Source organism: Pannonibacter sp. XCT-53, from assembly GCF_009915765.1.
In the GTDB taxonomy this organism is placed as follows: domain Bacteria; phylum Pseudomonadota; class Alphaproteobacteria; order Rhizobiales; family Stappiaceae; genus Pannonibacter; species Pannonibacter tanglangensis.
The window spans coordinates 2832896-2890566 of the sequence record NZ_JAABLQ010000001.1 but is presented as its reverse complement, the minus strand read 5'-3'; the positions used below and the strand labels follow the sequence as shown (position 1 = coordinate 2890566).

The following is a 57671-nucleotide window of genomic DNA, read 5'->3' as shown; positions in this document are numbered from 1 at the left end:
ATCAGGTCCTTGGTCTGCAGGTCGCGGCGTCGCTCCGCATCCAGTCTTGCCCGCTCAAGGCCGTTGTCGCGGAACACCTGGATGGCGCTGGTCATCTCGCCGATCTCGTCGCGTCGGCCGTCGAGCGGCACCTCGACGGCGAAATCCTGTCGTGCCAGCCGGTTGACGATGCCCGTCATGCGCCGCAGCGGCTGCGACACGCGCCGGATCAGGATGAAGTACAGCACGCCCAGGAACACCGCAGCGGTCATCCCGAGCGACAGGCGTGCCACGTGGCCATACATGTCGCTGCGGGCATGGCGCGCGGCCAGCTCTGCTGCGGTCCGGGTCTCGGTGGTCTGGCGGAAGGCACGGACCGAATCGATCAGGTCCAGGTGCGCGGCGTAATGCGCATCGCCGAACAGGATCTCCCGCGCCTCTTCCGTCCGCCCGGCCTGATGCGCCGCAACGGCCTTCACTTCCAGCGCGTCAAGCGCCTCGGCGTCCCGGCGCACCCGTTCCAGGAGCTCCAGTTCCTGCGGGGTGACCCCGAGCGCCGGGGCCGTGTCGATCGCCTGTGCGAGGGCCCGTTCCTGCGCCTCGGCCACGTGAAAGGCCGCCAGATGCTCCGGCGTCCCGCGCATGACGAAAAGCCGCGCCTCGTCCGTTCTCAGCTCCGCGCCGAGGGCCAGGTCTTCCGCCAGCCTGTCGAGCTGCAGCAGGTGCTCCACCGCGACCCGCTCGTCCTCGGCACTTCTGGACGACAGGATGAACGCCACGCCGGACGTGATGGTCATGACCAATGTCAGGCCATAGGCCCAGTTGGTGATCGTCGAGATACGCATTGCCCCTCCCAAGGTCGTCCCCTCGAGATAGACGCCTTCTTGCCGGTGCCGACAAGCCAGACGAATGCATACCAGACGTGTAACCCGGTTGTAGCTCGCCGGCCCCGCGTGCCGGGCCCCCCTTAAAGCCGCCGCCGCGCCAGTTCCCCGGCGTAGGCGAGCGCAATATCAAGGAATTCGCGGATGATCGGCGTCCTGCGACGGTCCTGCCGGGTGACGACATACTCGGTCAGGTGCGTCGTGCGGTCGTCGATGTCGAGCGGGACGTTGGCGAGCCGCGGGTCCGGAACGCAATCGCTCGTCACCATCAGGGTGACCCCCAGTCCGCGGGCGATTGCCTCGCGGATTGCCTCGCGCGAGGAAATCTCGAGGATGGCCCGCGGAGCGAGACCCCGCGCCTGCAGCTCCGCCTCGATGGCGGCGCGCGTCATGCTCCGCTTCTCGCGCAGGATCATGGTTTCCGCCGCCAGACGGGCCAGGCTCACCGCCCCTTCAGCGGCAATCGGATGCTGCGCGGGCACCACGGCCATCAGCGGCTCGGTGTTGAGCGGCTGCAGGTAGAAATCTCCCCCTGCGGGAGGTGTCACGAGAATGGCCACGTCCATGTTCGCCGCCTCGAGCTGTTCAAGCACGGCGCCTCCCGGCTGGATGCGGATGGAGACGTCAATGTTCGGGTAGCGTTCCTTGTAACGCTGTAACAGTTCGACCGCATGCATCGGCGCGTCAGACCCGATCCGCAGCCGTCCGCTGTTAACACTGTTGTTTTGATTCAATAAATTTTCGATCTCGTCCCAGCTGGTCATGAGCTGGCTAGTCATCTTGTAGAGCCGCTCGCCAATCGGCGTCAGACGCAGCAGGCGCCCCTCGCGCTCGAACAACGCGACGCCGAACCGATCCTCCAAAGCCTTGATGTGCTGCGACAAGGTCGGCTGCGTGACAGCCAGACGACGGGCGGCACGGCCGACACCACCTTCGGATGCGATGGCGTGAAATGCACGTAATTGCTGAAATTTCATAGGCCATGCCTATCATCAATAATCGTAATTTCAAATGGAATTTCGCAATGGTTGACGGTTTGTAAACGGCAATGCCGCCGACCGGACCCCTCTTCCGGTTGTCTCGCCCCCCAGAACGGCGGCTTGTCCTTGCAATCGGAGCCTGCCATGACCCCTCCCGTCTTCAAGCGTCTGTCCGACACAAGCCTGCCGTCGCCGAAGGGCGAGCACCTTCTGAAGGTGGAGCGCCTCGCCGCCAACCAGGCCCTCGAGGTGAAGATTGACGGCCTGGCCACCCCGGCCCGCAACTTCTCGCTCGTCTACGATCTGCTTGCCCCGAAGGCCGGCATGCAGGGCAATTTTGCCTCCCTCCTGCAGCTCGGCGCGGCCGGGGCCTCCGACGGTGACCTTTTTCTCAAGAACACCAGCGGTGGCATCCAGGTCGGGATCGACAACAAGTATTCCGGCACCCTGACGGCCGACACCTGGCATCGCCTCGTCGTCACGCTCGCCGACAACGGCGACGGCACCTCGACGCTGAGCCGCTATGCCAACGGCACGCTGCTTGGCAGCCAGAAGGTCCCGGGCGATCGCTTCAGCCTCGACAATGCCCAGGGACTGCGCCTCTTCAACGACGAGGACGGCGAGACCTGGGGACTGGATCTCGCCGCCTTCGCCGTTGTGGCCCGCACCCTGACGTCGTCCGAGATCACCGCGCTCGGCGGCGCCGCCTCCACAGCCGTTCTGACCGACAAGGAAGCTGCGCCCCATGCCGAGTTTTCCTTTGCGGGCGGTTCGCTTGCGGCGACCCGCGGTGCCGGCACGCTGAAGCTGATCGGTGAGGGCACGCCGGCGAAGGTGGTGCCGATGGCCACCGCCGGCCAGGTGCGCCTGCCGGACCAGGACCTGACCATCATGTCGGTCGGCGCGACCAAGGGGCTGGAAAACGGCCTCGTCATCCGCACCGACGCCAAGGTCCCGGTGAAGAACTTCACCCTCTCCTTCGATCTTCTGGTCGAGAAGACCGACGGCATGAACAAGTTCGGCTCGCTGTTCCAGGTCGACATGAAGGGGGATGGCGAGACGTTCCTGCGCAGCGATGGCGCCACCTTCTCGATCGGCCACGGCGGCAAGTATTCCGGAACGCTCGAGTTCGGGGCCTGGCATCGTGTCACCGTGACCGTCACGGAAGGCGATGCGGGCAAGTCGGTCCTGACCTACTTCGCCAATGGCAAGAAGCTCGGCACCGCCACGGTCGACACCGCCCGCGCGACGATTGACCCGAAGCTCGGCCTGACCCTGTTCAATGACGACGACGGCGAGACCTGGCCGCTGCATGTCAGCTCGGTCACCTTCGCCGAAGTGGCGGCACCTGCCGACTATGTCGAGAGCCTTGGCGGCGTGAGCCTCAACGGCCCGGCCGACATGAGCGGACAGGGCTTCAACTTCGTCCAGTTCGGCTTCGACAAGGGTGATCTCTCGGCCACCGCCGGCAAGGGCTCGCTCAAGCCCTATGGCACGCCGGACGACACCAACCCGGGTGGCGGCGGCGGCACGACGCCGGTTGACCTGAAGATCATCGCACCGCTCGCCGACAGCCTGATCAAGGTGGGGAGCGCCGACAAGGCGATCGACCTGACCAAGGTGTTCGCCGGCAAGGACCTGACCTACAAGGTCACCACCTCCGACGGCGCTGTCGTGGATGCCAAGATCGATGCCAAGGGCGTGATGACGCTCGACTTCGGCAAGCTCGGCGTCTCCGACCTCTCGATCACGGCAACCGACTCCACCGGCAAGTCGGTGACCGACAACGTCCGCTATCTGGTGACGGGCGACAAGGCCTACACGATTGCCGTGTTCCCGGACACGCAGGACTACACCGACGACCCGATGGGCGCGCAGGTGTTCAAGAGCATGACCAAGTGGATTGCCGACAACGCCGGCAACCAGAACATCCAGTTCCTGGCTGGCGTGGGTGACATCACGCAGTGGGACGCCGAAGGGCAGTACGCGATCGTCAAGCAGGCGCTGGCCAACATCGACGGCAAGGTGCCGTTCCTGCTGCCGCCCGGCAACCATGACGGTGGCGGTCACTCGCGCGAGTACATCAACTACAACAAGTTCTTCGACCTGACGAAGATCAAGGCCGAGAGCAAGACCTTCGGCGGCGTCTATGACCGCGAGCCGAACAGCTACCAGAACAACTACCACACCTTCACCGCGCCCGACGGGCAGAAGTGGCTGGTGATGGGTCTGGAGTTCGGCCCGCGGGACGACGTGTTGCGCTGGGCGGATGACGTGCTGAAGTCGCATCCGGATCACCGCGCGATCCTGACCACCCATGCCTACACCAACTGGGACGGCATTCACGATCCGCTCGGCAAGCCGCTCAACGACGAGGGCGCTGGCCATGACTATGCCGTGCGCACCGATCCGGGCGATGCCAATGACGGCGAGACGATGTGGCGCGATGTCGTCACCAAGAACCCGAACGTGGTCTTCACCTTCTCCGGCCACATCTTCGGCGACGGCGCCGAGACGACGATCCGCTACAACGACTTCGGCGGCACCGTCTACAACATGCTGATGAACTATCAGGACGGCGTCTCGAAGGAGATCACCGGTGCCGGCAACGAAGCCAAGGGCGGCAACGGCGGCAATGGCGCCATCCGCCTGATCACAATCGATCCGGAAAACGACACGTTCTACACCGGCACCTATTTCACCGAGCTGGACACCTACCTGACCGGCGGCCGCGGTGGCATGACGCTGGACCGCAATGGGCTCAAGGGGCCGTATGTCGGGCACCAGGAGGTCTACCGGGACGCTGGCGTGTCGGGTGACATGCTGGTCGCTGGCCGGGCCGATGCCGGCGCTGACCAGACGGTCGACGCGGGCGGCAAGGACAAGGTCGCCGTGACGCTCGACGGCTCGGCCTCCAAGGCGCCGGCCGCTGGCAGCCTCGCCTACGAATGGCGTGATGCGGACGGCAAGCTTGTCGGAACGGGCGCGCAGACGCCGGTCGAGCTGGCCTCGGGCCGTCATCAGTTCACGCTGACGACGCGGGATGGCAACGGCAAGACCCATGACGACACCGTGCAGGTCTTCGTCAAGGGCAAGGACACGCTGCTCATCGACACGTTCAACGACGGCAACCTGAACGGCTGGAGCAAGCTGGACGCGCTCGGCAATTCGCTGCCGCAGCTGGTGGCGGGCAAGCCCGCCGACTTCAACCTGCCGGATCTTGCCGGTGGCACGGCGACCATCGCCAAGGTGCCCTCGCTGCCGAAGAGCACGGGACTTCTGGTGGTTCCGCAGGGAACTCCGGCGGACGGCGGGGCCAAGTTCGATGCCTTCACGCTGATCTATGACGTCTTCCTGGCGAAGGGCGGCGGTGCCTTCACCAGCCTGTTCCAGGGCGACACGTCCAACAGCTCGGACGGCGACATCTTCATCAAGGAAACCGGCGGCGACGCTTATGGCATCGGCATCGGCGGCAACTATCCGGGCGGCATCAGCCTGGGCGCATGGCACCGTCTGACCTTCACCATCGAGGGCGACAAGATGGTCAAGTACTCCGACGGTGTCATGGTCGGCGAACAGTCGATCGGCAATGACCGCTATGCCTTTGATCCGAAGAAGGGCTTCCTGCTGTTCGCGGACGAGGACGGAGAGACCAACGACATCTTCATCTCGTCCTTCACCTTCACGGAGAAGGTTTTGACCAAGGATGCGGTGGCCGCGCTGGGCGGACCCGACGCCAAGGGGCCGGTTCTGGCGGCAGGCGATCCGAATGCCTTCCAGATCGACTTCGGCGGTTCGGGCAACAGCCTGTCCTTCGGCAATGCCAGCGTCGCCATCACCAGGCTGCAGGACACCGGCTGGCTGGTGAAGGGCTCGGTCTACAACAACCCGAACAATCCCTATTCGGACGGTTCGCTGTTCGACCAGACCAACTCGCCGGACGCCAAGATGCTGATCTGGGGCGCCAGCGAGGCCAAGGCCTGGACGGATTACAGCTTCGAGGTGTCGATCAACTCCTATGATGACGACGCTGTCGGCGTGCTGTTCCGCGTCAAGGATGCTTCCAATCACTACATGCTGACGCTCGACACGCAGAAGAACGAGCGTGTGCTGGTGAAGGTCCAGGACGGTGTCACCACCGAACTGGCCCGCGAGGCCAACGGCTATCGCTTCTATGACGAGATGCGCGTCAAGGTGGCGGTTGTCGGCGACGAGATCCGCGCCAGCATCGATGGCGAAGTGCTGTTCGGCGGCCCGGTGAAGGACACCAAGCCGCTCGTCTCCGGCACGATTGGCGTCATCTCCAGGGACCAGACCATCACCGAGTTTGACGACGTGGTTGTCACCAGGGCCGTGCTGACCGCAGACGCTGGCGAGGCCATCCGCGTGGTCGATTTCGACGGCGACGGCAAGGTCTCGGTTGCGCTCGACGGCGCAAACTCCTTCGGCCCGTCCGGCATCGCAAGCTACGACTGGTCGGCCGGAACGGCCAGCGCCAGCGGCAAGTCCGCAACGCTGGATCTGGCAGCGGGCAAGCACGACGTCAGGCTCACGGTGAAGGAAGCCGGTGGCAAGAGCAGCAGTGATCTGGTCAAGGTCGAGGTCGTGTCCAAGGACCGCGTCCTCATCCATGACACCTTCTCTGACGGCAACATGGACGGCTGGACCGTCAAGGACACCGGCGATCTCGGAGGTGCCTCCGACTGGAAGGTTGACGGCGGCCGGCTGGTCCAGGCTGGCGGTATCACCAGCAAGGAACTGACCTGGAAGGGCGCCTCGGCGACCGACGTGTGGGAGCGCGGCTGGAGCCCGCTGGGTGACGGCATCTATGCCCTGCACCAGGGCACGGCAGCGCTGTGGCAGGACGGCTATTCCTGGACCGACTACTCGGTCGCAGCCAAGCTGGTCGCGCCGGCCAAGGGTGGCATGGGCTTCATGCTGCGCTACCAGGACGCCAACAACTATTACAAGCTGGAAGTGGACGCCAAGAACGGCCTCACCACGCTGGTGAAAATGGTCAACGGTCGCGAGAGCTTCATCGACCGCGCCCGCAACACCTACACGCCGGGCGAGACCGTCGACCTGCGCGTCGATGTTCAGGGAACGAAGTTCTCTGTCTGGCTCAACGGCCTGAACCTGTTCCCGGATGTCGCCGAGGACCGGTCCATCGCGTCGGGCACCGTCGGCCTCTACACCTGGGGCAACCCGGGCGTGGCCTTTGACGATGTCACCGTGCTGTCGCTGAAGGCATCCACCGGATCGAACCAGGCACCTGATCTTCTCCTGTCTGCGAAGGCGCTGACGCTTGCGGAGGGGACTGTGGCGGCGGACCGGGTGCTGGCGGATGTGAGCGTGAAGGATGACGGGATCGGGACGAATGTGATCTCGGTGTCGGACAGCCGCTTCGCGGTGGAGAATGGCAAGCTGGTGCTGAAGGCCGCGTCCGTGCTGGACTTCGAGGCCGGGTCGACGATTGCGGTGAAGGTGTCGGTGGACGATGCCTCGATCGGGACGGGGCCTGAGGACATCGAGACCTTCACGCTGACGCTGACCGATGTGGCGGAAGGCGGCAATGGCGGCGGCGGCAATGGCGGCGGCGGCAACGGGGGTGGCAACGGCGGTGGCAGCACCGACCCGGTGACGCCGAACCAGCCGGTGCCGGGTGGCTCGGACAGCAACGACACGCTGACCTACACCACGACGCTGCCGCAGCAGATCGACGGCAAGGGCGGGTTTGACACCGTGCGTCTGCCGCTGGCCTTCGATGCGGTGAAGATCGTTGCGGCCGATGGCGGCTTCCGTCTGGAGCCGGTGAAGGTCGGGCAGTTCAGCCCGATCTTCGTCGCCAACATCGAGGCGGTCGAATTCCTCGGCGGCGTGACGGTGCCGAATGATCCGGGGGCGATCCGCCGGGTGGCGCTGGACAGCTCGAAGGAAGCGGCAGCCGTGCACCGGCTCTATGATGCGGCCTTCAACCGCGATCCGGACACGGCCGGCCTGACGCACTGGGCCAAGATGCTGAAGGGCGGCGAGAGCCTGTCGAGCGTGGCGGAGATGTTCGCCGGCTCGCCGGAGTTCACCCGCGGCCAGAGCCTCACTGACGACACGTTCGTGGCCCGGGTCTACGAGAATGCCTTCGGCCGCAAGCCGGATGCGGCCGGGCTTGCCCACTGGGTGAAGCAGCTGCAGGGCGGGGCGAGCCGGGGCGAGATCCTCGTCGCGATCTCGGAAAGCCAGGAGCATGTGAACAGCCAGGCGTCGGCCGTGAAGAACGGGGTCTGGACCCTGAGCGAAGGCGTCGAGCATCGCGGCACGGCCGGGGCGGACACGATCAGGGTGGCGAGCCTGCCGGCGCGGGTCGATGGCGGGGCCGGCACCGACAAGGTGGTGTTCACGGCAAACTTCGCGGATGTGAAGATCCTGTCGGCGGACAAGGGCTTCGAGGTGATCGGCACCAGGGGCGGCCAGTCGGCGTCGCTCAGCAACGTGGAGCATCTGGTCTTCGGCGACGGCACGGAGCTGAAGCTCGACACCAGCGCCACGTCGGCCAAGCTGGTGCGCCTGTTCGATGCGGCCTTCGACCGGCCGGGCGACATCGTGGGCTTGAGCGGCTGGGCCAAGGCGCTGAGCGAGGGCAAGGCAAGCCTTGGCTCGATCGCGGATGCCTTCGTCAAGTCGGCGGAGTTCGCCTCGCGCTTCGGCGCCAACCTCTCCGACGCGGCCTTTGTGCAGGCGGTCTACGAGAACGCCTTCGGCCGCTCGGCCGATCCGGCAGGTCTGGCCGGCTGGGTCATGGCGATGGGCGAGGGCAAGTCGCGCGGCGACGTGCTAACGGCGATTGCCGAGAGCGCGGAACACGTCCAGCTCACCGGCAACGTCACCGACGACGGCGTCTGGCTGATGGTCGCCTAAACGCGGCCTGAGCCGGCCTGACCGCGGCCTGAGCGCGATCAACACCCTCAACGGGCCGTCCCTTCCGGCCCAGGCGCAAGGCCCCCCGGAGCAATCCGGGGGGCTGAGTTTGCTGAGAAACCTCGACCTCACCGAAGTCATTCCGGCCAAGCGCAGCGCCGAGCCGGGACCGGAGAGTCGAGGCCTCGATACTTCACCCAGCCAGCCCCTGAGAGACCTTGGCTCTCCGGTCCCGGATCTCCGCTTCGCTCTCGTCCGGTATGACGAAAGCGGGTTTGTCGGCAGTCTGAGCCTCCCGGAGCAATCCGGGGGGCTTTCGGGTGTCGGGCTCGCGTTCGCTCGCACAGACGCGCTGGAGTCCGGATCTGCGGTTCGCTTCGCTCACCTTGTCCGGAATGACGAGGCTGTTGAGGCGTGCCGGGGCGAGGCCGAATGCTTCATGTGCAGAATTTCAGGTAAATAGAGTGTTTCGATATGTTTTCTGTTTTATGAATTAGAAGATCCATAACCTTTACATCTTTTAACGCCGCTATAATGACTTGATTACCAAGTGAATAAACCGCGAATATAGCATCGTCGATTAGTGTTGCCTTGAAAGAGCTTGAGGCGGCACATGCGTATCGACAGCTATGCCCTGACGGGTCAATGGTATCTGGATGGCGGAGGTCAGATCCCGGGGGCGGGGCGCGCGCACCTGAACCTCGGGTCCGTCTGGACGGCCACCGGCGGCACCGGCGTCTCGCTTGCCATCGTTGATGACGGAGTGGATCGCTCCCACGCCGGGCTTCTGACGGCCACCCGCGACCTGTTTGCCCGCGCAGAAGCCCTGAGCGGCGTCGATGGCGATCCGGTCGCCTTTGCCAATGGCCACGGGACGGCGGTGGCCGGGATCATCGCCGGTGCCGTCCTTGCCGGCAGTCCGGTCGGGATCGCTCCGGGCGTCCAGCTCGCCTCGCTGCGGATCTTCGGCGAGGGCGGGCTGTCGATCCGCCAGGCCATGGACCACCTGTCCGACTATGACATTGCCAACAACAGCTGGAGCTACTCGGTCGGCTTCTTCCAGGCCACGCCGGCGGGGCATGCCTCCTACTGGTCGGCGATCCGCACGCAGGTGGCCGAGGCCCTCACCGAGGGCCGCGACGGGCTCGGAACGGTGATCGTCAAGTCGGCCGGCAACGGCCGCCTCGAGGGGCGCACCAGCACCGACGACCTCATTGCCAACATGGACGGCGTCATCTCGGTTGCCGCCACCGATCACACCGGCATGGTCGCCTACTACTCGACCCCCGGAAGCAACATCCTCGTCAGCGCGCCCTCGTCCGGCGCCGGCCGCAGCATCACCACGCTCGATGTCACCGGGCTTGCCGGCTATGCCAGCGGCAACAGCTACGACGGCTTCGGCGGCACATCGGCGGCGGCGCCCATGGTGTCGGGCATCGTCGCCCTGATGCTGGCGGCCAATCCGCGTCTCTCGCACCAGGATGTCGCCGACATCCTCGCCCTGTCGGCGCGCCCGACCGGATCGCAGACCGGCGCCGCTCCCGTCGGCTACGAGAGCGCCACACGGCAGGCCAATGCGGCCGACATCTGGAACGGCGGTGGCCTGCAGGTCTCCAACGATTACGGCTTCGGGCTTGTCGATGCGCATCAGGCCTTGCGCCTCGCGGAGACCTGGGGCATCGGCCGGGTGCCGACAGAGCGTGTCGAGGTCACGGCCGCCGTGACCGGCTGGACTGCCGAGGCCGGTGGCACGGTGCTGCGCGGCAGCGTGACGCTTGCCGACGCGGTGGACCTGTCGACGGCGGTGCTGGGCCTGTCGCTCTCAGCCGGTGCCGAGGCACTGCGCGCCGTCTATCTCGTGTCGGCCGAAGGGTCGCGCAGCCTGGTTCATTCGGGTGCCTCCGGCCTGTCGGCCACGGGCGGCAGCCTTGCCTGGGAATTCCTGACGCAGATGCCGCGCGGCGAGGGGGCTGCGGGGACCTGGACCGTCGAGCTGCAGTTCGCAACCCCGGTCGCTCTGGCCGGGATCGGCCTTTCCGCCAGCCTGGAACTGGACGGCCGCAGGGCCACGCCGGACACCGTCCACTACTACACCGCCGATCACGGGCGCTTCGGCACCGGCGTGCTGGCAGATGCCAGCGGCCGCACCACGATCAACGCCGCCGCGATCGCCAGCGACAGCCGGATCGACCTGACCGGCGCGACCGACACCTGGCTCGGCGGACGGTCGCTGGCCATCAGCCGCGACACCCTCGTGACGACCGTCATCACCGGCGACGGCGACGACCGGATCGTCGCCCATGACCGGGGCGTGGCCGTGTGGTCGGGGCGCGGCAATGACACGGTGACGGGCGGTGCGGGCAATGATGTCTTCGTCGACGGTGCCGGCAACGATGTCTACCAGGGCGGGCTCGGGCTCGACCTGCTGCTTCTCGACCGCCCCCATGACGCGGCGCTGGTCCGGGTGGAGGCCGGCCCGGCCGGCTCGCTGCACCTCGTGCATGCGGGCGAGACGGATCGTCTCGACGGCATCGAGCGCATCGGCTTCACGGACGGCACGACGCTGGCCTTCGACAATGACGGCACCGCTGGCCAGCTCTATCGCCTCTACCAGACCGCCTTCAACCGCGCTCCCGACGCCGACGGCTACCGCAGCTGGCTGGCCGCCGCCGACGCGGGCGCAAGCCTCGCCGCGATCGCCGATGCCTTCACCCGCTCGGCCGAGTTCAACGCGATCTACAACAGCCTGCCGTCGACCCGCGACAAGGTGGCCGCCTTCTACAGCAACAGCCTCGGGCGGAGCCCCGATCCCAGCGGCCTCGAAGCCTGGAGCGTCATGGTCGCCTCGGCGCGCACGGCCGATGCGGCGCTGCTGCTCGGCTTCTCCGAGTCGGTGGAGAAGCGCCTGCTGACGCAGACGCTGTTCGAGGACGGGTTCCTGTTCTGAGCCGCACTAAAGCCCGCGCGCGATCTCCGTGATCACGTCGAAGGCCATCATCACGTCCTCGCGGGTGCAGTCGAACTGCCCGGCCTGGAACCGGATGACGAACCGGCCGTCCACCATCGTCTGCGTCAGGTAGATGCGGCCATCGTCGTTGATCGCGCTGATCAGCCGCTGGTTCAGGGCATCGAGATCGGCACCCGCCCCGTCCGGCCGGTAGCGGAAGGAAAACAGCGACAGCATCGGCTCGGTGACGATCTCGAAGTCGGGCTCGCCGCGCAGTCTTTCGGCCAGCTCCTGCGCCCAGGCGACATGGTTGCGGATCATCTGGCGCAGGCCATCAAGTCCGTGCGCACGGATCAGGAACCAGAGTTTCAGCGCCCGGAAGCGGCGGCCGAGCGGCACGGACCATTCCGAATAGTTGATGATGCCGTCCTTGCCATGGGTCTTCAGGTAATCCGGCCGGATCGCCAGGGTGCGCACGAGGCTCTCGGGATCGCGGATATACTGCACCGAGCAGTCGAACTGGGCGCCGAGCCACTTGTGCGGATTGAGCACCAGGCTGTCGGCCCACTCGATGCCACGCCAGTGGTCGCGGAACTCGGGGCAGATCATGGCAGCGCCCGCCCAGGCGGCGTCCACATGCAGGAACAGGCTGTTGTCGCGGGCAATCGGCCCCAGCTCGGTCAGGTCATCGGTGCCGCCGACGCCGGTTCCGCCGACGCAGGCGATGAGCCCGGCCGGCAGGTAGCCGGCTGCCCGGTCCGCCGCGATGGCGGCCTTGAGCGCGTCCGGGTCCATGGCGCGGGCGGGGCCCTTCACCGGGATGCGCACCAGATTGTCTCCGCCGATGCCGGCGATCCAGATCGCCCGGTCAATCGAGGTGTGCACCTCGCCGGAGGCATAGACGCGCAGGCGCGGGGACCCCGACAGGCCGTCCGCATTGCCGCGCCAGGCAAGTGCCCGCTCGCGCAGGGTGAGAACGGCGGCCAGGGTTGCGGAGGAGGCGGAATCCTGGATGACGCCGTGATAGCCCTCGGGCAGCCCGAGCCCCTGGCGCAGCCAGTCAAGCACACGGGTTTCCAGTTCGGTCGCTGCCGGTGACGTCTGCCACAGCATGCACTGCGCGGCCATGGCGGTGACGAGATACTCGGCGATCACCGACACCGGCGCGGCGTTGGCCGGGAAATAGGCGAAGAAGCGCGGATGCTGCCAATGGGTCATGCCGGGCAGGATGTCGCGCTCGAAATCGGCGAAGATGGTCTCCATCGCCTCGGCGCTGTCCGGCGGCGAGGCGGGGACCTTCGCCGCGATCTCGCCCGGCTGGGTCTGGGCGCGAACGGGCCGCTGGCGCAGACCCTCGCGGTAGTCGGCGCCCCAGTCCGCGGCGCGGTGCGACCAGGCGCGGAACTCGTCTTCAGTCATCACTCGTATGTCCTCCCGACTGCGGCGACCGGTCTCCCCCGGATCACCACCTCCTTGCGCTATCCCGAAAGGCGGGGCTGGACAAGCCACCCTTGCGCGCGGGGCGGGGAGGGCAGGGCCAGGGGCGCGCTTCGGCGACGCCGGCCGGCGCGCACATGCCCCTTGCATCCGGACGCGCGATCCCGTGCAATGCGCGCCGCGGAGGCTTCGCACGGGGGATGAGGCATCATGAAGGTTCTGGGGACGATCAGCGGCACGTCGGCCGACGGCATCGATCTGGCCCTGATCGAGACCGACGGCGAGCGGCTGTCGGGGACCGGAGCAGCCGGCATCCGCCCCTACCGCGCCACCACCCGCGCGGCCATTCTCGGGGCGATTGCCGCGGGTCCGTCGGATCGCGGCACCTGGCCGGCACTGGCCGACGCGATCACCCGCGACCATGCCACCGCGATTGCGGAATTTCTCGCCGGGACGGGCGAGACCCCCGATCTCGTCGTGTTTCATGGCCAGACCGTCTGGCATGATCCGGCGGCGGGCGAGACCGTGCAGCTGGGCGATCCCCAGGGTCTGGCCGACACGCTCGGCCTGCCGGTGATCGGTGACCTGCGCCAGGCGGATGTGGCGGCCGGCGGGCAGGGGGCGCCGCTCGTGCCGGTCTATCACCAGGCGCTGGCCGCCGGGCTCGGCCAGCCGCTGTGCTTCCTCAACATCGGCGGCGTCTCCAATCTCACCTACATCGACGGCGACACCGTGGTCGCCTTCGACGTCGGTCCGGGCAACGCGCTGCTCGACGACTTCATCCGCCGCGCCGGCGTCGACGACTTCGACCGGGACGGTCGCTGGTCACGGGGCGGGCATGTCGATGTGGCCCGCCTGGTCGTGGCCCTGAGCCATCCCTATTTCACCCGGGCCGCTCCCAAGTCGCTTGACCGCAACGCCTTTTCGCTGAAATGGGTCGAGGGCATGAGCCTTCTCGACGGGGCGGCGACGCTGGCCGCCATCACCGCCGAGGCCGTGGCCCGGGCCGTGGCGCTCCTGCCCCGCGAACCGCGCCGCTGGATCGTCTGTGGCGGCGGACGGCGCAATCCGACGATCATGGCCGAGCTGGCGCAGCGCCTCGCCGGTGTCGTCGAGACCTCCGACGACCACGGTCTCGACGGCGATGCCCTGGAGGCCCAGGCCATGGCCTTTCTGGGCGCCCGCTTCATGGCGGGCCTGCCCACCAGCTTTCCCACGACCACCGGTGCCCGGGAGCCGGTCATCGGCGGGCGGCTCTACCGGCCGCGCTGACCGCATTCCCACGCCCCGGTCTTTGCGCTACACAGGACGACATGAACGGAGCAGAGATCTACAAGCGCCTGGTCGAGGCCATCGAGGACCGTACGCTGAAGCCGGGCGACCGGCTCCGCGAGGCGGAGCTTGCCGAAACCTTCGGCGTCAGCCGCACCCCCATCCGCGAGGGCCTCAAGCGGCTCGAGGCGCAGGGGCTTGCCGTGCACGAGCCGAACCGGGGGATGGTGATCCCGACCCTCGACCATGGCCAGATCTCCGAGGTCTACTACATGCGCGAGGTGCTGGAAGGCACGGCCGCCCGGCTGGCCGCCCAGCATGCCTCCAACGCCGAGATCGAGATCCTTCAGGATCTGGTCGAGGCCGACCGGCAGCGCATCGCCGACGAGGCCTCGCTGGTGCGCTCCAACCGCGAGTTTCACCGCCGGCTCTATCTGGCCTCGCACAACCGCTATCTCGTGAGCCTCATCGACCATCTGCGCCTGTCGATGATCCTGATGGCCGGCACCACGCTCGACACGCCCGAGCGGCGCGAGACGGCGGTCGAGGAACATGCCGCCATCGTCCGCGCCATTGCCGGGCGCGACCCGGAGGCCGCAGAGACGCTGGCGCGCCGTCACATCGAGCGGGCAGAGAAGACGCGCCTCAAGAAGACCTGAGGCGCCGCCCGTCCTGCAACCGTCCGTCCTGCCACCGCTCGTCGGGTCCGGCGCGACCGGCGGCCTCAGAAGGCCGCCGCGACGTCTCCCATCTCCACGTAGACGCTCTTCACCTGGCTGTAGTGGCCGATGGCCGTGTGCCCGTTCTCGCGCCCGATGCCGGAGGACTTCATGCCGCCGAAGGGCATTTCGATCGGCGTCAGGTTGTAGGCGTTGATCCAGCAGGTGCCGGCGGCAAGCTGTGCGATCACCCGGTGGGCGCGCTGGATGTCGCGGGTGAACACACCGGCGGCCAGACCGAATTCGGTCGCGTTGGCCCGCGCGATGACCTCGTCCTCGCTGTCGAAGTCGAGCACGGACATGACCGGGCCGAAGATCTCTTCCCGGGCGATGCGCATGTCGTCCGTCACATCGGCAAAGACGGTCGGCTGCACGAACCAGCCCTGCGGGAAAGCCGCCACGTGTGCTGCCCCGCCGCCGCAGACAAGCCGCGCGCCTTCCGTCTTGCCGATCTCGATATAGCCCAGCACCTTGTCGAGCTGCGGCTTCGAGACGAGCGGGCCGATGTTGGTCGCCTCGTCCAGCGGATCGCCCAGCACGGCGTTTGCGGTGCGTTCAGCCAGCCGCGTCAGGAAGGCCTCCTTCAGGCTGCGATGCACGAAGACGCGGGTGCCGTTGGAGCAGATCTGGCCCGAGGAATAGAAATTGGCATTGATCGCCGCCGAGACGGCATTGTCGAGATGGGCGTCCTCGAACAGGATCAGCGGCGACTTGCCGCCGAGTTCCAGCGTCAGGTGCTTCAGGTTGCTGCCGGCCAGGCCCGCGACCTTGCGCCCCGTCGGCACCGAGCCGGTGACGGAGACCTTGGCCACCGCCGGATGCGAGACGAGCTTGGCGCCCACGTCGCCCGCCCCCTGCACCACGTTGAAGACACCGGCCGGAACGCCGGCCTCCAGGAGCGCCTCGGCCAGCTTCAGCGCGCTCAGCGGTGTCACTTCCGAAGGCTTGAAGATCATGGCGTTGCCGCAGGCCAGCGCAGGAGCTGCCTTCCAGCAGGCGATCTGGATCGGATAGTTCCACGCGCCGATGCCGACACAGATGCCGAGCGGCTCGCGGCGGGTGTAGGCGAAGGAGCCGCCAAGGTCGATGTGCTCGCTGGTCAGCGTCGCGGCAAGATTGCCGAAGTATTCAAGGCAGTCGGCGCCGGAGGCCGCATCGGCGATCAGCGTTTCCTGCAGCGGCTTGCCGGTGTCCAGCGTTTCTAGCTCGGACAGGGCGCGGTTGTTGGCGCGCAGGATCTCCGCCGCCCGGCGCAGGATGCGGCCCCGCTCGGCTGCCGGGGTGGCGGCCCAGATCTTCTGGCCTTCCCGTGCGGTGGAGATGGCGGCCTCGATGGTCAGGTCATCCGCGGCATGCAGGCGGGCGATGACGTCGCCGGTGGCGGGATAGAGGCTGTCGAAGGCCGCGCCGTTCGGGCTTTCGACATATCCGCCGCCAATGAAATGGGAGGCTCGGGGCTGGGCGCGCATGAGGTCGTCCTTGCAAGTCGGTCAGAAGGGAAACAGGACCGCCCACCGCCTTGGCAGACGCCTCCTGCTGTTCGTTGGGTCGCAGAATGGCTCAGCGCTGGCGCGTTTGCCACTGCGGATGGATCCAGGGCTCCAGATTGGACGCCGGCAGCGGCGCCTTGCCGAGAATGTGGTCCGAGGCCTTCTCGCCCACCATGATCGACGGGGCATTGAGGTTGCCGTTGGTCACCTGCGGGAAGATCGAGCTGTCGGCCACGCGCAGGCCCTCGACGCCGATCACCCGGCATTCCGGGTCCACCACCGCCATCGGATCGCTCGCCGCCCCCATGCGGCAGGACCCGCAGGGGTGATAGGCGCTCTCCACATGCTCCCGGATGAAGTCGTCCAGCTCCGCATCGCTCTGCACGCCGGCACCCGGCTGGATCTCGCGGCCGCGATAGGGCGCGAAGGCCTCCTGGCCAAAGATCTCGCGCGTGAGCCGGATGCAGGTGCGGAAGTCGGCCCAGTCGTCCGGGTGCGACATGTAGTTGAAGAGGATCGAGGGCTTGGCCAGCGGATCGCCCGAGGTCAGGCGGATGCGGCCGCGCGACTTGGAGCGCATCGGCCCGACATGGGCCTGGAACCCGTGCCCCTCGGCCGCCGCCTTGCCGTCGTAGCGCACGGCGAAAGGCAGGAAGTGATACTGGATGTCGGGATACTCGACACCGGCCTTCGAGCGGATGAAGGCGCAGGCCTCGAACTGGTTCGAGGCACCGAGCCCCTTGCGCGTGAACAGCCACTGCGCTCCGATGACCGCCTTGGAGACAAGGTTCCAGTACTTGTAGAGCGTGATCGGCTGGGTGCAGGCCTGCTGGATGTAGAGTTCCAGATGGTCCTGCAGGTTGGCGCCGACGCCCGGCCGGTCCGCGACCACGTCGAGGCCCATCTCGCGCAGATGCGCGGCCGGCCCGATGCCGGAGAGCATCAGGATCTTGGGCGTGTTGATCGACGAGGCGGAAATGATCACCTCGCGCGCCGCCCGAACGGTGACCGGCTGGCCGGAGCCGCGCTGGTACTCGACGCCGGTCGCCCGCCCGTTCTCGATGACCACCCGGCGGACGAAGGCCCCGGTGATGATCTCCACATTGCCGCGCTTCAGCGCCGGCTTCAGATAGGCATTGGCGGCGGACCAGCGCTGACCGTTCTTCACGGTCATCTCCATGTCGCCGAAGCCCTCCTGCTTCTGGCCGTTGTAGTCGCCCGTCGTCTCGTAGCCTGCCTGCTTGCCGGCCTTGATGAAGGCATCGAACAGCGGGTTCCACTTGGTGCCGCGCTGCACATGCAGCGGACCGGAGCGGCCGCGGAAGCCGTCGTCGCCGGTCGGGGTCTCTTCCTGGCGCTGGAAATAGGGCAGCACGTGCCGGTAGCCCCAGCCGCTGGCGCCCATCTCTTCCCAGGTGTCGAAGTCGCGCGCGTGGCCGCGCACATAGACCATGCCGTTGATCGAGGAGGAGCCACCGATGACCTTGCCGCGCGGCGTCGCCAGGATGCGGCCGCCCAGATGCGGCTCGGGCTCGCTCTCGAAGCCCCAGTCGTAGCGGCTCATGTTCATCGGATAGGACAGCGCCGCCGGCATCTGGATGAAGGGACCGGCGTCCGTCCCGCCGAACTCCAGCACCAGGACGCGGTTCTTCGGATCCTCCGACAGGCGGTAGGCCAGCGCGCAGCCGGCCGATCCGGCCCCGACGATGATGAAGTCAAACGTGTCGCTCATGCGGAGAGCCCCGGCTGCGATTGGGTCTGTGACTGGATCGGGTACGGCGCGGCACCGGACGCGCGGGCCCTGTGCAGCAGGATCTGCGCCTCGACGTAATCCTCGACGAGGCGGATGGCGGCGTCCGCATCCGGGGGCGCCTCCTTCAGCGCGCGGCGGATCCACACCCCGTCGATCATCGACGCCGTGCCCTCCGCCACGATCTGCGCGTCCGCCAACGGCAGGAAACTGCGCAGGCTGTGCGTCAGGTTGGAGACAAGACGGGCGGAATAGATGCGCAGCAGGCGCTGGCTCGCCGGATTGGTGCGGGCCTGCGAATAGAACGCCAGCCAGGCGGCAATCACCGCCTCGCGGAACTGGCCGGTCTCGAAATTGCCGGCGATGATCGCCGACAGGCGCGCACGCGGCGTCTGCGCTTCGGCCAGACGGGCGCGAATGCCCTCGCCCAGTTCGTGCAGCAGATGGCGCATGGTGGCGGCAAGGAGCTGATCCTTGGACCCGAAGTAATGATGCGCGAGCCCGCCCGACACGCCGGCCTTGCGCGCGATCTGCGCGATGGTCACGTCGCAATAGCCCTGTTCGTGAATCGCATCCACCGTTGCCTCGATCAGGCTGCGCCTGCGCTCGGCCTCCATCCCGATCCTTGGCATGATGATCTCCCTCCTGCTTCCAATTGAATATTTTTAATTGAACGATCAATCAATCAAAACTTGCCAAAGCCAACGGTCAATGGTTCATTAAGTCTCACCAGAGGGGCAAACCTGCCGCAAAGACGGCTAAATCAATCGGTTGCCCATTGTTTGAGATGTCCGTCCGGGGTTCATTGGGACTGAACACCGGCGAACGACCCCGTGTACCGGGGCGTCATACAAGAGCGGGAGACAACCGGATGAAGCGCGTTTTCACTTCCATCACCGGCGCGGCCCTCGGCCTGGCCCTCAGCGGCGCGATCAGCCTGACCACCACGGCGGCCGTTCAGGCTGCCGAGCCCGAGAGCTGCAAGACCGTCCGCTTCTCGGACGTGGGCTGGACCGACATCACCGCCACCACCGCCGTTGCCACCACCATCCTGCTGGCGCTGGGCTACGAGACCGATGTGAAGGTCCTCTCCGTTCCCGTCACCTATGCCTCGATGAAGAACAAGGACATCGACGTCTTCCTCGGCAACTGGATGCCGACGATGGAGGCCGACATCGCCCCCTACCGTGCCGACGGCAGCGTCGACACCGTGCGCGAGAACCTCGAAGGGGCGAAGTACACGCTGGCGGTGCCGAAATACACCTACGAGAAGGGCCTGAAGTCCTTCGCCGACATCGCCCGCTTCAAGGAAGAGCTGGGCGGCAAGATCTACGGCATCGAACCGGGCAATGACGGCAACCGCCTGATCCTCGGCATGATCGACGGCAACCAGTTCGACCTCAAGGGCTTCCAGATCGTGGAATCCTCCGAGCAGGGCATGCTCGCCCAGGTGGCTCGGGCCACCAAGCGCAAGGAAGACGTGGTCTTCCTCGGCTGGGAGCCGCATCCGATGAACTCCAACTTCGAGATCGCCTATCTGGAAGGCGGCGATGAGGTGTTCGGTCCCAACCTCGGCGGTGCCACCATCTACACCAACACCCGCGCCGGCTATGTCAGTGAATGCCCGAATGTCGGCCAGTTCCTGAAGAACCTGAAGTTCACCCTCGCCCTTGAGAACGAGATCATGGGCAAGATCCTCGACGGCGGGCAGGATCCGAAGATCGCCGCCCAGAGCTGGCTCAGCGCCAATCCCTCCGTGCTCGACGGCTGGCTGGCCGGCGTGAAGGCCCGTGACGGCAGCGACGGGCTCGCCGCCGTCAAGCTGGCGCTCGGCCTCTGAGTCCGGCGGTCCGGTCGCATCCGGGGCCAAAGGCCCTCGCCGCGACCGGACCCCGCCTGATCCTGTACATCTCGGCGCGGAGAGGGGCCCGTGGATTTCCTGACGCAATACAAGCTGCCGCTTGGGCAGTGGGCCAAGGCGCTGGTCGACTGGCTGACCAACAATGCCGCCTGGTTCTTTGACGGCATCGCCGTCGGTCTCGAGGCCCTGATCGGGGGCATCCTGTTCCTGCTGCAGGCCCCCGACCCGCTGGTCGTGGTGGGCTTCGCCACGGCGCTGGCCTTTCTCGTCCGCCGCAACATCGGCTTCCCGCTGTTCGTGCTGGGCTCGCTGCTGGTGATCATCAACCTCGGCTTCTGGGAAGAGACGACCAACACGCTCGCCCTGGTCCTCGGCGCGACGACCGTCTGCATGGCGGTGGGCGTGCCGATCGGGGTGCTGGCCGCGCACCGGCCGAATTTCTACACCGCCCTGCAGCCGGTGCTGGACCTGATGCAGACGATCCCGACCTTCGTCTACCTGATCCCGGCGCTGATCCTCTTCGGCCTCGGCATGGTGCCGGGTCTCATTGCCACCGTCATCTTCGCCCTGCCGGCCCCGATCCGCCTCACCCAGCTCGGCGTCTCCTCGACACCGACGCAGCTGCTCGAGGCCGGTCACGCCTTTGGGGCCACCCGCTGGCAGCTCCTGTGGAAGATCGAGCTGCCCTATGCCCTGCCGCAGATCATGGCCGGGCTGACGCAGACGATCATGCTGTCGCTGTCAATGGTGGTGATTGCTGCCCTCGTCGGGGCCGACGGTCTCGGCGTGCCGACCTTGCGCGCGCTCAACACCGTCAACATCGCCATGGGCTTCGAGGTCGGCGTGGCCATCGTGCTGATCGCCATCGTGCTCGACCGGTTCTTCCGCCTCAACCGCGTCACCGGAGGCCGCCAATGAGCGATCCGATCGTTTCCTTCCGGCAGGTCGACATCGTCTTCGGCGCCCGGCCGCAGCAGGCGCTGCCGCTGATCGATGCCGGCAAGACCCGGCGCGAGATCCAGGACCAGACCGGCCAGACCCTGGGCGTGGCCGGCGCCACCTTCGACATCCAGCCCGGCGAGGTCATCGTGCTGATGGGCCTGTCCGGCTCCGGCAAGTCGACGCTGCTGCGTGCGGTCAACGGGCTCAATCCGGTCATCCGGGGCGAGACGCTGGTGCGCGATGACGACGGCAGCATGGTCAATCCCGCCCGCTGCGGCGCGGACCGCCTCCGCCGCCTGCGCCGCAGCCGGATTGCCATGGTGTTCCAGCAGTTTGCCCTGCTGCCCTGGCGCAGCGTGGCCGAGAATGTCGGCTTCGGACTGGAGCTGGCCGGCGTCGGTCCGGCCGAGCGCAGCAAGCGCGTCGCCGCGCAGCTCGAGCTGGTGGGCCTCGCCGGCTGGGGCAACAAGCAGGTGCACGAACTCTCCGGCGGCATGCAGCAGCGCGTCGGTCTTGCCCGGGCCTTTGCCACCGAGGCGCCGATCCTCCTGATGGACGAGCCCTTCTCCGCGCTCGATCCGCTGATCCGCGACAAGCTGCAGGACGAGCTGATCCAGTTGCAGAAGACGCTGCACCGGACCATCATCTTCGTCAGCCACGATCTCGACGAGGCGGCCAAGATCGGCAGCCGCATCGCCATCATGGAAGGCGGGCGGGTGATCCAGCTCGGCACGCCGCAGGAAATCGTCCGCCATCCGGCGACGCCCTATGTGGCGGAATTCGTTGCCCACATGAACCCGCTCAACGTGCTCAGGGCCCAGGACATCATGATCCCGCTGGCGCAGGGACGCCCCGGGGCGGACGCGAGCGGGCCGAACTGCGGTCCGGTCACGCCGCTGCGCGAGGTGATCGCGCTGAAGCGGGCCGCAAGCGGACCCGTGATGGTGGTCGACAACGGCCGGACCGTCGGACAGATCGGCGAGGCGGAGCTGCTGGCCTGCATGGGCTGACGTCGCGCCGCAGCGGGCCATCACACGCGAAATGCAGGAGGCAAGTTCGTTGCCTCTTGCTATAAGCCGGCCATGACCCGAGTTGACGTCCTGATCCTGGGGGCCGGCGCCGCCGGCCTGATGTGCGCCATCGAGGCCGGCAAGCGCGGCCGGTCTGTGCTTGTCATCGACCACGCCAGGCGCGCCGCCGACAAGATCCGCATTTCCGGCGGCGGCCGCTGCAACTTCACCAACATCCACGCCAGCCCGGCGAATTTCCTGTCGGAGAACCCGCGCTTCTGCGTCTCGGCGCTCAAGCGCTACACGCCGGCGGACTTTCTCAAGCTGGTCGACAGCCACCGCATTCCCTGGCACGAGAAGACACTCGGCCAGCTTTTCTGCGACGACAGTGCGCAGGACATCATCACGATGCTGCTGACCGAGATGGACAAGGCCGGCGGCACGCTGTGGCTGGAGACGGGCTTCACCGACATCAGCAAGCCGGATGATCGTTTTGTGGTCGAGACCGCGCGCGGCCGCGTCGAGGCGACGTCGCTGGTGGTGGCCACCGGCGGGCCGTCCATCCCGAAGATGGGCGCCACCGGCATCGGCTACGAGATCGCCCGGCGTTTCGGGCTCAAGGTCGTGCCGCCCCGTCCTGCGCTCGTGCCCCTGACCTTCTCCGACGCCAACAAGGCCCTGTGCCAGAAGCTCGCCGGCGTGTCGGTGGACGCGGTCGTGCGGTTCGGCAAGACGGCCTTCCGCGAGGGTCTCCTCTTCACGCATCGGGGCCTGTCGGGTCCCTCGATCCTGCAGATCTCCTCCTACTGGCGCGAGGGCCAGCCGATCAGCGTCGATCTTGCCCCCGGCACCGATGTCTTCGCCGCGCTCAAGGAGGCCAGGCAGGCGCAGGGGCGACAGGACATCCGCACCGCCGTCGGCCACATCCTGCCGCGCCGGCTGGCGGAGGAACTCGCCACCGAATACGGCCTCGGCGGGCGCCTTGCCGATCTCTCCGACAAGGTGCTGCGCCAGACAGCCGACCGGCTCAATGCCTGGTCGCTGCTTCCCGCCGGCACCGAAGGCTACCGCACGGCCGAAGTCACCCTCGGCGGGGTGGACACCGACGAGCTGTCGTCCAGGACCATGGCGGCCACCCGGGTGCCCGGCCTCTTTTTCATCGGCGAGGTCGTCGATGTCACCGGGCATCTCGGCGGCTTCAACTTCCAGTGGGCCTGGGCCTCCGGCCATGCGGCGGGGCAGAGCGTCTGAACCGTCAGCCCGGCGCCGCCGGCCCTCCGGCGCCTGTGCCGAGCAACGCCCCTCATTGGCGCGTTCGCGCGGCTTCAGGTCAGCCGGCATAGTTTTTTGCATCGCAACAAAATGGCTGACAAACCGGCGGCCTGCGCTATAGTTCCTCCGGGGTATGAGGGCGATGTTCCATGCAGCGGATCACCATTCATGATGTCGCGCGCGAGGCCGGTGTCAGCCTTGCGACGGTTGACCGGGTCCTGAACGGGCGCCCGGGGGTCAAGGCCGCCACGATTGCCAGGGTGGAGGCTGCCGTCGCGCGTCTCGGCTACACGCCGGACGTGTTCGCGGCGAACCTCGCCAAGCGACGGCTCTATCGCCTGACCTTCCTGATCCCGGGCGGCCCCAATGCCTTCATGACCGACCTGCGACAGGAGGCGGAGCGGATTGCCCAGCGTGTTGCTGGCGAGCGTGTCGCCCTGACGGTCCAGGACATCGATGCCTTTGACAGCCATTCGGTCGCCGGCACGCTGGCGCTGATCGACAAGGCCAGCTGCGACGGCGTCGCCGTTGTCGCGCCCGCCTCGGCCGAGGTGCGGGCGGCGATCGACCGGCTGACGCTGCGCGGCGTTCCGGTCGTCACGCTCGTGTCCGATCATCCTGCCTCCGCGCGGGCCCATTTCGTCGGGATCGACAACATGGCCGCCGGCCGGGTTGCCGGACGCCTGCTGGGGCGCTTCCTGGCCGGAAACCGCCCGGGCCACCGGGCCCGCATCGGCTTCATCGCCGGCTCGCTCGGCCTGCGCGACCACGCCGAGCGGCACGGGGGCTGTATCGAGGTCTTCGAGGAGCTGTACCCGGACTTCGAGCCGATCCGCGTGCGGGAAGGGCGCGACGACAACGACCGCACCTATGACCTGACCCGGCGCCTGCTTGCCGATCATCCGGACATCAGCGGGCTCTACAACATGGGCGCCGGCAACCGCGGCGTGATCGCGGCGCTGGAGGAAAGCGGCCTGGCCGGACGCGTGACCTTCATCGCGCATGAACTGACGCCCTACACCCGCGCGGCGCTGGAGCGCGGCACCATTGCGGCGCTGATCGCGCAGGACCCCGGGCACGAGATCCGCAGCGCCGTGCGCGTGCTGAAGGCACTGATCGACGGCCAGCCGATCGTGGCCGCGCAGGAGCGGATCGGGATCGACATCTTCCTGCCGGAGAACCTGCCGCCGCAGGAGGGCGCCACGCTGGAGCGCAAGGCAGCCGAGGCCCGGCCGGAGCTGCGGCGGGCCAGCTGAGCCCGGGTCCGACCTGCGGCAAAATTCGCCGCAGCGCGGGCTTCCCCCCATTGACGCAGGGGCCACCAGCGGACATATCTAAACTTATGCGCCTTACTCAACAAACCAACTACGCCGTTCGCACGCTGATGTACTGCGCCGCGAACCCTGACCGGCCCAGCAAGGTGGCGGACATTGCCACCAGCTTCGGCATGTCCGAGACGCATCTGTTCAAGATCATGAAGGTCCTGGTCGATGCCAATCTCATCAAGACCATCCGGGGGCGGAACGGCGGGATCATGCTGGCCCGTCCGGCCGAGCAGATCTCGATCGGCGAAGTGGTGCGTGCGGCAGAGGATTCCTTCTATCTCGCCGAATGCTTCAATTCCGGCCGCAAGGATTGCCCGATCCTGACCACCTGCGGCTTCAACGGCGTGCTGCACGAGGCGCTGGAAGCCTTCATGGACGTGCTGGATCAGAAGACCATCCACGACATCTCCGAGAACCGCACCGACCTGCGCCAGCTGCTGCAGATCGATGCGGTCATGGCGGCCGCCAGCTGACCCTGCGCAGCACCGCGCAAGGCCTGACGCCGGTCTCCGACCGGCGTTTTTTATTGGCCGGACCAGATCAAGTCGCTGGGCCCGTAAGCCTGAGGCCTTGACCGCGGCGAGAAGAGGGAAGGGGGGGCGGGACGCCGCGACCCCGGCTCCGGGGCGGCCTGGCGACGGCAGGTCGCCGGGGGGGCGTGAGGCCGGCTTACACCCGTCAGCGGGATCGGCCTGAAAAATACCGGGCTGGCTTGCCGTTTGAGGGAGAGGAGAAAACAGCTGGCTTGCCTGGCATTTTGACTGATGCTCAGTCTTGCCTGGGGCGACGGGCCGGAGGACGCGATTTCCGGGGCGCCGCCGTTCAGGCCTTGTCTTGGTACTTTATTCTGAGTATTAGAGTCAAGTTATTTGTTGCGAACCACTCGCAACTTTGGAACGCCTCTAAACTCCTGAAGCACCGGGGAACTCCCATGGCAGAAGCCAATCCGCGTCAACAGAAGCTCATGCTGCCAACCCTGCGCAAGGTCGCCCAGCCGCGCGAGGACAAGAGCCTCGTCGACAGCGCCGCGCTGTTTGCCGGCAACCGCGAGATCCGGATCCGTCACAATGACGAGACCTATCGCCTGACGATCACCAAGCTGGGCAAGCTGATCCTGACCAAGTAGGCCGTCCGCGGGCGGGACGGCGGAGCCGGTTGCTGGTTGCTGGCGAACGGTCTAGGAGCAGGAGCTGGTGCCTCGCACCCGCCCGCTTCTCCGGATGGATCCTGCCATGACCTCGCTGCCCGTTCCCGTCGTGACCATCGGCCTTCTGCTGGCCTCGAACATCTTCATGACCTTCGCCTGGTACGGCCACCTGAAGTTCAAGGGGACGGCCCTGTGGCTGGTGATCCTGGTCAGCTGGGGCATTGCCTTTTTCGAGTATTGCCTGCAGGTGCCGGCCAACCGCATCGGCCATGGCTATTTCAGCGCGGCCGAGCTCAAGACGATCCAGGAGGTGCTGACCCTCACCGTCTTCGCGGTGTTTTCGGTGTTTTATCTGGGCGAGCCGTTCCGGCTCAATCACCTGATCGGCTTTGCCCTCATCGCGGCAGGGGCCTGGTTCATCTTCCAGAAGTGGTAAGCCGCCCGGCGGGCGCCTGCCAGGCCGCAGAAAGTCCCTGTGCAGGCCCGCACATAAAGGAAAACCGGCGGCTCCAGGGGAGCCACCGGTCCGGTCATCCCGTCCCTCTCGGGGGGGATTACTTCATGTCGGCCATCTTCTCGAAGCCGGCAGCGCCGACCTTGAACAGGGCGTAGACGCCCGGCACGTCGCCGTTGGCGTCGAACGTGTAGTCGCCTGCCGCGCCCTTGTAGGTGATGGGCTTGCCGGCTGCGATCAGTTCCTTGGCCTTGGCCCACTCGCCCGGCTTCACCGGCTCGCCGTCGGTCGTTGCGGTGATCTCGCGCAGCGCCTTGGCAACCTTGGTCTTGTCGCCGCCGGCCTTCTCGATCGCCATGGCCATCAGGAACGTGGCGTCATAGGAGGTGGTCACGAAGACCGCATCCGGATCGCCGCCGATGTCCTTGAAGTTCTTCGCGAAGATTTCCAGCGAGTCGGACTTCTCGCCGACCGGCGCGGAGGTGAAAAAGGTGTTCAGGTTGCTGGCGCCGAGCTCCTTGATCGGAGCGTCGGACTTCATGCCGTCCGCGCCGACGAAGTTCTTGAAGAAGCCGTTTTCCAGCGACTCGCGCAGCATGGTCAGGCCGCTGCCATCACCATAGTCGAAGATGACGAGCGTGTCGGAACCGCCCTTGGCCAGCTCGGCCAGGTTGGTGCGGTAGGAGGCCTTCTCGCCTTCATGCGCCGCAAACGCGGTGATCTTGCCGCCGATGCTCTCGTACTCGGCCTTGAACGCGTTGGCGAGGCCGGTGCCGTAGTCGTTGTTGAGATAGGCAACGGCGACGCTGTCCATGCCCTTGCCCTTCAGGGCGCGGGCCAGGGCGCGGCCCTGGTAGTCGTCGGACGGAACCGTGCGGAACACGGTGTCATTGTCCTTGAGCTTGGTGATTTCCGGCGAGGTGCCCGACGGCGTGATCAGCGCGATGCCGGCCGGGATCGTGACCGAGTTGGCTGCGGCGATCACGGCACCCGAGCAGTGCGGGCCGACGAGACCGACAACGCCGTCGATGTTCACGGCCTTGGTGGCGGCGTCCGTGCCGTTCTGCGGGTTGCAGGCGTCGTCGCCGGTGACCTGCACCAGCTTCTCGCCCTTGCCGATGCCGCCCTGGGCGTTCACTTCCGTGATCGCCATTTCGGCCGAGAGAAGCATGGCCGGTGCCATCGCGGCGATCGGGCCGGTGATGCCGCCCAGCAGGCCGATCTTGACGTCGGCCTGTGCCGAGGTTCCGGCGAGGGTGGTCGCGGCGAGGAGAGAACCGGCGAGGGCCAGTACCTTCTTATTCATTCCAAACCTCCACTTGTGTTCCGGGAGCTTGCTGCCCCTCCGTGAGAGATCCCGCGTGGAGATCTCCCGAGCGATGTCGGCCCCCTTGTTGCCGGGGACCTTTTCCTGGTGCGGCCCGGGCCAGCCCCGACCGCACCAAAGACCTGTCAGCGGCTCTGGCGCGGCGTGGCCTGATCGCCGGAGCGCGTCGGCTGGCGGGTGCCGCCCAGCGGCTCCGGCAGGATGCCCTCCGGCCGGTAGCGCAGCACAAGCTGCAGCATCAGCCCGATGAGAAACACACGAATGTATTTCGCCTGAACCGCATATTCATGCGGGAGCCGGTCGGTTGCAATCTCGGAAACGGACCAGATGATCCAGACCACCGCAGCGCCGAGGATGGCGCCGCGGTTGTTGCCGGAGCCGCCGAGGATCAGCATGATCCAGACGAGGAAGGTGGCGACCATCGGGTCGATGGCTTCCGGCGTGATCGAGCGGTTGAAATGCGCAAACAGCGCCCCGCCCAGTCCCATCAGCGCCGCACCGAAGATGAAGGCCTGCAGGCGGCGGAAGGCGATGTCCTTGCCCATGGCCGTGGCTGCGGTCTCGTTGTCGCGCACGGCGCGCATCATGCGGCCCCAGGGGGCGTTGTACTGGCGCTCGACCGCGAAATAGACGACCGCCAGCACTACCAGCACGATGGCGAGATAGGCCATCTGCGACTGCACATAGGGCAGGTCGCCGAAGGGCCGCGGGATGTTGTTGATGCCCTTCGACCCGTTGGTCAGCGCGTCTTCCGACTTGATCACCAGACGGATGATCTCTGCGATGCCGATCGAGGCAATGGCCAGATAGTCCGAGCGGAAGCGCAGGCAGACCTTGCCGATCGGCCAGGCGATCAGCGCTGCCGCCACCATGGCGCCGAGCCAGCCCACCACGGTCGGCAGCTCGAAGCCGCCGATGCGCCCGGCAGCCTCGGGGCTCGTCAGGATCGCCGAGGTATAGGCGCCGACCGCGAAGAAGCCGGCGATGCCCGCGTTGAAGAGGCCGGAATAGCCCCACTGGATGTTCAGCCCGAGGGCCAGGATGGCATAGATGCCGATGAAGACGCCCATGAAGAGGGCGTAGTTGGCAAGACCGAGTGCCAGTTCCATGTTCCGCCTCCCCTCAGAGCACCTTGCCGCGCAGCAGGCCGGTCGGGCGGACCAGCAGCATCACGAGCAGGATCGCAAAGGCCATTGCCGCCTTGTATTCGCTGGGCAGGACCAGCACGGACAGTTCCTCGACGATGCCGACAATCAGTCCGCCCAGAACGGCGCCCTCGACCCGCCCGACACCGCCCAGGATCGCGGCGGCAAACATCGGCAGCAGCATCGACCAGCCCATCATCGGCTTCAGCTCGGTGTTGAGGCCGAGGAAGATGCCGGCTGCGGCGCACAGGCCGCCGGAGATGATCCAGGTCAGCATCACGACCTTGCGGTTGTCGATGCCGGACAAAAGCGCCAGGTTCGGGTTGTCGGACATGGCGCGCATGGCCTTGCCCCACTTGGACCGGCTCAGGAACAGCTGCAGGGCGACGACGAGCACGATCATGGCAAGGACCGTGTAGATCTCGCGGTCACGCAGGCGCAGGCCGAAATAGTCTTCCGGGCGCACCAGGCCGCGGCTGTAGGTCTCCGTGTCGACCCCCCAGACCACCTGCACGACCGCGCGGATCATCAGCGCGACGCCGAGCGAGGCCATCACCGTGATGATCTTCGGCCGGTCGCGGAAGGCTTCGTAGCAGACCCGGTCGATGCCGACCGAGATGGCGGCGACCATGAGGATGACGAAGGGCAGCGTCACCCAGATCGACACGCCGAACAGATGGATCATGGCAAGCGCGAGGAACGCGCCGAGGGTCGCCAGGTCGCCGTGGGCGAGATGCGCGTAGCGCAGGATGGCAAAGACCAGCGTGATGCCGACGGCACCCAGGGCATAGATCGACCCCAGCACGACGCCCGGGACGATGTAGAAATTGAGGAAATCAATCAGGGTCATGGGTCGTCCGCCTCATCCGCCGAGGAACATTTCAGCGACCTCGCGGTTGGCGAGGAGCTCTGCACCGGTGCCTTCGTGGCGGTTTGCGCCGGCCGCGAGCACATAGGCCCGGTCGGCAAAGGCGAGCGCCTGCTTGGCGTGCTGTTCCACCAGAAGGATCGCGACACCCGTGTCGCGGACGTCCCGGCTGATCTGGAAGATCTGTTCCATGTATTTCGGCGAGAGGCCCGCCGTCGGCTCGTCGAGCAGCAGCAGCTTGGGGTCAAGCATCAGCGCCCGGCCCATGGCGACCATCTGGCGCTGCCCGCCCGACAGGTTGCCCGCCAGCGTCCTGCGGCGCTCCTTGAGATCCGGGAACAGGGTGTAGACGCGGTCATAGGCGGCGCTGAGGTCGCCCTTGCGCAGGAACGCGCCCATCTCGAGGTTCTCGTGGATGCTCATCTCGCGGAAGATGTTGTCCACCTGCGGCACGTAGCAGATGCCGCGCTGCACGATCCGGTTCGGAGCCCAGCCGGTGATGTCGTCGCCGTCGAAGCGGATCGAGCCGCCGCGGATGGTGAGCAGGCCGAACACCGCCTTCATCGCCGTCGACTTGCCGGCGCCGTTGGGGCCGACGATGACGACGATCTCCTTCTCGTGGACGGTCATCGACACGCCCTGCAGGATGTCCGCCTCGCCGTAGCCGCCGACGAGATCCTGCATGTTCATCAGCACGCTCATGCCGCATCTCCCTGGGATTCGCCGAGATAGGCTTCCAGAACCCGCGGATCGGAGCGGACGGTCTGGAAGTCGCCGGAGATGAGCACCTTGCCTTCGGCCATGCAGACGACCGGATCGCAGAGCTTCTCGATCATTTCCATGTCGTGTTCGATGAGGATGAAGGTGTAGCCGCGCTCCCGGTTGAGGATGAGGATCTTCTCCTCAAGCTTGCGCAGCAGCGTCCGGTTGACGCCGGCCGCCGGCTCGTCGAGCAGCACCAGCTTGGCGTCCGTCATCATGGTGCGGCCCAGTTCCAGAAGCTTCTTCTGGCCGCCGGACAGGTTGCCGGCGCGGACATTGGCGACATGGGTGAGTTCAAGGAACTTGAGCGTTTCCCAGGCCCGCGCCTCGACGGCCTGTTCGGCTGCCCTGACCTTGCCCCAGCTCAGCCAGTTGGACAGGAGGCTCTCGCCCGGCTGGGCCGGCGGCACGAGCATCAGGTTTTCCAGCACCGTCAGGCGGTGAAACTCGTGCGGGATCTGGAAGGTTCGCACCAGGCCCTTGTGGAAGAGCTGGTTGCTCGGCAGGTCGGTGACATCCTCGCCGAGGAAGCGGATGCGGCCCGCTGTCGGAGGGAAGGCGCCCGCGATCAGATTGAAGAGAGTTGTCTTTCCGGCCCCGTTCGGACCGATGAGACCGGTAATCGTGCCCTGCTGGACACTGAAGCTGCATTTGTCGACGGCCCGGAAACCGCCGAACTGCTTCACAAGCTGGTCAAGCTCCAGCATCTGTTCATCCCCGCCGCCGGCCGGTTTTGCCTGGCGCTCTTGTTGTTATCAGTTCGATATTCGGCTGGCACCCGCTCCCGACGGGTGCCGTACTCTCAGGCCAGAGGCCTCAGAACTGCCCGCACAGGCGCAGCATCCAGCCCTTCTAACGGGATGGGCAGCGCAATCAACTCAAATTCACCCTCGGTAACCTGAGATAGATCAAGATTTTCCAGAATCCGCATGTCATGGCGAAAAACAGCCATGTGAGAGGGCAGATCCTTGGAAGTTTCCGGATCGACCGACGGAACGTCCACGCCGATCAGCCGGACACCGGCACGGGCCAGCAGCTCGACCGATTCCGGCGCGAGCGCCGGGAACCCGGTCGGCCAGACATCCGGATCGAGACCGTCGGTCAGGCGCAAAAGGACCCGGGGCGGCACGCCCTCCAGACGCCCGGCGAGCGCCTCGGGCTGCACCAGCGGGGCGGTGCCGCGCACGTCGATCACCCGGGCGGGGCCAATGTAGTCCGCAAGGTCGAGCTGGTCGATCGAGGCGGCGCCGGCGGCATAGTGCAGCGGGGCGTCCGCGTGGGCCCCGCAATGCACCGACATGGAGAAGGCGGCCACATTCACCGGGCAGCCGGGCCCCATCGCGAAGGTCTGCCGCGCCTCGTAGCGCGCATCCCCCGGGAACACGGCCGATCCGGCACGCAAAGGCGGCGTGATGTCAATGATCCTGCGCAAGAGACCTCCCTCCCGACTCGAACGCAACAACGGGGGCATCCGCTGTGAAGTTATATTTCTTGAAGCACATAATATATAATCTGGCAACCATCGCAAGGCGCGACCGCCCGATTGGCCGGCCCGCCGGCTGCAACTGTTCCGCGTCTCATGGTTGAGATCTGGCTGGTCGCGGCTGCAACCGGCAGCAATCGGAAGTGCAATGAACCGAATGAAGCTGCAATCAATTTTGCAATGCAGCGAGATCAACACCACAACCTGTCCTGGACAGCGCTGTTCCCGTGCAGCAGATCTTCTGTTTGCATGGCATCCGGTCCTTGCGAAGTTTTCGGATTTTCCGACAAGATCCAAATCTTCTAAACACTTAGGCTGAGATTAACGAATTTTTTACCAACGGCGTTAAGTGATAAACTACACTTTTTTCGCAAAGATGGCCTCAGTGGATGCAATCCGGGATTGAAGCATGACCGCCGCCCTGGGAGACACGGGACACGACAAGCGCGCCAAACGGACGATGGCCGCGCCGGTCCCGACCGGCCTCCGGGTCATCTGCCGCAGCGGCGTCAGACGCTTCCGGTCCCGTCGTCCCATGATCTCCCCGGGCTCGCCGGTCAAGCTGGCCGCGACCTTCCTCCACCAGGGCAGGATGACATGAGCCTCAGCGAAGCCGGAACCGACCTGCTGGATGCGATCGACCCGCGCGAACTGCTGGCGCAGGTGGACCGGATCGCCACGGCGATGTGGGTGTACGACTTCGACCGCAAGCGCATCGTCTGGGGCAACCGCAGCGCCCTCGATGTCTGGGGTGCCGCCAGCCTCTGTGACCTGCGCAAGCGCGATCTCGGGGCCGACATGTCCCGTGCCGTGGCGGAGCGGCTGGCGCAGTACCGGACCGACTTCCTCCGCGCCGACGCGACCTTCTCCGAGAACTGGACCATCTATCCCAACGGCGTGCCCAAGACCCTGCAGGTCGTCTTCCGCGGCCTCCGGCTGCGCGACGGCCGCATGGCGATGCTCTGCGAGGGCACCGTCAACCATGACATCCGGCCCGAGACGCTGCGCAGCGCCGAGGCGCTGCTGCACACGCCGGTGATGATCTCGCTGTTCTCGCGCAACGGCGCGCCGCTCTACCGCAACCCCGCGTCGCGTGCCTCCCAGATCGACGCCGACCTGTCGCTGCACAACCGGCTCGTCGACGCCAGCGTGGCCGACGCCCTGACCGGTGCGCTCGATTATGGCTCGGACTGCAAGGTGGTGGCGCAGACCCGCACCAGCCGCGGCATCCGCTGGCACGAGATCACCGCGCGGGTCTGCCGCGATGCGGTCACCGGCGTGCCGGCCTATCTGGTCAGCGAGATCGACGTCACCGAGCTGAAGGAGACGCAGGAGCGGGCGCGCTTCTTCGCCGATCATGACATCCTGACGGGCCTGCCGAACCGCGTGTTCCTGCAGGCGCATCTGCCGAAGATGATCCGCACGGCCGTCTCCGACGCCCAGAACCTGTTCCTCTATTTTCTGGATCTCAACGGCTTCAAGACCGTCAACGACACGCTGGGCCATGCCATCGGCGACCTGCTGCTGAAGGCGGTGGCCGGCCGGCTGGCGGGCTTCGTTGCGGAGCGCGGCACCGTGGCGCGTCTGGGCGGCGACGAGTTCCTGATCTGCATGCCGGACCGCACCGGGACCCTCAACCCGCAGGAGTTCGGGCGGCAGCTGATCGACCTGTTCCTCGAGCCCATGGACATCGGCGGGCACGTGCTGCAGACGACCCTGGCGGTCGGCCTCAGCATCTGCCCCGACGACGGTGCCGACATGGACACGCTGATGCGCCATTGCGACCTGGCGCTGTTCGAGGCCAAGTCCGACCGCTCCAGCAAGGTCACCGCCTTCTCGATGGACCTGCGCCAGCGTCTCGAGGAAAAGGTGACGCTGGAAAAGGATCTCTGGCGGGCACTGGAACGGGACGAGTTCGTGCTGTTCTACCAGCCGCGCCTCAGCGTCAAGACCGGCGAGATCGTGGCAGCGGAAGCCCTGATCCGCTGGCAGCATCCCGAACGCGGCCTGCTTGGCCCCGGCTCCTTCATCCCGGCCTGCGAGGAGACCGGGATGATCATCAACATCGGCGAATGGGTGTACCGCAACGTGGCGCGGCAGCAGACGCGGATGCAGGAGGCGGGCATCGACATTTCCCTGTCGATCAACCTCAGCCCGCGCCAGTTCTCCGATCCGGACCTGATCGACAAGATCCTGCATCTGCCGGAGGAAACCGGCTGCAATCCCGAGCGGCTCGGCTTCGAGATCACGGAATCGGTGCTCCTGGGCGACAGCGAGGCGATCCGCATGGCGCTCGCCCGGATGAAGAAGCGCGGCTACCAGATCATCATTGACGACTTCGGCACCGGCTATTCCAACCTGGCCTATCTGCAGAAGTACCCGATCGACGTGCTCAAGATCGACCAGACCTTCATCCGCGATCTCAAGCACACGGCCCCGATCACCCGGCTGATCGTGTCGCTCGGCCAGGTGCTGAAGGTCCGGATCGTGGCGGAAGGGGTGGAGCAGGGCGAGGAGCTGGACTGGCTGGTCGAGAATGGCTGCGACGAATACCAGGGGTTCTACTTCAGCCGTCCGGTGCCCTTTGACGACTTCGCGCGGCTCTATGCCGCCAACCGCGAGCGCCAGGAACTGCTGGCGCGGATGCGGGACGGTCAGGGGCTGAGGGTGCTTCGCTCCTGACCGCCCTTTCAGTCGAGGCGCCGGGATGGGGCCGGCGCCCCGGCATCACAGATCGGCGCGCATGGCCCACAGCTCGGGGAACAGCACCACATCCAGCATGCGCTTCAGGTAGGTCACGCCGCTGGTGCCGCCGGTGCCGCGCTTGAAGCCGATCACCCGTTCCACCGTCGTGACGTGATTGAAGCGCCAGCGCCGGAAATAGTCCTCGAAGTCCACGAGCTTCTCGGCCAGTTCATACAGCGACCAGTGGCGCGCCGGATCGCGGTAGACCTCGATCCAGGCCAGACGCACGCTCTCGTCCGCCTGGTAGGGGGCCGAGACGTCCCGCTTGAGCACCGCCTCCGAAATGGCAAAGCCGTTGCGGGCGAGCAGGCGGATCGCCTCGTCATAGAGGCCCGTGTCCTGCCGGATCCCCTCCAGCCAGCTGTAGACCCCGTCGACATGCTCGTGCGGGCGCATCATGGCAGCGTTCTTGTTGCCGACCATGTATTCGATCGCCCGGTACTGGAACGACTGGAAGCCCGAGGACTGACCGAGCGCGTTGCGGAAGGTCGTGTAGTCGCTGGGCGTCATCGTGCGCAGCACATCCCAGGCAGAGTTGAGCTGCTCGAAGATCCGCGCGACCCGGGCCAGCAGCTTGAAGGCCGGCTGCACGTCATCGGCGGCAATGAGCGCCTTGGCCGTGGCCAGCTCGTGCAAGGCAAGCTTCATCCACAGCTCGGAGGTCTGGTGCTGGATGATGAACAGCAGCTCGTCATCGGCCGTCGACAGCGGCTTCTGGGCCGACAGGATCTTGTCCAGTCCCAGATAGTCGCCATAGGACATGCGGCCGTCGAAGCGCATCTGCGCGCCGTCCTCGGCCGGGTCATAGGCCTTGGCCGGCTTGGGCGCCATCGGGCATTGGGCGTCGCTCATCTCAGGTCACCTTTGCGCGGGTCTTGTACTCGGGCCGGTCCCAGGCACGGGTGGCCAGGATGTCGGCCAGGATGTCCACGGCGGCGATCACGTCGGCATGGGAGACATAGAGCGGCGTGAAGCCGAAGCGGACGATGTCGGGGGCCCGGAAGTCGCCGATGACGCCGCGCGCGATCAGCGCCTGCATCAGCGCATAGCCCTCGGGGAAGCGGAACGAGACCTGGCTGCCGCGCTGGTCGGCGTTGCGCGGGCTGGCCAGGACCAGGCCCTCGCAGCGGCTCTCCACTTCGCGGATGAACAGCTCGCACAGCGACACGGACTTCGCCCTGAGCGCCGTCATGTCCACATCGTCGAAGACCTCGAGCGCCGCTTCGAGGGCTGCCATCGACAGGACCGGCGGCGTGCCGACCTTCATCTGGTCGACGCCATGGGCCGGGCGATAGTCGAGATCGAAGGCAAACGGCGCATCATGCCCGTGCCAGCCGGCGAGCGGCTGCACCGCCGTCGCGTGGTGGCGTTCCGCGACATAGACGAAGGCCGGGGCACCGGGGCCGCCGTTGAGATACTTGTAGCCGCAACCGATGGCAAAATCGGCCTGGCAGGCGTCGAGCTCCACCTGGAAGGCGCCGGCGGAATGGGCGAGATCCCAGATCGCGATCGCCCCGGCGGCGTGAGCGCGGGCGGTCAGGTCCTTCATGTCGTGGCGGCGGCCGGTGCGGTAGTCGACCTGCGTGATCATCGTCACCGCGATGCTCTCGTCGATGGCATCCGCCACCTCTTCGGGCGCCACGAGGCGCAGCTCGTGTCCCTGGCCGAGCAGGTCGCGCAGGCCCTGGGCCATGTAGAGGTCGGTCGGGAAGTTGCCGGTGTCGGACAGGATCACCTTGCGCTCCGGACGCAGCGCCAGCGCGGCCGCGAGAACCTTGAACAGGTTGATCGAGGTGCTGTCGCCCGCCACGATCTGGCCGGGTGCAGCGCCGACAAGCCGGCCGATGCGGTCGCCGATGCGCCGCTGCATCTCCACCCAGCCATGGGTGTTCCAGGCGCGGATCAGGCTGGTGCCCCACTGCGTGCGCACGACCTCCTCGACGCGGGCCGGCACATGCGCGGGCAGGGCGCCAAGCGAGTTGCCGTCGAGATAGATCACGCCGGCCGGCAGATCGAAAGCGGCGCGCTTGGCGGCCAGCGGATCTCCGGCATCCAGCGGATGCGATGTGATGTGGGTGGTCATCGAAGCTCCCTCGGTTGTTCTTCCCGGCGGGACGGACACCCGCCTTGTGACTGACGCCAAGGCTAACAGCCTCCGGGGACTGGTGCAACGGTATTATATATAATTTGACACTTGATATATTTTGACGCAGGTCTGACGGGAATCCATGCGGAGACCGCCATGCCCAAGACAGAGGATGCGTATCTCGCGCTCCGGGGCGCCATACTTGACTGCAGCCTGGCACCGGATGCGCCCCTGACCGTTTCGAGCCTGAAGGACCGGTTCGGGTTCGGCTGGACGCCCTTGCGCGAGGCCCTGTCCCGTCTGGAGGCCGAACGGCTGGTCGTGCTGGCGCCGAACAAGGGCTTCCGGGTCGCCGGCGTGTCGGCGGAGAGCCTGAAGGACCTGCAGGAGGCCCGCCTCGCGCTGGAGCTGCGGCTGCTGGCGCGGTCGGTGGCCGAAGGCGACCAGGCGTGGGAGGCTGCGGTTGTGGCGGCGCATCACCTGCTGGCCTCGACGCCGTCCCCCGATCCGGATGCCGAGCCGGCCAGCATCCGCCTCTGGGAAGCCCGTCACGATGCCTTCCATGCCACGTTGCTGGCGGGGGCGACCGCGCCCTGGCTCACGCTCTTCGCCACGCAGATCTCCGCCCAGCTTCGCCGCCACAACCGCTACATGCTGAGCGCGCCCGATGTGCGCCAGCGCATGCAGGATGACCGCGACGGCACGCTGCGGGCGCTCTATGTCCGCACCCTCGGCCTTGCGCATCACACGCTGCTGATGGAGGCGGCCCTTGACCGTGATTCGGCCCGGGCCGAGCACCTGCTGACCGAGCACATCGGTTTTTCCCAGGCCGTCTACGACACGCTCTGGCCACATGCGGCCGGACCGGCCCGGGCCGGCTGACGGCCCTGCGTGGCGCCGGTTGCGACGTTCTTCTGGCGCGAAACCGGCACGCAGGGGAAACCATCCATTCGCCCCCGTGACGGGAGCCCAAAAGATAGGCATGATCCGCGCGCGCCGGACAGGATCCGGTGGGGACCAGACAGCGGAAATCCATGTTCATCAGCGTCTTCGACGTCTTCAAGATCGGTATCGGCCCTTCGAGCTCCCACACGATCGGGCCCATGGTTGCGGCCGCGCGGTTCCTGTCGTCGATCACGCCCCTGCCGGAGGGCGCCGCGCGCATCCAGGTGCGCCTGCACGGATCGCTGGCTTTCACCGGCAAGGGCCATGCCACCGACCGCGCCATTTTCCTCGGGCTGATGGGCGCCGTGCCGGCCGAGATGGACCCGGAGGACGTGGAGCCGATGCTGGAGCGCCTGGCGCGGGATCGGCAGATCCGCACGCCGGGCGGCGCACAGCTTTCCTTTGATCCCGAGACGGACCTGATCTTCGACTTCGGCCCGGCGCTGCCGCTGCATTCCAACGGCATGGTGTTCCAGCTGCTCGACGCCGCCGGCGCGGTCCTGTCGGAGCTGGTTCTCTATTCCATCGGCGGCGGCTTCATCGCCAGCGCCGACGAGATCGGCCAGAGCCGCAGCGGCGGCAACGAACTGGCGCAGCAGGATGTGCCCTATCCCTTCCCCAATGCGGCCACCATGCTGGAGATGGGCAAGGCCTCCGGCCTGACCATTGCACAGATGAAATGGGCCAATGAGTGCGCCGCCCGTCCCGACGACGAGGTCGAGGCCGGGCTCGACCGGATCTGGGCGGCGATGGACGGCTGCATCAACCGTGGCCTGAAGCAGGACGGCATCCTGCCGGGGCGGCTGAAGGTGAAGCGCCGGGCCCGTGGCATCCACGAGAAGCTGCTGGCCGACCAGGGCAACAATTCGCCCTTCAAGCACACGGTGATGGACTGGCTCGGCGTCTATGCCATGGCGGTCAACGAGGAGAATGCCGCCGGCGGCCGGGTGGTGACCGCCCCGACCAACGGCGCGGCCGGCGTCATCCCGGCGGTGATCCGCTACTACCTCGACCATTGCCCCGACGCCAACCAGGCCGGCATCCGCACCTTCCTGCTGACCGCAGCCGCCATCGGCGGCATCATCAAGGCCAACGCCTCGATTTCCGGCGCGGAGGTGGGCTGCCAGGGCGAGGTCGGCTCGGCCTCGGCCATGGCTGCCGCCGGCCTCTGCGCCGCGCTCGGTGGCACCAACGAGCAGATCGAGAACGCGGCCGAGATCGCGCTCGAGCACCATCTCGGCATGACCTGCGACCCCATCGCCGGGCTGGTGCAGGTGCCCTGCATCGAACGCAACGCGGTCGGCGCCGTCAAGGCGGTGACGGCCGCCTCGCTCGCCCTGCGCGGGGATGGCACCCATTTCGTGCCGCTGGACGGCTGCATCGAGACCATGCGCCAGACCGGACTGGACATGACGGAAAAATACAAGGAGACCTCGACCGGAGGGCTTGCGGTGAATATCGTCGAATGCTGAGACGACGGCCCGTCGCCTGATTTCTGACGACAGTCATTGCCCCCGGAGGTTTTCTTGGATTCGCTCGCCCTGCTCCTGATGGTCACGCCGGTTTATGCGGCCCTGCTGGCATTGCTGTTCCTGTTCCTGTCCTATCGCGTCATCGCGCGGCGCAACCAGGCCCGCGTCGCCCTCGGGCATGGCGGCGATGCCGACCTGACGCGGCGCGTGCGCGTGCATGCGAACTTTGCCGAATATGTCCCCTTCGCGCTGCTGCTGCTTGCCCTGTGCGAGCTGCAGGGGGCTCCCTTTGCGCTGCTGCATGGCTATGGCGCGGTGCTGCTGGCCGGTCGTCTCAGCCATGCCTATGGCGTCTCGCAGGTTGCGGAAAACCTCAAGTTCCGCATGGCGGGCATGATCGCGACCTTCGGCGTCATCGCAGCGACCGCGCTGACGAGCCTGTATCTCGCCATCACCGGGTGATGACGCCCGAAAAGCGCCTTTGAACGAGGGTCTGTGCCGCTCAGTCCTTCTCCCCATGAGGGAGAGGGGCGCGGAGAGGCTTCTCGATCCATCCAGGCAATGCAGGGCCCTGACCTCGTCGGGAGGGGACAGGTGTCGGCAGCCCGGCCGACCTCGTCCGTTCGCCTCCACTCAGACAGCCGGCAGCACCAGTCCTTCAAACCGGGAGGGCCTCATGCGTCCCGCATCGAAGCCCTCCAGGCTGCCAGCCGCCAGCAGCGCGTTGACGATCGCCTCTTCGGCCGCCTCGATGGCGGCCTCGAACAGCGGCGAGATCCGGTCATTGCCCAGCCCGCCGAACGGGGCCGTGCCGGCCCGGCGCCCCGGTGTCAGGCGCAGGCACCCGGCCGTCGAGAAGGCCAGCGCATAGTCGCCGGATCCGTTGGACAGGGCCGCGCCCGTGCGGGCCAGGCCGCCAAAGCTGCGCGTCGCCAGCCGCGTCAGGTTGCGCGGACAAAGGGCAGCGTCCGTTGCCAGGATGAGAACAATCGACCCGTCCGCGTCTGCCGTGGCGCGGGTGTCCACCAGCACGCCGTCGACGCGCAGGCTGCCGCCATAGTTTGCCTGCACGAGCACCCCGAGCATCGCCTCGCCCGCACCGCCGAGCGGCACCCGGCGCGACGCGGTCCCGATCCCGCCCTTCAGGCCAAAGGCAACGGTGCCCGTGCCGGCCCCGACGGCGCCCTCCGCCACCGGCCCTTCGCGGGCGGCCGCGAGGGCCGCACCGATCTCCGCCACGGTCGGTCGTCCGGCGCGGATGTCGTTGAGGCGGCTGTCGTTGGTCTCGCCCACCACCGCGTTGATCGACACGACGCGCTCGTTGCCCGGCTGGGCCAGCACATGGGCATGGATCGCCTCGATGGCCCGGCCTGTGGCCAGGGTGTTGGTGAGCACGATCGGGCTCTCCAGTTCCCCCAGTTCCGCGATCTGCGTCGATCCGGCAAACTTGCCGAACCCGTTCAGCACCGCGAAGCCCGCCGGGACCTTGTCCTGAAACACGTTGCCGCCATGCGGCAGGATCGCGGTCGCGCCGGTGCGGATCCGCTCCCCCTCGATCAGCGTCACATGCCCGACCCGCACACCGGCCACATCGGTGATCGCGTTCAGGGGGCCGGGGGCAAAGCGCCCGATGGCGCGGCCGAGGTCGCGCAGGCGCGGGCGGCCAGCGCCATGAAGGCCAGCGTCTTGAAGGCCGGCGTCTCGAGGGCCGACGTCTCGAGGGCCAGCGTCTCGAACGCCAGCGTCTAGAGCGAATGGGTCGGACATGGTCGGTTCCAGTCTGCACGGACAGGACAGGCGACGGGAGGCCGGACATCCCGCCGCCCCCCGATCGGATCTGCTGCGCGCCTCACACGCCCCAGACCGCGGAACGGTCGCGGTACATGCGGCCCTCCATCGCCGAGGTATAGGCCGCACACAGGCGGATGTAGTCCACATACGCGCCGTGGATCTTCTCTGCCATCGGATCGCCCTTGGGGAAGGCGTCGAGCACCTCGCGCGAGGCCTTGCCGAGCGCCGCCACCACGTCGTCGGGGAAGGCGGAGACCTTGGCGCCCTTGCTCGTCAGGTCGGCCAGCACCCGCGTGTTGTTGTAGCGGAACTCGGCAATCGTCTCCTCGGCCTGCGCCTTGGCGGCACTGGCGAAGATCGCCTGCAGCGTCGGCGAGAGGTTGCCCCAGACGGTCTGGTTCACCAGCATTTCCAGCGCCGGTCCCGGCTCGTGGAATGCCGGCAGGTAGTAGTAGGGCGCAACCTTGTAGAGGCCGAGCGCCACATCGTTCCAGGGCCCGACGAACTCCGCGGCATCGACCACCCCGGACTGCAGCGCCTGGTAGATTTCCGGCGGCGGGGTCAGCACCGTGTTGACGCCCAGCTTGCGCATGACGTCGCCGCCAAGGCCGGCGATGCGCATCTTGAGACCGGCGAGGTCATCCAGCTTCTCGATCGGCTTCTTGAACCAGCCGCCGGCCTGCGCGCCGGAGCCCCCGGCATAGAAGGACTTCACGCCGAAGGGGGCATAAGCTTCGTCCCAGAGGGCCTGCCCGCCGCCGAAGGCAATCCAGCCCGACAGCTCCGTCTGGTCGAGACCATAGGGCACGGTGGTGAAATACATGGCCGAGCGGACCTTGCCGACATGGAAGTAGGGCGCCGTGTGCCCCATGTCGGCGGCACCGCTGGACACGGCCGAGAACACCTCGAAGGGGGGCACCAGCTCGCCGCCGCCGTAATAGGTGATCTTCACCTTGCCGTCGCTCATGCCCTCGATGCGCCGGGCGAGCTTTTCCGCGCCGGTGCCGACGCCGGGAAAGCCGCGCGGGAAGCCGCCGACCAGCTTGAGATTGAGGGTCGCCTGGGCGAGGGCCGGTGCGGCCAGCACCGGGCTTGCGGCGGCCGTGACGGCGGCTGCTTTCAGGAACTCGCGTCGTTGCATGCTGGTGACCTCCCCGTCTTCGCGGTTGCAGGGCCAAGGTTAACCACCTGCAGGCGGGTTTGGCCAGATGCCCTGACAAAACAAACAGGGTGCATTGCGAAGCCGTGCGGCGTCGTCTCAGGCCGGCCTCCGGCAACGCAAACGGCCGGGCGCAAGGCCCGGCCGTTCAGGTCCCCCGGTCCGGTGTTGCCGGATCAGAGCTTGCCTTCGAGCGCCGCGTCGAAGATCGACAGCGCCGCGTCGCGGGTCAGTTCGACCGGGTTGCCGCCGGCGGTCGGGTCGACGATGGCCATGTCGGCGATCAGGTCGCGCTTGGCGCCGTCGACGCCGAGGCCGCCGATGGTGTGCGGCACGCCGAGGTCGGAGCGCATCTTCAGGATATGCGCCTGGAAACCGTCGAAGCCGCCGGCGATGCCGCAGAAGGCCGCCAGACGCTCGATCTTGGCCTCGATGGCCGGGCGGTTGAACTTCAGCACATAGGGCATGAACACGGCATTGGTCATGCCGTGGTGCGTGTCATAGAGCGCGCCGACCGGGTGGGACAGGGCGTGGATGGCGCCGAGCCCCTTCTGGAAGGCAACGGCCCCCATGGCGCCCGCGCTCATCATGTGGCCACGCGCCAGAAGGTCGGAGCCGTTGGCGGCGACGATCGGCAGGTTGTGGATCGCCAGACGCGCGCCTTCGACCGCGATGCCTTCCGACATCGGGTGGTAGAACGGCGAGCACAGCGCCTCCAGGCAGTGGGCGAGGGCGTCCATACCGGTGCCGACGGTGATCATGCGCGGCATGCCGGTGGTCAGTTCCGGATCGCAGATGACATAGGCCGGCAGCATCTTCGGGTGGAAGATCACCTTCTTGGTGTGGGTCGCCTCGTTGGTGACGACGCCGGCGCGGCCGACTTCCGAGCCGGTGCCGGCCGTGGTCGGCACGGCGACGATCGGGGCAATGCCGGCCGGATCGGCGCGGGTGTACCAGTCGCCGATGTCCTCGAAGTCCCAGATCGGGCGGGTCTGGCCGGACATGAAGGCAATCAGCTTGCCGGCATCGAGGCCGGAGCCGCCGCCAACCGCCAGCACGCCGTCATGGCTGCCGGCCTTGTAGGCGGCAACGCCTGCGGAAATGTTGCTGTCGACCGGGTTCGGCTTGACGTCGGAGAAGACGGCGCAGTCGATGTCCTCGGCCTTCAGCAGGGCGACCATGTCGGCGATCATCGGCAGCTTCGCAAGGCCGGGATCGGTGACCAGCAGTGGGCGCTTCATGCCGGCGAGCTTGACGACGGCAGGCAGTTCCTTGATGCGGCCCGCGCCGAAGCGCACGGCGGTGGGATAGGACCAGTTCACGGACGGAAGGGCAGTCATGGGTCGGGCTTTCAGTCAGTTGGTGCGTCGGGGTCAACGCGGTGAAGGGTGTTGCATGGGGGACAGGTCGGGCGTTGCCATCCCATTGTCCCTTGAAGCTTGGCTCATCCCGGGCAACTGGCAGCGCCTCACCCCCTCTCCCCCCTCAGGGGGGAGAGGGCGCTGCGGCCAGCAGGCCAGTCGCAGGCCAGTCGCAAGCCAGTCGCAAGTCAGTCGCAGGCCAGTCGCGGGGCAGCTCCGGTTCGCTTGCCTGCTCCCCTTTGCGATGCGGCGGGGGAGCAGGCGGGTTTCAATCTCAGTGCTCGAGACGCAGGTGGTAGGACTTCGGGCGCGTCAGGTTGGCGAAGCCGATTTCCGACAGGGCGGCGCCCTTGCCGGTGTCCTTCACGCCGGTCCAGACAAGGCCCGGATCCACGTAGTCGCAGCGGTTCATGAACACGGTGCCGGTGTCGATCTGGTGACCGATCGTTTCGGCGGCCTCGGCGTCCTCGGTCCAGATGGACGCGGTGAGGCCATAGGGGCTGTCGTTCATGAGCTGGATCGCCTCGGCGTCGTCCTTCACCTTCATGATGCCGACGACCGGGCCGAAGCTTTCCTCGCGCATCACCGACATCTGGTGATTGACGTTGGTCAGCACCTGCGGGGCGAGGTAAGGCGTGCCGGCCTTGTCCATCGGGAAGGCGGACAGGTCGATGTGGGCCCTGGCGCCCTTGCGGATCGCCTCCTCGGTCTGCTCGCGCACCCAGGTGGCAAAGCGGGTCTGCGCCATCGGACCGATGGTGGTGTCCGGATCGAGCGGATTGCCGAGCTTGTAGTCGCGCGTCAGGGCGACAAAGCCGTCGACAAAGGCGTCGTAGCGGCTTTCATGCACATAGATGCGCTCGATGCCGCAGCAGCACTGGCCGGAATTGAAGAACGCGCCGTCGACGAGATTGGCGATCGCGTAGTCCAGATCGGCATCGGCGCGCACCAGGGCCGGGTCCTTGCCGCCGAGCTCGAGACCCATGGTGGCGAAGGTGCCCGCCAGCGCCCGCTCGATGGCCTTGCCGCCGGCAACCGAGCCGGTGAAGTTGACATGGTCGATGGCGCCGGAGCCGAGCAGCGCCTCGGTGCCCTCATGCGTCAGGACGATGTTCTGGAACACGCCCTTCGGCAGGCCGGCCTTCTCGAAGGCAGCGGCATAGCGTTCGCCGACGAGCAGCGTCTGCGCCGCATGCTTGAGGATGACCACGTTGCCCGCCATCAGCGCCGGGAAGATCGCGTTGCCGGCCGTCATGTAGGGATAGTTCCACGGCGCGATGACCATGACGATGCCGAGCGGCTCCATCTTCAGGTAGCGCTTGAAGCCCGGGCGGTCATGGCGCTCGATGTTGGCGAGGGCCGTCTCGGCGATGCTCGCCATGTACCGGGTCCGCTCCGCCAGGCCGCCCTTCTCGCCGCCGTAGCGCACCGGCCGGCCCATCTGCCAGGCCAGTTCCGTCACGATGTCGTCGTTCATCGCCAGCAGCGCGTCCAGCGCCTTCAGGCAGTAGTCGATGCGGGTGGCAAGCGGGGTCGCGGCCCAGCCGGTCTGGGCGGTGCGGGCGGCTGTCACCACCCGCTCGACGGCGACGGCGTCCAGCGCCGCGCGTTCCGCATAGACCGATCCGTCGACCGGCGAGATGAGTTTGATCGTGTCCGACATGGGTCACCTTCAAAAAACACCGCCGGGTGCCGGCGGCTGCATGGGGCCCCGAGGCGGCTGGCCCGGGTCCGCCGGGCCGCCACTCTCAGGCGCGTTCAAATCCGCGGGCAATCTCGTAATCGGTCACCACGCGGTCGAATTCCTCCTGCTCCCATTCGCCTGCGCGCAGGTAATGGTCAACCACCTTGTCGCCGAAGGCCTCGCGCAGCATGGACGAGGCATTCAGCGCCGACAGCGCATCGCGCAGGTTGCGCGGGATCTGCGGCGTCTTCTGGGCCTCGTAGAGGTCGCCGGTCATGGCCGGGGCCAGGTCCAGCTTCTCCTCGATGCCGCGCAGGCCGGCCGCGATCTGCACGGCAAGCGCCAGATAGGGATTGAGGTCGGAGCCGCCAATGCGGCATTCGACGCGCACGCCCTTGGTGTCCTCGCCACAGAGCCGGAAGCCGGCGGTGCGGTTGTCGATCGACCACACCATCCGCGTCGGCGCGAAGGTGCCCTTCTGGAAGCGCTTGTAGCTGTTGATGTAGGGCGCCAGGAAATAGGTGTAGTCCGGCGCATACTTGATCAGCCCGGCCATGTACTGGCGCATCAGGTCCGACATGCCATGCGGCTTGGACGCGTCGAAGAAGGCCGGCTTGCCGTCCTTGGTCCACAGCGACTGGTGCACGTGGGCGGAGGATCCGGTGCGGTCCTTGTGCCACTTGGGCAGGAAGGTCACGCCGTGCCCGTGCTGCCAGGCAATCTCCTTCACCGCATGCTTGGCAATCGAGTGATAGTCGGCACAGGTCAGCGCATCGGCGTAGCGGATGTTGAGTTCTTCCTGACCGGCCTCGGCCTCGCCCTTGGTGTTCTCCACCGGGATGCCGGCGGCGTAGAGATGGTTGCGCAGCGGGCGCATCACATGCTCTTCCTTGGTCGTGGCCAGGATGTGGTAGTCCTCGTTATAGGCCGAGATCGGCTCCAGGTCGCGGAAGCCGGACTTGCGGATCTCGTCGAAGCTCCTGGCGAACAGGAAGAACTCCAGTTCGGTCGCCATCATGGCGGTCAGGCCGAGGGCATCGAGGCGCGCCACCTGCGTCTTCAGCAGGGCGCGCGGCGAATGCGGCACGTCGGCATGGGTGTGATGGTCCTGCACGTCGCAGAGCACCATGGCGGTGCCTTCGAGCCAGGGCACCAGCCGCAGCGTGGAGAGGTCCGGCTTCATCACATAGTCGCCATAGCCGCCGGCCCAGCTCGTCGCCGCATAGCCGGCGACCGTGTACATCTCCAGATCCGTTGCCAGGAGATAGTTGCAGCAGTGGGTTTCCTCATGCGCGCTGGTGAGGAAGTGCTGCACATGGAAGCGCTTGCCCATGAGCCGGCCCTGCATGTCGACGATGCAGGCCAGCACGGTGTCGATCCTGCCCTCTGCGGCGGCCAGTTTCAGGGCGTCGAGTGTCAGATTTCCAGCCATCTGGATGTAACTTTTCCTGTTGTCCGGGAAGGGTGCGGGAGGCCCCGGACCGCAACGGGTCCGGGGCGCCGGAGCAGGGGTCAGCCGTAGCGGTACGGCCGGCCGGCCTTCGCCATGACGGTGTTGTACTTCTTGATGATCTCGACCACCTGGGCCTTCACCGGCGATTCAGCCGCGATCTCGTCCCAGAACGCGAGCGAGGCCTGTTCGACCACCACCCACTCGTCGTCCGGGATCGAGGTGAGCTGCAGCTTCGGCCCGTTGACGCGCAGGTCCGCCTCGCCGCCCCAGTACCACCACTGGCGATAGAGGTGCGAGCTGTCCATCGCGAGCTGCAGCATCACCTTGAGATGGTCCGGCAGCTCGTTCCAGCGGTCGTTGTTGGCGAAGAAGTGGCCAACCCAGGCGCCGGAGATGTTGTTGGTCAGGAAGTACTTGGTCACGTCGGCCCAGCCGACCGTGTAGCATTCCGTGATGCCCGACCAGGCGATGCCGTCCAGTTCGCCGGTCTGCACGGCCACCTGGATGTCTTCCCAGGGCAGGGTCACCGGCACCACGCCGAACTGGGTCAGGAAGCGCCCGGCGGTCGGGAAGGTGAAGATGCGCTTGCCCTTCAGGTCTTCCAGCTTGGTGATCGGGTCCTTGGTGGCAAAGTGGCAGGGATCCCAGGAGCCGGCGGAAATGTGCTTCACGCCGACCTTGGCATACTCGTCTTCCCAGATCTTCTTCAGGCCGTACTGGTTGAACAGCACCGGCACGTCCAGCGAGTAGCGGGTGGCGAAGGGGAAATAGCCGCCGAACACGGCCACTTCCGTCGGCGAGGCCATGGAGTCGTCATCGGACTGCACGGCGTCGATGGTGCCCTTCTGCATGGCGCGGAACAGTTCCGAGGTCGGAACCAGCTGGTCGGCGTAATAGAGCTCGATCACCATCTGGCCGTTGGCCGCCTTGTTGAAGGCATCGATGGCCGGCTTGATCACATGCTCGCCGAGGGCCGCACCGGCGTAGGTCTGCAGGCGCCACTTGATTGGGGCCTGGCCCAGCACCGCCGGAGCGGCGAGGGTGGTGGCACCGGCGGCGGCAACCGTCGTCAGGCCGGCATTCTTCAGGAATTCACGTCTGCTCGTCATGTCCAGTCACTCCCCTTTAAGGTGATCTGACCCCGGGCAGGTGGCCTTTGGCCTTGTTGTGGCCCGCCGGGGGTCGTCCGCATGTCGAAATCGTGCAGGTCATGCCGCTCCTGGCGGTCTTGCGTCCTCCCTCACATGACGGGCCCGTTGGCCGGGCCCGCCTGTCTTGCTGTCAGGTCCCGTAGACCAGTCCCGGCAGCCACAAGGCAATCTGCGGGAAAATCATGATGATCGCCAGCGCCAGGACCATGATCAGCACGAAGGGCACGATCGAGGCGTAGATGTCGCGCATCGAGAACTCCGGCGGGGCCATGGCGCGCATCAGGAACAGGTTGTATCCGAACGGCGGGGTCAGATAGGCGATCTGGGTCGTGATCGTGTAGAGCACGCCGTACCAGATCAGGGCCTGGTCGGGGGGCATGCCGAGGTCCAGCTTGGCAACCAGCGGCACGTAGAGCGGCGCCACGATGACCAGCATGGCCGTGTCGTCGAGGAACGTGCCCATGACCAGGAACGACAGCTGCATGATGATCAGGATCGTCCAGGGATTGAGGCCCAGCTCGCCGGTGAAGAAGTGTTCGATCGACTTCACCGCCCCCAGTCCGTCGAACACGGCGCCGAAGCCGAGCGCGGCGAGGATGATCCACATGAACATGCAGGAGATGAACAGGGTCTGCTTCACGCAGCTCTGGAAGATGGCCCAGGTCATGCGCCGCTTGGCCAGCGCCACGGCGAAGGCCGTCAGGGCGCCGATGGCCGAGCTCTCGACAAGGCTGGTCCAGCCGTTCACGAAGGGGATCATCATCACGAGGAAGATGCCGATGGGCAGCAGGCCGGCCGACAACAGGCGCAGCTTCTCCGGCATCGGCACGTTGCGTTCTTCCTTCGGCAGCGCCGGTCCGAGCTGCGGCTGCAGCTTGCAGCGGATCGCCACATAGACAATGAACATCGCGGCCATCATCAGGCCAGGGATGACACCGGCAAGCCAGAGGTTGCCGACCGGCTGGCGCGCGATCATGGCGTAGAGCACCAGCACCACCGAGGGCGGGATGAGAATGCCAAGCGAGGACCCGGCCTGGATGACGCCGGAGATCATGCGCTTGTCATAGCCGCGGCGCAGCAGCTCGGGCAGGGCGATGGTCGCGCCGATGGCCATGCCGGCCACCGACAGGCCGTTCATGGCTGACACCAGCACCATCAGCAGGATCGTTCCGATCGCCAGGCCGCCATTGATCGGCCCCATCCAGACGTGGAACATGCGGTAGAGATCTTCCGCGATGCGCGATTCCGACAGCACGTAGCCCATGAAGATGAACATGGGCAGCGTCAGCATCGGATACCAGTTCATCAGCTTGATGGCCTGGGCGAAGGGGATGTCGGTCGAGCCGGTGCCCCAGAGCGCCAGCGCCGCAATGGCCGCGACACCGCCGATGGCGCCGAAGACGCGCTGGCCGGTCAGCATCATCAGCATCATCGAGGCGAACATGAAGAGGGTGATCATCTCGTAGGACATCAGATCTCTTCTCCACTAATACGGGCAATGTCCTTGATCAGCTCGGATATGGCCTGCAGCAGCATCAGGAAGAAACCGAAGGTCATGATCACCTTGATCGGCCACATGTAGGCGCGGAAGGCGGTGCGGCTGCGTTCCAGATGACCCATCACCTCGCCGGCCGCATCCGGACCGCCGGTGACGAAGGCCACGATCAGGTCCCGGTAGAACAGCAGGGGATGATCGTCGAAATAGCCCAGCGAGAAGGCCGTCGAGGCAAGCGAGCCGTAGAGCAGCACGCCGAGATAGAAGATCAGCAGGAACACCGTGAGGGCGTCGATCGAGGCCTTCTTGCGCAGCGACCAGTTGGCGTAGAACAGGTCCATGCGGACATGCGCGCCCGCCTGCAGCGAGTAGGGGCCGCCGAGGACATAATAGGTCACCATCGCGAACTGGGCGAGTTCCAGCGTCCAGAGCGAGGGGGTGAAGAAGGTCTTGGAGATGGACGACCACAGCAGGATCGCCATCATCACGAACAGGCCATACATGATGACCCGGCCGAGACGGATGTTGAAGCCGTCAACCCAGCGGACATAGGCGCGTGCGAAGCCCGGCATCATGCCCCCTCCTCCAGAACCGGCAGGCTGTCCGCCAGGATCTTGCCCAGCCGCTGCCCCCACTGCTTCTCCGCCTCGGGCGTCGCCACATCGCTGTTGCGGATCTCGATCATGGCGCAGGCGCGGCCATGGGCTTCGCCGTGGCGGGTCAGGGTGTAATAGACGCCATCTGCCGGCGAATAGGGCTCGTTGTCGCCCACCGTCAGGTCACCCGGAGCCTTCAGCGCCGCGATCATCGCGTCGCCGAGCCGCCGGTCCTTGTCGGCGATGATGCCGATTTCCCAGGGCCGCGCGACGCCCTTGTAGACCGGGGTGTAGGTGTGGACGGAGACGATGACGCTGCGCTTGCCGGCCCGCGCCCGCTCCGCCACCAGCGTCTCGATGGCGCTGTGGAAGGGCGCATGCGCCAGCGCGATGCGCTGTTTGCGCTCCTCTTCGCCCAGGTTCTCGTTGCCGGGAATGCGCGTGGTCTCGCTGATCGCCGGGATGAGGTCATGCGCCGCGTGGTCGCGGTTGCAGTCGATGATCAGGCGCGAGATGCGCGGATAGACGAGCGGCGCGTCGAGAAGGCGCGCCATCTCCTGCGCCGTGCCGAGCGCACCCGGATCCCAGGCGATGTGGGCCACCCGGGCCTCGGCGCTCAGCCCGAGGTCCCCGTAGGCCTCGGGAATGAAATTCGAGGCGTGGTCGCACACCAGCACATAGTCGCTGCTGCCGTTGCGGTTCTCGACGGACACAGCTGTCCCATCGCTGGCAAACGGCCTCTCCGGCTGTGCCATGCTGCCTCCCCATCTGGATGTGAACGGCCGTTAACGCTTGTATTTTTTGTTACAGAATTGCGTATCAAGCCGCGCCGTGTATGATTTGATACAAGGAAACGGGGCCTGTCAAACATAAAACTTCAAAACGGCCTTCCGGGCATTCCGGCGCGATCAGGCGACGGAAAGGGCGGCAGGGACCGACGGGGAGCGGGCATGGAACATGCACTGGTCGAGGAGATCCGGGCGCGGCTGGACGAGTTCACCGCCACCGAGCGACGCGCCGCGCAGGCGCTGATGGCGAACTATCCGTTTCTGGGTCTGCAGACGGTGGCGCAGTTCGCCGATGCCGCCGGCGTCAGCTCGCCCACCATCCTGCGCTTTGTCGCGCGGCTCGGCTTTCCGGGCTTTCCCGAGTTCCAGCGCCGCCTGAAATCCGAAATCGAGAACCAGCTCAAGGCGCCGCTCGCGCGGGATCTGGCGTTGCCATCCGCGGACACCGGTTGCGGCAACGCCTATGCCGACAAGCTGGTCGAGAACCTGCGCGAGACGTTCCAGCATCTTCCCGCCCGCGAGATCGAGGCCTTCGTCCGGCTGCTCGCGGACGAGCGGCGGACGGTCTACCTGCTCGGCGGCCGCTTCACCGATGCGCTGGCACGCTACATGGCCGCGCATCTGCGCATTGTCCGGCCGGGCGTGCACCATCTGGCCGGGCAGGAGAGCAACTGGCTCGACCAGCTCATCGGCATGGGGCCGAAGGACGTGCTCGTCGTCTTCGACATCCGTCGCTATCAGGCCGGCATCGTGCGCTTTGCCGAGGCGGCGGCCAGGCAGGGCGTCACCGTCGGCCTCATCACCGACAGCTGGATGTCGCCCGTCGCCCGGATCTCGCAGCACGTGCTGCCCGTGCGCGTCGCCGTGCCGTCGCCCTGGGATTCCTCGACGGCGCTGATGGCTGTCGCGGAAGTGCTGATTGCCGGCGTGACCCGCGAAAACTGGCAGCGCAGCGAGCAGCGCATGCAGGCGCTGGAGGCCCTGCGCAACGGGGCCGACCCGGTGCGGCCATTGGAAAGCGACGACGGAGAGGCCCGAGAGTAACGACGCACCTCGACACACCGTCGTCATCCCTGACGAGCGTCAGCTCGAGCCGGGACAGGAGGGTCGAGGTTTCGAGGATCCCATGCGAGGGAACCGGAGGCAGATTGGCTCTCCGGTCCCGGGTCTTCGCTTCGCTGCGCCCGGGAGGAAGGCGACGGGGATCATGGGTCTGGACCCGCAGTCACCGTGTCCGTGACCGCGCCACGACACGCCGGCGGCCCCCTTCGCCCGTGAAGCGCAGCACGGGCTTGCAATCAGGCCCAAAACATGAATAGTGATTCATGTTTCATGTTGGTGCGCCTGCGGGCGCGCTGGCCAGACAAAGGTGTCCCGTGAGCGAACGCAGGCGTCAAGTCCGAACCGAAGCCGCAACTCCCCGGCCACGCAAGGCGAAGGCAGCGCCTGTGCCTGCGGGTCCGGTCGCCGAGGCGGAAGAGCCGCGCGGCGTCCAGCCCAAGACGGCGCGCGGCGAGGCGACGCGCCGGGCGATCCTGGATGCGGCCGAGCGGGTGATCGGCGCGAAGGGCTTCAGCGAGGCGTCCATCGGCGCGATCACGCGCGAGGCCGGATGCGCGCAGGGCACCTTCTACATCTACTTCAAGAGCAAGGAGGAGGTCTTCTCCGAGCTGGTCTTGGAGATGGGCCGTCTTGTCCGCCGGGCGCTGACGCAGGCGACCGCGAACATTCCCGACCGGCTTGATGCGGAAAAGGCGGGCCTGCGCGGCTTCCTCGACTTTGTCGCCGCCCATCCGGATCTCTACCGCATCATCCAGGAGGCGCTGTTCGTCGATCCGGCGGCCTATCGCGCCTATTTCAGCAGTTTCGCGGAAGGCTACCGTTCGGCTCTGGCCGATGCGGAGGCGGCCGGGCAGATCCGGCCCGGCGATTGCGATGTTCGCGCATGGGCCCTCATGGGGATTGCCCGTGCGCTCGGCGAGCGTGCGGTCATCTGGGAGGACCGCACGCCCGTTGCCGAGGTGGTGGACGCCGCGCATGACCTGATCGTGCATGGCCTTCAGCCGCGCGGGGACAAGCCGTGAGCCTTGCTGCGACGGAGGCGGCCGGGCCGCTGGCGGCGCTGCAGCTGGACGGCGGCCACGCCCGCATCACGCTCTCCCGCAGCCGTCGCCACAATGCGCTGGTGCCGGAGCTGCTGACGGATCTGCGAGCCGCCATTGCGGTGGCGCGGCAGTCCGGGGCAAGGGCGCTGGTGCTGGCCTCCGCGGCGCGCAGTTTTTCGATTGGCGGTGACATTGCCGGGTTTCTCGCCCATGCGGGCAGCGCGGGCGCGCTCAGCGCCTATGCCGCCGATCTGGTGGGGGAGCTGAACGGGGCGATCCTCGACCTGCTGGCGTTCCCGATGCCGGTGCTGACGGCGCTCAATGGCCCGGTCACCGGCGGCTCGACCGGGCTGGTGCTGGCGAGCGATCTGGTCGCTGCCGATCCGTCGGCGTTCTTCCAGCCCTATTACGTCGACATGGGCTTTGCGCCCGATGGCGGCTGGACCGCCCTGCTGCCCGACCGGGTCGGCACGGCCACGGCCCTGTCGATCCAGGTTCTCAACCGCCGGATCAGCGCCGACGAGGCGCTGCGTCTGGGTCTGGTCAGCGAACTGGCCGCACCGGGCGGCGTGGAGACCGTGATTGCCGGCTGGCTCGCCACCCTGGCTGCCAAGGATCCGCGCAGCCTTGCCGCCACCCGCGCGGGCGTCTGGACGCCGGAGCGGGTGTCAGTGGTGGCGGCGCGGCTTGAGGCCGAGCGCCAGCGGTTCCTCGCCCTTGTCACCCACCCCGACACGCTGGCGCGCATGCGCGACTTTGCTGCGGGGAGCGCCCGCGCCTGACCGAAGTCTGAATGCGGCCGGGAGGCCGGACCACATCTCTGGAGGACCGATGGATCACGTGACCGACATGGCCGCCCGCCGGGCCGAACTGACCCCGGACCGCGTCGCCTTCATCGACCAGGCAACGGGAGAGCGCCTCACCTTTGCCGAGGTGGAGCGGCAGGCGAGCCGCCTGGCCGCTGCCCTCCTCGACATGGGGCTGGTGGAGGGGGCAAGGGTGCCGATCCTCAGCCTCAACCGGCCGGAGTTCTTCATTGCGCTGTTCGCGGCACAGAAGGCGCGGCTCGTGCTGGTGCCGCTCAACTGGCGCCAGCCCTTTGCCGAGCTGTCGCCGTTGCTTGCCACCTGCCGCTCGCATGTGCTGCTGCATGACACGGCCTTCACGGATGTCGCCCGCGAGCTGGCCGCCCGCCATGGCCTTGCCCGCATCGGGCTGGAACCCGGCATGGACACGCCCTTCGTGCTGGCGGATCTGATTGCCGACGCGGAGGCAGCCGCTGCTGCCGCTGTTTCGGGACGACCCGTCAAGGCCAGCGCGCCGTGGTATCTGCTCTTCACGTCGGGCACCACGGGCCTGCCCAAGGCGGTGATCCAAACCGCCGGCATGGCCTGGGCCAACGCGGTCAACTATGTCCAGGCCACGGATCTCAGCAGCACCGACACCTCGGTGAACTATCTGCCGCTGTTCCACACTGCCGGTATCAATCTCCTCACCCTGCCGCTGTTCCTGTTCGGCGGCCGCTCCACCATCCTGCGCAAGTTCGAGGCCGATGACGTGGTGCGGCTGATCGACAAGGGCGAGGTGACCGCCTTCTTCGGCGTGCCGGCGATCTATCAGGCGCTGGCGCTGCATCCGCGCTTCGGTGATCTCGACATTGCCCGCCTGCGCTCGCTGGTCTGCGGCGGGGCGCCGGTGCCGGAGAAGCTCCTCAGCGACTATCAGGCGCGCGGCGCCACCATCTGCAACGGCATGGGCATGACCGAAACCGGGCCGACGCTGTTCATCATGGACCCGGCCCAGGCCAGCGCCAAGCTCGGCTCGGTCGGCAAGGCGCAGATCCTCGCCGAGGTGCGGCTGGAAGGCGCGGACGGGCGCGTTGTCGAGGGCGCGGGGGAGGGCGAGCTGCAGGTGCGCGGGCCCGGCATCACGCCGGGCTACATGGACAACCCGGAGGCGACGGCCGGTTCTCTTACCGGAGACGGCTGGCTGCGGACCGGCGACATCGCCCGGCGCGATGCGGATGGCTATTACTTCATCGTCGACCGCATCAAGGACATGTACATCTCCGGTGGCGAGAACATCTACCCGGCCGAGGTCGAGCGGGTGCTGCTGACCCATCCGGCCGTGCTGGAGGCCGTGGTCATTGGCGTGCCGGACGAGAAATGGGGCGAGGTCGGCGCGGCCTTCCTGATTGCCCGTCCCGGCGCGGCGCTGGAGGTGGCCGACCTGCCCGCCTGGTGCCGCGAGCGGCTCGCCGCCTACAAGGTTCCCAAGAGCTTCTCCCTCGTCACCGACCTGCCCCGCACCGCCGCCGGCAAGGTGCGCAAGAACATCCTCAAGGACAGGCTGGGGGAGGGGGCGACATGAGGCATGTGCGGCGTTCGTCCTGCATTGCCTCTCCGGTCGCCGCAGCGCCCCTCTCCTCCCTTGAGGGGGAGATGTCTGCGCAAGCAGACAGAGGGGGGTGTTCAGCCGTTCGGCATACCCGGCGTTGCGAGTGACCGGATCGTCCGCTTACCCCCCTCTGCCCCCTGCCGGGGGCATCTCCCCCTCAAGGGGGGAGAGGGGGCCGAGCCAGCCCTTCGACCTTCCCTTGCCCCGCCGAGAGGGAGGGGAGCCGAGAGGCCCCGCAAGAAACCAGACCCGAACCCCCGGAGACCCGCATGACACCAGCCGATCCCTTGCCGCATCGCCGGTCCTGGACGCCGAGCCAGGCGGAGTTTGATGCCTTTGCCGCCGTGTCGGGAGATGACAACCCGATCCACGTCGATCCCGCGTTTTCCGCCCGCACCCGTTTTGGCCGCACCGTGTCGCACGGGATGCTCATCTACACCCGCGTGTTCGGGCTGCTGGGCGAACTGTTTCCCGGGCACCGGCATCAGGCGCAGGCGCTGATGTTTCCCCATCCCGCCTTTGCCGGCGAGGAACTGGTGATCGAGCTGGAGCGGGGCGTGGCGACTGGCTCGGTCGGCATCCGTGTCAGCCGGGCGGCGACAGGCGAAGAGGTGCTGACCGGTCTGGCAACGCTCGAAGGAGGCGCATGATGGGCTTTGTTGTGGGGGAGAGCGCGAGCCTGACGCGCAGGTTCTCGGACGCGGATCTGGCCGCGTTCTCGCGCCTCTCGGGCACGGCGGTGTCTCCGGCGGAGGGCGTGCCGGGACCGCTCATCGGGGCGCTGTTTTCCTGTCTCCTGGGCGTCGACCTGCCGGGTCCGGGCACCAACTATCTGAAGCAGGAGATGCGGTTTCTCGCGCCGGTGCCGCTCGACGTCGAGCTGACCGCACGGGTGACGATCACCCGGCTTCGGCCGGAAAAGCATCTGGTCGATCTGGAGACGGTCTGCGAACTGCCCGATGGCACCCGCGTCTGCGAGGGCCGCGCCCTCGTCTATGTCGAGGATGCCATCCGCCGCACGGCCGCCTGACCGGCCGCTCCGGTCTCGCCCCCGTCACTTCAAACAAAAACGGGGAAACCGAAGGCTGCCCCATCACTTCAAACAAAAAAACGGGGCAACCGAAGGCTGCCCCGTCTGGTCGTATCCCTGGTGTCTGGCACCCGGGCGCGCGATGTCTGGCGCGGCCCTCAGGCGAGCGCGAGATCCGCAGCCTGCTTGCCGCGGCCACGGCGGTCGTCCTCGGTGATGAAGGTCACCTTGGCGCCCTCTTCCGGCGTGCCCAGACCGGAGCGTTCAAAGGCGGTGATGTGCACGAACACATCCTTGCCGCCGTTTTCCGGCGTGATGAAGCCGAAGCCGCGGTCATGGTTGAAGAACTTGATGGTGCCGGTTTCGCGCATGGCGAGGTCCTTTCCCGGGTAGCTTAAGTCAAGTGCCACCGCTCCAGGCGCATCCTGGGGCAGTGCGGCAACGAAACAGTCAAGGCAGAAACGGGAAAGGCAAACGCTGAGGCGGGTCACGCCTGAAACCAGTCTTTCCGGGTCCCAAATTGTCTGGGTCGAAGCCCGTACGGCTGGCGAGTGCGAGGCCGATGCGGGCAACATAGGGTGCATGCCTCGGGCTTTCAAGGCAAAGCGGAGGATTCCGCCTGCCCGCACAGAACTTCCTGCAACAGCCGGTTCACGCGTCCGGGTTCCTCCAGATGCGGCGCGTGTCCGGAGCGTTCGAGGCGATGCACCGTGACGCCGGGCACATGCTGCCGGTGCCAGTCGGCCACCCCCTCGCCATAGAGCGCGCTGCGGGCGCCCTGCACCAGATGCAGCGGACAGGCGAGGGCGGGAAGCAGCGTCCGGAAGTCCTGCCGCGTCAGCGAGGCCCACATCGGCTGCAGCAGCCGCGGGTCGGCCGCCCTGATCTCGCGCCTTGCCCACTGCACGAGGGCCGCGTCCGGCACCGTGCCGCGGGCGAAGATCCGCTGCGCCACCCGCTCGGCCATCTGCGGCCAGCGCCCGGCAATGGCGGCCAGCACGTCGGCGTTGCGCGCGCCGTCCAGTCCGTCGCGCACCCCGTCGGACCAGGTGGCGTCGTTCAGCACCTTCGGCGTCATGTCGAGGCTGACGAGCGCCCGGACCCCGGCCGTGCCATGCCGCTCCGCGAGCGCATAGGCGACATGGGCGCCCATTGACCAGCCGGCCAGCACCACCGGTCCGGGTACCTGTTCCCGCAGCAGGCCGGCGAGCGCATCGGCCGCTGCCTCGATGCTGGGCGTCACGGCGGTCCCGGTGCGGCCATGGCCGGGAAGATCCGGCACGATCAGCCGCGCCACGCCGGCAAGGGCCGTGACCTGCGGCGCGAAGAAGCCGCCGTGGCAGGACCAGCCGTGCAGCAGCACCAGCACCGGCCGTGCCGCGCGGTTTCCGTCCCCCGCGCGGCCGTCCGGGTCGCTGTCCCGGTAGACCAGGCCGGATGCGCTCAG

The 57671-nt window shown here is 66.9% G+C and carries 47 protein-coding genes and 1 pseudogene (2 of these 48 running past the window's edge); 22 read left to right on the top strand and 26 right to left on the bottom strand.

The window, feature by feature from the left end; genetic code table 11:
* Nucleotides 1-824: the beginning of a diguanylate cyclase gene (locus GWI72_RS12820; protein WP_244314237.1), read on the bottom strand. It extends 1102 nt beyond the left edge of the window; only the first 824 of its 1926 coding nucleotides appear in the window; the start codon lies at nucleotides 822-824; its stop codon lies off the left edge, out of view.
* Between the two features lie 122 nt (nucleotides 825-946).
* Nucleotides 947-1840: a LysR substrate-binding domain-containing protein gene (locus tag GWI72_RS12815; RefSeq protein ID WP_161708849.1), complete on the bottom strand. Its 894-nt coding sequence runs from the start codon at nucleotides 1838-1840 to the stop codon at nucleotides 947-949.
* Nucleotides 1841-1987: 147 nt separating this feature from the next.
* Between GWI72_RS12815 and GWI72_RS12810 the strand changes: the two genes are divergently transcribed.
* Both GWI72_RS12810 and GWI72_RS12805 read left to right on the top strand, forming a co-directional pair.
* Nucleotides 1988-8755: a DUF4214 domain-containing protein gene (locus GWI72_RS12810; protein WP_161708848.1), complete on the top strand. Its 6768-nt coding sequence runs from the start codon at nucleotides 1988-1990 to the stop codon at nucleotides 8753-8755.
* 613 nt (nucleotides 8756-9368) lie between these two features.
* Complete coding sequence (locus GWI72_RS12805; RefSeq protein WP_161708847.1) at nucleotides 9369-11702, top strand: S8 family serine peptidase; 2334 nt, start codon at nucleotides 9369-9371, stop codon at nucleotides 11700-11702.
* A gap of 6 nt (nucleotides 11703-11708) precedes the next feature.
* Here the strand turns inward: GWI72_RS12805 and GWI72_RS12800 are convergent, their stop codons facing one another.
* Nucleotides 11709-13121: a pyridoxal phosphate-dependent decarboxylase family protein gene (locus GWI72_RS12800; protein WP_161708846.1), complete on the bottom strand. Its 1413-nt coding sequence runs from the start codon at nucleotides 13119-13121 to the stop codon at nucleotides 11709-11711.
* A 228-nt stretch (nucleotides 13122-13349) separates the two neighbouring features.
* Between GWI72_RS12800 and GWI72_RS12795 the strand changes: the two genes are divergently transcribed.
* Both GWI72_RS12795 and GWI72_RS12790 read left to right on the top strand, forming a co-directional pair.
* Entirely contained in the window at nucleotides 13350-14411 is a 1062-nt protein-coding gene (locus GWI72_RS12795; RefSeq protein ID WP_179956068.1) for an anhydro-N-acetylmuramic acid kinase, read from the top strand.
* A 41-nt stretch (nucleotides 14412-14452) separates the two neighbouring features.
* Nucleotides 14453-15070 carry a GntR family transcriptional regulator gene (locus GWI72_RS12790; protein ID WP_161676583.1) on the top strand — a complete coding sequence of 206 codons (618 nt, stop codon included), beginning with the start codon at nucleotides 14453-14455 and terminating at the stop codon, nucleotides 15068-15070.
* 65 nt (nucleotides 15071-15135) lie between these two features.
* Here the strand turns inward: GWI72_RS12790 and betB are convergent, their stop codons facing one another.
* The 3 genes from betB to betI all read right to left on the bottom strand — a co-directional run bounded on the left by betB (nucleotide 15136) and on the right by betI (nucleotide 19002).
* On the bottom strand, nucleotides 15136-16599 hold the full coding sequence (gene betB, locus GWI72_RS12785) for a betaine-aldehyde dehydrogenase (RefSeq protein WP_161708845.1): 1464 nt from the start codon (nucleotides 16597-16599) through the stop codon (nucleotides 15136-15138).
* A gap of 91 nt (nucleotides 16600-16690) precedes the next feature.
* Nucleotides 16691-18352, bottom strand: a complete 1662-nt coding sequence (gene betA / locus GWI72_RS12780; RefSeq protein WP_161708844.1) for a choline dehydrogenase — start codon at nucleotides 18350-18352, stop codon at nucleotides 16691-16693.
* A complete protein-coding gene (gene betI / locus GWI72_RS12775; protein WP_161708843.1) occupies nucleotides 18349-19002 on the bottom strand; it encodes a transcriptional regulator BetI in 654 nt (217 codons plus the stop codon). The genes betA and betI overlap by 4 nt, the downstream gene beginning before the upstream one ends.
* Before the next feature lie 239 nt (nucleotides 19003-19241).
* Between betI and GWI72_RS12770 the strand changes: the two genes are divergently transcribed.
* The 8 genes from GWI72_RS12770 to GWI72_RS12735 all read left to right on the top strand — a co-directional run bounded on the left by GWI72_RS12770 (nucleotide 19242) and on the right by GWI72_RS12735 (nucleotide 26363).
* Nucleotides 19242-20210 carry a choline ABC transporter substrate-binding protein gene (locus tag GWI72_RS12770; RefSeq protein WP_161708842.1) on the top strand — a complete coding sequence of 323 codons (969 nt, stop codon included), beginning with the start codon at nucleotides 19242-19244 and terminating at the stop codon, nucleotides 20208-20210.
* A 90-nt stretch (nucleotides 20211-20300) separates the two neighbouring features.
* Nucleotides 20301-21149 (top strand): choline ABC transporter permease subunit, encoded by an 849-nt coding sequence (gene choW / locus GWI72_RS12765; RefSeq protein ID WP_161676578.1) that lies wholly within the window; start codon nucleotides 20301-20303, stop codon nucleotides 21147-21149.
* Nucleotides 21146-22183, top strand: a complete 1038-nt coding sequence (gene choV, locus GWI72_RS12760) for a choline ABC transporter ATP-binding protein (protein ID WP_161708841.1) — start codon at nucleotides 21146-21148, stop codon at nucleotides 22181-22183. Before choW ends, choV begins: the two co-directional genes overlap by 4 nt.
* A gap of 72 nt (nucleotides 22184-22255) precedes the next feature.
* Nucleotides 22256-23434, top strand: a complete 1179-nt coding sequence (locus tag GWI72_RS12755) for a BaiN/RdsA family NAD(P)/FAD-dependent oxidoreductase (RefSeq protein ID WP_161708840.1) — start codon at nucleotides 22256-22258, stop codon at nucleotides 23432-23434.
* Nucleotides 23435-23604: 170 nt separating this feature from the next.
* Nucleotides 23605-24711, top strand: a complete 1107-nt coding sequence (locus GWI72_RS12750) for a LacI family DNA-binding transcriptional regulator (RefSeq protein WP_161708839.1) — start codon at nucleotides 23605-23607, stop codon at nucleotides 24709-24711.
* An 86-nt stretch (nucleotides 24712-24797) separates the two neighbouring features.
* Nucleotides 24798-25253 (top strand): iron-responsive transcriptional regulator RirA, encoded by a 456-nt coding sequence (gene rirA, locus GWI72_RS12745; RefSeq protein WP_161676574.1) that lies wholly within the window; start codon nucleotides 24798-24800, stop codon nucleotides 25251-25253.
* A 458-nt stretch (nucleotides 25254-25711) separates the two neighbouring features.
* A complete protein-coding gene (gene hemP, locus GWI72_RS12740; RefSeq protein ID WP_208995846.1) occupies nucleotides 25712-25906 on the top strand; it encodes a hemin uptake protein HemP in 195 nt (64 codons plus the stop codon).
* Nucleotides 25907-26012: 106 nt separating this feature from the next.
* Entirely contained in the window at nucleotides 26013-26363 is a 351-nt protein-coding gene (locus GWI72_RS12735; protein ID WP_161676573.1) for a DMT family protein, read from the top strand.
* 118 nt (nucleotides 26364-26481) lie between these two features.
* Here GWI72_RS12735 and GWI72_RS12730 read toward each other — a convergent pair whose 3' ends face one another.
* The 7 genes and pseudogenes from GWI72_RS12730 to kynB all read right to left on the bottom strand — a co-directional run bounded on the left by GWI72_RS12730 (nucleotide 26482) and on the right by kynB (nucleotide 31954).
* Nucleotides 26482-27687 carry an ABC transporter substrate-binding protein gene (locus tag GWI72_RS12730; protein ID WP_161676572.1) on the bottom strand — a complete coding sequence of 402 codons (1206 nt, stop codon included), beginning with the start codon at nucleotides 27685-27687 and terminating at the stop codon, nucleotides 26482-26484.
* Nucleotides 27688-27833: 146 nt separating this feature from the next.
* A complete protein-coding gene (locus GWI72_RS12725) occupies nucleotides 27834-28817 on the bottom strand; it encodes a branched-chain amino acid ABC transporter permease (RefSeq protein ID WP_161708838.1) in 984 nt (327 codons plus the stop codon).
* A gap of 13 nt (nucleotides 28818-28830) precedes the next feature.
* The gene (locus tag GWI72_RS12720) at nucleotides 28831-29703 is read right to left on the bottom strand and encodes a branched-chain amino acid ABC transporter permease (protein WP_161708837.1); all 873 of its coding nucleotides are present in this window, start codon (nucleotides 29701-29703) and stop codon (nucleotides 28831-28833) included.
* 12 nt (nucleotides 29704-29715) lie between these two features.
* Nucleotides 29716-30423, bottom strand: coding sequence for an ABC transporter ATP-binding protein (locus tag GWI72_RS12715; RefSeq protein ID WP_161676569.1), 708 nt, complete (start codon nucleotides 30421-30423; stop codon nucleotides 29716-29718).
* Nucleotides 30420-30524 carry an ABC transporter ATP-binding protein C-terminal domain-containing protein gene (locus tag GWI72_RS20420; protein ID WP_394351104.1) on the bottom strand — a complete coding sequence of 35 codons (105 nt, stop codon included), beginning with the start codon at nucleotides 30522-30524 and terminating at the stop codon, nucleotides 30420-30422. The genes GWI72_RS12715 and GWI72_RS20420 overlap by 4 nt, the downstream gene beginning before the upstream one ends.
* 195 nt (nucleotides 30525-30719) lie before the next feature.
* Nucleotides 30720-31112, bottom strand: a pseudogene (locus GWI72_RS20415) (ATP-binding cassette domain-containing protein); the annotation flags it as partial.
* Nucleotides 31113-31285: 173 nt separating this feature from the next.
* On the bottom strand, nucleotides 31286-31954 hold the full coding sequence (gene kynB, locus GWI72_RS12705) for an arylformamidase (protein WP_244314346.1): 669 nt from the start codon (nucleotides 31952-31954) through the stop codon (nucleotides 31286-31288).
* Between the two features lie 609 nt (nucleotides 31955-32563).
* Between kynB and GWI72_RS12695 the strand changes: the two genes are divergently transcribed.
* Nucleotides 32564-34648, top strand: a complete 2085-nt coding sequence (locus tag GWI72_RS12695; RefSeq protein ID WP_161708836.1) for a putative bifunctional diguanylate cyclase/phosphodiesterase — start codon at nucleotides 32564-32566, stop codon at nucleotides 34646-34648.
* A gap of 45 nt (nucleotides 34649-34693) precedes the next feature.
* Here GWI72_RS12695 and kynA read toward each other — a convergent pair whose 3' ends face one another.
* Together kynA and kynU are read right to left on the bottom strand one after the other, a co-directional pair.
* Nucleotides 34694-35563 carry a tryptophan 2,3-dioxygenase gene (gene kynA, locus GWI72_RS12690; protein WP_390806430.1) on the bottom strand — a complete coding sequence of 290 codons (870 nt, stop codon included), beginning with the start codon at nucleotides 35561-35563 and terminating at the stop codon, nucleotides 34694-34696.
* 1 nt (nucleotide 35564) lies between these two features.
* Complete coding sequence (kynU, locus tag GWI72_RS12685) at nucleotides 35565-36794, bottom strand: kynureninase (protein ID WP_161676564.1); 1230 nt, start codon at nucleotides 36792-36794, stop codon at nucleotides 35565-35567.
* A 159-nt stretch (nucleotides 36795-36953) separates the two neighbouring features.
* Here kynU and GWI72_RS12680 point away from each other — a divergent pair, with 159 nt between their 5' ends.
* From GWI72_RS12680 to GWI72_RS12670, 3 genes are all read left to right on the top strand, one after another.
* Nucleotides 36954-37679, top strand: coding sequence for a GntR family transcriptional regulator (locus GWI72_RS12680; protein WP_161676563.1), 726 nt, complete (start codon nucleotides 36954-36956; stop codon nucleotides 37677-37679).
* Nucleotides 37680-37831: 152 nt separating this feature from the next.
* On the top strand, nucleotides 37832-39214 hold the full coding sequence (locus tag GWI72_RS12675; protein ID WP_161676562.1) for an L-serine ammonia-lyase: 1383 nt from the start codon (nucleotides 37832-37834) through the stop codon (nucleotides 39212-39214).
* 54 nt (nucleotides 39215-39268) lie between these two features.
* Complete coding sequence (locus GWI72_RS12670; RefSeq protein ID WP_208995845.1) at nucleotides 39269-39676, top strand: MAPEG family protein; 408 nt, start codon at nucleotides 39269-39271, stop codon at nucleotides 39674-39676.
* Nucleotides 39677-39847: 171 nt separating this feature from the next.
* Here GWI72_RS12670 and GWI72_RS12665 read toward each other — a convergent pair whose 3' ends face one another.
* The 9 genes from GWI72_RS12665 to GWI72_RS12625 form a co-directional block, all read right to left on the bottom strand.
* Entirely contained in the window at nucleotides 39848-40867 is a 1020-nt protein-coding gene (locus GWI72_RS12665) for a P1 family peptidase (protein WP_348272693.1), read from the bottom strand.
* A gap of 196 nt (nucleotides 40868-41063) precedes the next feature.
* Nucleotides 41064-42146 (bottom strand): TRAP transporter substrate-binding protein, encoded by a 1083-nt coding sequence (locus GWI72_RS12660; protein WP_161676560.1) that lies wholly within the window; start codon nucleotides 42144-42146, stop codon nucleotides 41064-41066.
* A 194-nt stretch (nucleotides 42147-42340) separates the two neighbouring features.
* The gene (locus tag GWI72_RS12655; protein ID WP_161708834.1) at nucleotides 42341-43504 is read right to left on the bottom strand and encodes an iron-containing alcohol dehydrogenase; all 1164 of its coding nucleotides are present in this window, start codon (nucleotides 43502-43504) and stop codon (nucleotides 42341-42343) included.
* 295 nt (nucleotides 43505-43799) lie between these two features.
* Nucleotides 43800-45188, bottom strand: a complete 1389-nt coding sequence (locus GWI72_RS12650) for an aldehyde dehydrogenase family protein (protein WP_161708833.1) — start codon at nucleotides 45186-45188, stop codon at nucleotides 43800-43802.
* Between the two features lie 85 nt (nucleotides 45189-45273).
* Entirely contained in the window at nucleotides 45274-46641 is a 1368-nt protein-coding gene (locus GWI72_RS12645; protein ID WP_161708832.1) for a glutamine synthetase family protein, read from the bottom strand.
* An 80-nt stretch (nucleotides 46642-46721) separates the two neighbouring features.
* The gene (locus tag GWI72_RS12640) at nucleotides 46722-47771 is read right to left on the bottom strand and encodes a TRAP transporter substrate-binding protein (protein WP_161676556.1); all 1050 of its coding nucleotides are present in this window, start codon (nucleotides 47769-47771) and stop codon (nucleotides 46722-46724) included.
* A 172-nt stretch (nucleotides 47772-47943) separates the two neighbouring features.
* Nucleotides 47944-49284: a TRAP transporter large permease gene (locus tag GWI72_RS12635; protein ID WP_161676555.1), complete on the bottom strand. Its 1341-nt coding sequence runs from the start codon at nucleotides 49282-49284 to the stop codon at nucleotides 47944-47946.
* Entirely contained in the window at nucleotides 49284-49880 is a 597-nt protein-coding gene (locus GWI72_RS12630) for a TRAP transporter small permease subunit (RefSeq protein ID WP_179956067.1), read from the bottom strand. Before GWI72_RS12630 ends, GWI72_RS12635 begins: the two co-directional genes overlap by 1 nt.
* Nucleotides 49880-50659 (bottom strand): N-formylglutamate amidohydrolase, encoded by a 780-nt coding sequence (locus GWI72_RS12625; protein ID WP_161708831.1) that lies wholly within the window; start codon nucleotides 50657-50659, stop codon nucleotides 49880-49882. The genes GWI72_RS12630 and GWI72_RS12625 overlap by 1 nt, the downstream gene beginning before the upstream one ends.
* Nucleotides 50660-50854: 195 nt before the next feature.
* Here GWI72_RS12625 and GWI72_RS12620 point away from each other — a divergent pair, with 195 nt between their 5' ends.
* The 6 genes from GWI72_RS12620 (at nucleotide 50855) to GWI72_RS12595 (ending at nucleotide 56224) form a co-directional block, all read left to right on the top strand.
* On the top strand, nucleotides 50855-51736 hold the full coding sequence (locus GWI72_RS12620; protein ID WP_161676553.1) for a MurR/RpiR family transcriptional regulator: 882 nt from the start codon (nucleotides 50855-50857) through the stop codon (nucleotides 51734-51736).
* A gap of 404 nt (nucleotides 51737-52140) precedes the next feature.
* Complete coding sequence (locus GWI72_RS12615; RefSeq protein WP_348272674.1) at nucleotides 52141-52776, top strand: TetR/AcrR family transcriptional regulator; 636 nt, start codon at nucleotides 52141-52143, stop codon at nucleotides 52774-52776.
* Nucleotides 52773-53579, top strand: a complete 807-nt coding sequence (locus tag GWI72_RS12610) for an enoyl-CoA hydratase/isomerase family protein (protein WP_348272673.1) — start codon at nucleotides 52773-52775, stop codon at nucleotides 53577-53579. Before GWI72_RS12615 ends, GWI72_RS12610 begins: the two co-directional genes overlap by 4 nt.
* Nucleotides 53580-53628: 49 nt before the next feature.
* The gene (locus GWI72_RS12605; RefSeq protein WP_161708829.1) at nucleotides 53629-55167 is read left to right on the top strand and encodes an AMP-binding protein; all 1539 of its coding nucleotides are present in this window, start codon (nucleotides 53629-53631) and stop codon (nucleotides 55165-55167) included.
* Between the two features lie 296 nt (nucleotides 55168-55463).
* A complete protein-coding gene (locus GWI72_RS12600; RefSeq protein ID WP_161708828.1) occupies nucleotides 55464-55844 on the top strand; it encodes a MaoC family dehydratase in 381 nt (126 codons plus the stop codon).
* On the top strand, nucleotides 55844-56224 hold the full coding sequence (locus tag GWI72_RS12595) for a MaoC family dehydratase (RefSeq protein ID WP_161709176.1): 381 nt from the start codon (nucleotides 55844-55846) through the stop codon (nucleotides 56222-56224). Before GWI72_RS12600 ends, GWI72_RS12595 begins: the two co-directional genes overlap by 1 nt.
* A gap of 158 nt (nucleotides 56225-56382) precedes the next feature.
* On the opposite strand, the gene GWI72_RS12590 is transcribed toward GWI72_RS12595, so the two are convergent.
* Together GWI72_RS12590 and GWI72_RS12585 are read right to left on the bottom strand one after the other, a co-directional pair.
* Entirely contained in the window at nucleotides 56383-56595 is a 213-nt protein-coding gene (locus GWI72_RS12590; protein WP_161676548.1) for a cold-shock protein, read from the bottom strand.
* A 224-nt stretch (nucleotides 56596-56819) separates the two neighbouring features.
* A protein-coding gene (locus GWI72_RS12585) for an alpha/beta fold hydrolase (RefSeq protein ID WP_161708827.1) crosses the window boundary here: on the bottom strand, nucleotides 56820-57671 show its 3' portion. The gene runs 12 nt beyond the window's last position; the window shows 852 of its 864 coding nt (coding positions 13-864); its start codon lies beyond the right edge, outside the window; it ends in the stop codon at nucleotides 56820-56822.

Bases quoted from the DNA above. Each gene is read 5' to 3' on its own strand.
- GWI72_RS12815 (WP_161708849.1), bottom strand. From the start codon at position 1,840: ATGAAATTTCAGCAATTACGTGCATTTCACGCCATCGCATCCGAAGGT.
- GWI72_RS12810 (WP_161708848.1), top strand. From the start codon at position 1,988: ATGACCCCTCCCGTCTTCAAGCGTCTGTCCGACACAAGCCTGCCGTCG.
- GWI72_RS12805 (WP_161708847.1), top strand. From the start codon at position 9,369: ATGCGTATCGACAGCTATGCCCTGACGGGTCAATGGTATCTGGATGGC.
- GWI72_RS12800 (WP_161708846.1), bottom strand. From the start codon at position 13,121: ATGACTGAAGACGAGTTCCGCGCCTGGTCGCACCGCGCCGCGGACTGG.
- GWI72_RS12795 (WP_179956068.1), top strand. From the start codon at position 13,350: ATGAAGGTTCTGGGGACGATCAGCGGCACGTCGGCCGACGGCATCGAT.
- GWI72_RS12790 (WP_161676583.1), top strand. From the start codon at position 14,453: ATGAACGGAGCAGAGATCTACAAGCGCCTGGTCGAGGCCATCGAGGAC.
- betB (WP_161708845.1), bottom strand. From the start codon at position 16,599: ATGCGCGCCCAGCCCCGAGCCTCCCATTTCATTGGCGGCGGATATGTC.
- betA (WP_161708844.1), bottom strand. From the start codon at position 18,352: ATGAGCGACACGTTTGACTTCATCATCGTCGGGGCCGGATCGGCCGGC.
- betI (WP_161708843.1), bottom strand. From the start codon at position 19,002: ATGCCAAGGATCGGGATGGAGGCCGAGCGCAGGCGCAGCCTGATCGAG.
- GWI72_RS12770 (WP_161708842.1), top strand. From the start codon at position 19,242: ATGAAGCGCGTTTTCACTTCCATCACCGGCGCGGCCCTCGGCCTGGCC.
- choV (WP_161708841.1), top strand. From the start codon at position 21,146: ATGAGCGATCCGATCGTTTCCTTCCGGCAGGTCGACATCGTCTTCGGC.
- GWI72_RS12755 (WP_161708840.1), top strand. From the start codon at position 22,256: ATGACCCGAGTTGACGTCCTGATCCTGGGGGCCGGCGCCGCCGGCCTG.
- GWI72_RS12750 (WP_161708839.1), top strand. From the start codon at position 23,605: ATGCAGCGGATCACCATTCATGATGTCGCGCGCGAGGCCGGTGTCAGC.
- rirA (WP_161676574.1), top strand. From the start codon at position 24,798: ATGCGCCTTACTCAACAAACCAACTACGCCGTTCGCACGCTGATGTAC.
- hemP (WP_208995846.1), top strand. From the start codon at position 25,712: ATGGCAGAAGCCAATCCGCGTCAACAGAAGCTCATGCTGCCAACCCTG.
- GWI72_RS12735 (WP_161676573.1), top strand. From the start codon at position 26,013: ATGACCTCGCTGCCCGTTCCCGTCGTGACCATCGGCCTTCTGCTGGCC.
- GWI72_RS12730 (WP_161676572.1), bottom strand. From the start codon at position 27,687: ATGAATAAGAAGGTACTGGCCCTCGCCGGTTCTCTCCTCGCCGCGACC.
- GWI72_RS12725 (WP_161708838.1), bottom strand. From the start codon at position 28,817: ATGGAACTGGCACTCGGTCTTGCCAACTACGCCCTCTTCATGGGCGTC.
- GWI72_RS12720 (WP_161708837.1), bottom strand. From the start codon at position 29,703: ATGACCCTGATTGATTTCCTCAATTTCTACATCGTCCCGGGCGTCGTG.
- GWI72_RS12715 (WP_161676569.1), bottom strand. From the start codon at position 30,423: ATGAGCGTGCTGATGAACATGCAGGATCTCGTCGGCGGCTACGGCGAG.
- GWI72_RS20420 (WP_394351104.1), bottom strand. From the start codon at position 30,524: ATGGCCGAAGGCAAGGTGCTCATCTCCGGCGACTTCCAGACCGTCCGC.
- kynB (WP_244314346.1), bottom strand. From the start codon at position 31,954: ATGCCCCCGTTGTTGCGTTCGAGTCGGGAGGGAGGTCTCTTGCGCAGG.
- GWI72_RS12695 (WP_161708836.1), top strand. From the start codon at position 32,564: ATGAGCCTCAGCGAAGCCGGAACCGACCTGCTGGATGCGATCGACCCG.
- kynA (WP_390806430.1), bottom strand. From the start codon at position 35,563: ATGAGCGACGCCCAATGCCCGATGGCGCCCAAGCCGGCCAAGGCCTAT.
- kynU (WP_161676564.1), bottom strand. From the start codon at position 36,794: ATGACCACCCACATCACATCGCATCCGCTGGATGCCGGAGATCCGCTG.
- GWI72_RS12680 (WP_161676563.1), top strand. From the start codon at position 36,954: ATGCCCAAGACAGAGGATGCGTATCTCGCGCTCCGGGGCGCCATACTT.
- GWI72_RS12675 (WP_161676562.1), top strand. From the start codon at position 37,832: ATGTTCATCAGCGTCTTCGACGTCTTCAAGATCGGTATCGGCCCTTCG.
- GWI72_RS12660 (WP_161676560.1), bottom strand. From the start codon at position 42,146: ATGCAACGACGCGAGTTCCTGAAAGCAGCCGCCGTCACGGCCGCCGCA.
- GWI72_RS12655 (WP_161708834.1), bottom strand. From the start codon at position 43,504: ATGACTGCCCTTCCGTCCGTGAACTGGTCCTATCCCACCGCCGTGCGC.
- GWI72_RS12650 (WP_161708833.1), bottom strand. From the start codon at position 45,188: ATGTCGGACACGATCAAACTCATCTCGCCGGTCGACGGATCGGTCTAT.
- GWI72_RS12645 (WP_161708832.1), bottom strand. From the start codon at position 46,641: ATGGCTGGAAATCTGACACTCGACGCCCTGAAACTGGCCGCCGCAGAG.
- GWI72_RS12640 (WP_161676556.1), bottom strand. From the start codon at position 47,771: ATGACGAGCAGACGTGAATTCCTGAAGAATGCCGGCCTGACGACGGTT.
- GWI72_RS12635 (WP_161676555.1), bottom strand. From the start codon at position 49,284: ATGTCCTACGAGATGATCACCCTCTTCATGTTCGCCTCGATGATGCTG.
- GWI72_RS12630 (WP_179956067.1), bottom strand. From the start codon at position 49,880: ATGCCGGGCTTCGCACGCGCCTATGTCCGCTGGGTTGACGGCTTCAAC.
- GWI72_RS12625 (WP_161708831.1), bottom strand. From the start codon at position 50,659: ATGGCACAGCCGGAGAGGCCGTTTGCCAGCGATGGGACAGCTGTGTCC.
- GWI72_RS12620 (WP_161676553.1), top strand. From the start codon at position 50,855: ATGGAACATGCACTGGTCGAGGAGATCCGGGCGCGGCTGGACGAGTTC.
- GWI72_RS12605 (WP_161708829.1), top strand. From the start codon at position 53,629: ATGGATCACGTGACCGACATGGCCGCCCGCCGGGCCGAACTGACCCCG.
- GWI72_RS12600 (WP_161708828.1), top strand. From the start codon at position 55,464: ATGACACCAGCCGATCCCTTGCCGCATCGCCGGTCCTGGACGCCGAGC.
- GWI72_RS12595 (WP_161709176.1), top strand. From the start codon at position 55,844: ATGGGCTTTGTTGTGGGGGAGAGCGCGAGCCTGACGCGCAGGTTCTCG.
- GWI72_RS12590 (WP_161676548.1), bottom strand. From the start codon at position 56,595: ATGCGCGAAACCGGCACCATCAAGTTCTTCAACCATGACCGCGGCTTC.